Annotated in this window: 45 protein-coding genes; 15 read left to right on the top strand and 30 right to left on the bottom strand. The window is 30.0% G+C overall.

The features are described 5' to 3' along the window. The 3 genes from ELQ12_RS10640 to mog all read left to right on the top strand — a co-directional run. On the top strand, window positions 1-114 hold a 114-nt coding region (locus tag ELQ12_RS10640), incomplete at its 5' end, for a hypothetical protein (protein WP_243834129.1). A 113-nt stretch (window positions 115-227) separates the two neighbouring features. Then, entirely contained in the window at window positions 228-1,211 is a 984-nt protein-coding gene (corA, locus tag ELQ12_RS06060) for a magnesium/cobalt transporter CorA (protein ID WP_002861405.1), read from the top strand. A gap of 20 nt (window positions 1,212-1,231) precedes the next feature. Next, the gene (gene mog / locus ELQ12_RS06055; RefSeq protein ID WP_134264628.1) at window positions 1,232-1,774 is read left to right on the top strand and encodes a molybdopterin adenylyltransferase; all 543 of its coding nucleotides are present in this window, start codon (window positions 1,232-1,234) and stop codon (window positions 1,772-1,774) included. On the opposite strand, the gene ELQ12_RS06050 is transcribed toward mog, so the two are convergent. Next, complete coding sequence (locus tag ELQ12_RS06050) at window positions 1,771-1,956, bottom strand: hypothetical protein (RefSeq protein WP_002861403.1); 186 nt, start codon at window positions 1,954-1,956, stop codon at window positions 1,771-1,773. The two genes, mog and ELQ12_RS06050, sit on opposite strands and share 4 nt — an antisense overlap. Window positions 1,957-2,082: 126 nt before the next feature. On the opposite strand from ELQ12_RS06050, the gene ELQ12_RS06045 reads away from it, so the two are divergent. Genes ELQ12_RS06045 through ELQ12_RS06025 form a run of 5 tightly spaced genes read left to right on the top strand, consistent with a single transcriptional unit; the run spans window position 2,083 to window position 6,020 of the window. After that, entirely contained in the window at window positions 2,083-3,270 is a 1,188-nt protein-coding gene (locus ELQ12_RS06045) for a M48 family metallopeptidase (RefSeq protein WP_070210737.1), read from the top strand. Further along, window positions 3,267-4,082: a HemK/PrmC family methyltransferase gene (locus ELQ12_RS06040; RefSeq protein WP_126234985.1), complete on the top strand. Its 816-nt coding sequence runs from the start codon at window positions 3,267-3,269 to the stop codon at window positions 4,080-4,082. Before ELQ12_RS06045 ends, ELQ12_RS06040 begins: the two co-directional genes overlap by 4 nt. Before the next feature lie 12 nt (window positions 4,083-4,094). Beyond that, window positions 4,095-4,565 (top strand): DUF4149 domain-containing protein, encoded by a 471-nt coding sequence (locus tag ELQ12_RS06035; protein WP_002871299.1) that lies wholly within the window; start codon window positions 4,095-4,097, stop codon window positions 4,563-4,565. Between the two features lie 37 nt (window positions 4,566-4,602). Beyond that, a complete protein-coding gene (flaC, locus tag ELQ12_RS06030; protein WP_070243519.1) occupies window positions 4,603-5,352 on the top strand; it encodes a flagellin C in 750 nt (249 codons plus the stop codon). A gap of 35 nt (window positions 5,353-5,387) precedes the next feature. Further along, entirely contained in the window at window positions 5,388-6,020 is a 633-nt protein-coding gene (locus ELQ12_RS06025; protein WP_052861546.1) for a YggS family pyridoxal phosphate-dependent enzyme, read from the top strand. A 12-nt stretch (window positions 6,021-6,032) separates the two neighbouring features. Here the strand turns inward: ELQ12_RS06025 and dnaE are convergent, their stop codons facing one another. Continuing rightward, window positions 6,033-9,635: a DNA polymerase III subunit alpha gene (gene dnaE / locus ELQ12_RS06020; RefSeq protein ID WP_070282766.1), complete on the bottom strand. Its 3,603-nt coding sequence runs from the start codon at window positions 9,633-9,635 to the stop codon at window positions 6,033-6,035. Between the two features lie 194 nt (window positions 9,636-9,829). On the opposite strand from dnaE, the gene ELQ12_RS10825 reads away from it, so the two are divergent. Continuing rightward, entirely contained in the window at window positions 9,830-10,072 is a 243-nt protein-coding gene (locus ELQ12_RS10825) for a SelT/SelW/SelH family (seleno)protein (protein ID WP_257841545.1), read from the top strand. A 12-nt stretch (window positions 10,073-10,084) separates the two neighbouring features. On the opposite strand, the gene ELQ12_RS06010 is transcribed toward ELQ12_RS10825, so the two are convergent. The 18 genes from ELQ12_RS06010 to ELQ12_RS05925 all read right to left on the bottom strand — a co-directional run bounded on the left by ELQ12_RS06010 (window position 10,085) and on the right by ELQ12_RS05925 (window position 23,048). Continuing rightward, the gene (locus ELQ12_RS06010) at window positions 10,085-10,414 is read right to left on the bottom strand and encodes an ArsC/Spx/MgsR family protein (RefSeq protein ID WP_002861397.1); all 330 of its coding nucleotides are present in this window, start codon (window positions 10,412-10,414) and stop codon (window positions 10,085-10,087) included. Then, entirely contained in the window at window positions 10,411-11,751 is a 1,341-nt protein-coding gene (locus tag ELQ12_RS06005; protein WP_070295614.1) for a 3-deoxy-7-phosphoheptulonate synthase class II, read from the bottom strand. The genes ELQ12_RS06010 and ELQ12_RS06005 overlap by 4 nt, the downstream gene beginning before the upstream one ends. 23 nt (window positions 11,752-11,774) lie before the next feature. After that, window positions 11,775-12,188 (bottom strand): hydroxyisourate hydrolase, encoded by a 414-nt coding sequence (gene uraH, locus ELQ12_RS06000; protein WP_002852246.1) that lies wholly within the window; start codon window positions 12,186-12,188, stop codon window positions 11,775-11,777. 132 nt (window positions 12,189-12,320) lie between these two features. Continuing rightward, on the bottom strand, window positions 12,321-12,677 hold the full coding sequence (gene rplS, locus ELQ12_RS05995; protein ID WP_002861395.1) for a 50S ribosomal protein L19: 357 nt from the start codon (window positions 12,675-12,677) through the stop codon (window positions 12,321-12,323). A 9-nt stretch (window positions 12,678-12,686) separates the two neighbouring features. Then, on the bottom strand, window positions 12,687-13,391 hold the full coding sequence (trmD, locus tag ELQ12_RS05990; RefSeq protein WP_002871304.1) for a tRNA (guanosine(37)-N1)-methyltransferase TrmD: 705 nt from the start codon (window positions 13,389-13,391) through the stop codon (window positions 12,687-12,689). Continuing rightward, window positions 13,388-13,927, bottom strand: coding sequence for a ribosome maturation factor RimM (gene rimM, locus ELQ12_RS05985; RefSeq protein ID WP_070261452.1), 540 nt, complete (start codon window positions 13,925-13,927; stop codon window positions 13,388-13,390). The genes trmD and rimM overlap by 4 nt, the downstream gene beginning before the upstream one ends. Next, entirely contained in the window at window positions 13,920-14,162 is a 243-nt protein-coding gene (locus ELQ12_RS05980; RefSeq protein ID WP_002852144.1) for a KH domain-containing protein, read from the bottom strand. Before ELQ12_RS05980 ends, rimM begins: the two co-directional genes overlap by 8 nt. A gap of 2 nt (window positions 14,163-14,164) precedes the next feature. After that, window positions 14,165-14,392, bottom strand: coding sequence for a 30S ribosomal protein S16 (rpsP, locus tag ELQ12_RS05975; RefSeq protein WP_002852274.1), 228 nt, complete (start codon window positions 14,390-14,392; stop codon window positions 14,165-14,167). A gap of 64 nt (window positions 14,393-14,456) precedes the next feature. Then, entirely contained in the window at window positions 14,457-15,794 is a 1,338-nt protein-coding gene (ffh, locus tag ELQ12_RS05970) for a signal recognition particle protein (RefSeq protein ID WP_070261451.1), read from the bottom strand. A 67-nt stretch (window positions 15,795-15,861) separates the two neighbouring features. Beyond that, window positions 15,862-16,614: an RluA family pseudouridine synthase gene (locus ELQ12_RS05965; protein ID WP_070261450.1), complete on the bottom strand. Its 753-nt coding sequence runs from the start codon at window positions 16,612-16,614 to the stop codon at window positions 15,862-15,864. Continuing rightward, entirely contained in the window at window positions 16,595-17,752 is a 1,158-nt protein-coding gene (gene waaA / locus ELQ12_RS05960; RefSeq protein WP_070261449.1) for a lipid IV(A) 3-deoxy-D-manno-octulosonic acid transferase, read from the bottom strand. The genes ELQ12_RS05965 and waaA overlap by 20 nt, the downstream gene beginning before the upstream one ends. Further along, complete coding sequence (locus ELQ12_RS05955; protein ID WP_002871309.1) at window positions 17,749-18,465, bottom strand: zinc ribbon domain-containing protein; 717 nt, start codon at window positions 18,463-18,465, stop codon at window positions 17,749-17,751. The genes waaA and ELQ12_RS05955 overlap by 4 nt, the downstream gene beginning before the upstream one ends. A 9-nt stretch (window positions 18,466-18,474) precedes the next feature. Then, window positions 18,475-19,200, bottom strand: a complete 726-nt coding sequence (locus ELQ12_RS05950; protein WP_002860024.1) for a Nif3-like dinuclear metal center hexameric protein — start codon at window positions 19,198-19,200, stop codon at window positions 18,475-18,477. Next, on the bottom strand, window positions 19,187-20,050 hold the full coding sequence (glyQ, locus tag ELQ12_RS05945; RefSeq protein ID WP_002852069.1) for a glycine--tRNA ligase subunit alpha: 864 nt from the start codon (window positions 20,048-20,050) through the stop codon (window positions 19,187-19,189). The genes ELQ12_RS05950 and glyQ overlap by 14 nt, the downstream gene beginning before the upstream one ends. An 11-nt stretch (window positions 20,051-20,061) precedes the next feature. Then, a complete protein-coding gene (locus ELQ12_RS05940; RefSeq protein ID WP_002852251.1) occupies window positions 20,062-20,598 on the bottom strand; it encodes a DUF3972 domain-containing protein in 537 nt (178 codons plus the stop codon). Window positions 20,599-20,607: 9 nt separating this feature from the next. Next, window positions 20,608-21,102 (bottom strand): 5-(carboxyamino)imidazole ribonucleotide mutase, encoded by a 495-nt coding sequence (purE, locus tag ELQ12_RS05935; protein WP_070261448.1) that lies wholly within the window; start codon window positions 21,100-21,102, stop codon window positions 20,608-20,610. Continuing rightward, the gene (locus ELQ12_RS05930) at window positions 21,103-22,356 is read right to left on the bottom strand and encodes a peptidase U32 family protein (RefSeq protein ID WP_002871311.1); all 1,254 of its coding nucleotides are present in this window, start codon (window positions 22,354-22,356) and stop codon (window positions 21,103-21,105) included. It abuts the gene before it with no gap. After that, window positions 22,353-23,048 carry a hypothetical protein gene (locus ELQ12_RS05925; protein ID WP_002871312.1) on the bottom strand — a complete coding sequence of 232 codons (696 nt, stop codon included), beginning with the start codon at window positions 23,046-23,048 and terminating at the stop codon, window positions 22,353-22,355. The genes ELQ12_RS05930 and ELQ12_RS05925 overlap by 4 nt, the downstream gene beginning before the upstream one ends. A gap of 202 nt (window positions 23,049-23,250) precedes the next feature. On the opposite strand from ELQ12_RS05925, the gene glnA reads away from it, so the two are divergent. Then, window positions 23,251-24,681: a type I glutamate--ammonia ligase gene (glnA, locus tag ELQ12_RS05920; RefSeq protein ID WP_002854995.1), complete on the top strand. Its 1,431-nt coding sequence runs from the start codon at window positions 23,251-23,253 to the stop codon at window positions 24,679-24,681. 65 nt (window positions 24,682-24,746) lie between these two features. Here the strand turns inward: glnA and flgG are convergent, their stop codons facing one another. The 5 genes from flgG to ELQ12_RS05895 all read right to left on the bottom strand — a co-directional run bounded on the left by flgG (window position 24,747) and on the right by ELQ12_RS05895 (window position 30,539). Further along, on the bottom strand, window positions 24,747-25,538 hold the full coding sequence (gene flgG, locus ELQ12_RS05915) for a flagellar basal-body rod protein FlgG (protein WP_002852142.1): 792 nt from the start codon (window positions 25,536-25,538) through the stop codon (window positions 24,747-24,749). A gap of 29 nt (window positions 25,539-25,567) precedes the next feature. After that, the gene (locus ELQ12_RS05910; protein WP_002854829.1) at window positions 25,568-26,380 is read right to left on the bottom strand and encodes a flagellar hook-basal body protein; all 813 of its coding nucleotides are present in this window, start codon (window positions 26,378-26,380) and stop codon (window positions 25,568-25,570) included. A gap of 155 nt (window positions 26,381-26,535) precedes the next feature. After that, entirely contained in the window at window positions 26,536-27,648 is a 1,113-nt protein-coding gene (ftsZ, locus tag ELQ12_RS05905; RefSeq protein ID WP_002871313.1) for a cell division protein FtsZ, read from the bottom strand. 15 nt (window positions 27,649-27,663) lie between these two features. Then, complete coding sequence (ftsA, locus tag ELQ12_RS05900) at window positions 27,664-29,052, bottom strand: cell division protein FtsA (protein WP_079728982.1); 1,389 nt, start codon at window positions 29,050-29,052, stop codon at window positions 27,664-27,666. Continuing rightward, window positions 29,049-30,539, bottom strand: a complete 1,491-nt coding sequence (locus tag ELQ12_RS05895; protein WP_070243516.1) for a peptidylprolyl isomerase — start codon at window positions 30,537-30,539, stop codon at window positions 29,049-29,051. The genes ftsA and ELQ12_RS05895 overlap by 4 nt, the downstream gene beginning before the upstream one ends. Before the next feature lie 159 nt (window positions 30,540-30,698). Here ELQ12_RS05895 and rsmH point away from each other — a divergent pair, with 159 nt between their 5' ends. Together rsmH and ELQ12_RS05885 are read left to right on the top strand one after the other, a co-directional pair. Continuing rightward, window positions 30,699-31,637: a 16S rRNA (cytosine(1402)-N(4))-methyltransferase RsmH gene (gene rsmH, locus ELQ12_RS05890; protein ID WP_079463286.1), complete on the top strand. Its 939-nt coding sequence runs from the start codon at window positions 30,699-30,701 to the stop codon at window positions 31,635-31,637. Then, window positions 31,637-32,557, top strand: a complete 921-nt coding sequence (locus tag ELQ12_RS05885; RefSeq protein WP_052949662.1) for a hypothetical protein — start codon at window positions 31,637-31,639, stop codon at window positions 32,555-32,557. The genes rsmH and ELQ12_RS05885 overlap by 1 nt, the downstream gene beginning before the upstream one ends. Here the strand turns inward: ELQ12_RS05885 and ELQ12_RS05880 are convergent. The 3 genes from ELQ12_RS05880 to pta all read right to left on the bottom strand — a co-directional run bounded on the left by ELQ12_RS05880 (window position 32,545) and on the right by pta (window position 35,813). Continuing rightward, on the bottom strand, window positions 32,545-33,036 hold the full coding sequence (locus ELQ12_RS05880; RefSeq protein WP_002855147.1) for a hypothetical protein: 492 nt from the start codon (window positions 33,034-33,036) through the stop codon (window positions 32,545-32,547). The two genes, ELQ12_RS05885 and ELQ12_RS05880, sit on opposite strands and share 13 nt — an antisense overlap. 70 nt (window positions 33,037-33,106) lie before the next feature. Next, complete coding sequence (locus ELQ12_RS05875; protein ID WP_002871317.1) at window positions 33,107-34,294, bottom strand: acetate kinase; 1,188 nt, start codon at window positions 34,292-34,294, stop codon at window positions 33,107-33,109. 13 nt (window positions 34,295-34,307) lie between these two features. Beyond that, a complete protein-coding gene (gene pta / locus ELQ12_RS05870; RefSeq protein ID WP_074487064.1) occupies window positions 34,308-35,813 on the bottom strand; it encodes a phosphate acetyltransferase in 1,506 nt (501 codons plus the stop codon). A gap of 91 nt (window positions 35,814-35,904) precedes the next feature. Between pta and flgH the strand changes: the two genes are divergently transcribed. Beyond that, window positions 35,905-36,603, top strand: coding sequence for a flagellar basal body L-ring protein FlgH (gene flgH / locus ELQ12_RS05865; protein ID WP_002854917.1), 699 nt, complete (start codon window positions 35,905-35,907; stop codon window positions 36,601-36,603). Between the two features lie 29 nt (window positions 36,604-36,632). On the opposite strand, the gene ispG is transcribed toward flgH, so the two are convergent. Next, window positions 36,633-37,706, bottom strand: a complete 1,074-nt coding sequence (gene ispG / locus ELQ12_RS05860) for a flavodoxin-dependent (E)-4-hydroxy-3-methylbut-2-enyl-diphosphate synthase (RefSeq protein WP_126214757.1) — start codon at window positions 37,704-37,706, stop codon at window positions 36,633-36,635. 123 nt (window positions 37,707-37,829) lie between these two features. On the opposite strand from ispG, the gene ELQ12_RS05855 reads away from it, so the two are divergent. Both ELQ12_RS05855 and ELQ12_RS05850 read left to right on the top strand, forming a co-directional pair. Further along, a complete protein-coding gene (locus tag ELQ12_RS05855; RefSeq protein ID WP_088261575.1) occupies window positions 37,830-38,354 on the top strand; it encodes an adenylyl-sulfate kinase in 525 nt (174 codons plus the stop codon). 10 nt (window positions 38,355-38,364) lie between these two features. Then, entirely contained in the window at window positions 38,365-39,756 is a 1,392-nt protein-coding gene (locus ELQ12_RS05850) for a DUF2972 domain-containing protein (protein ID WP_126250770.1), read from the top strand. A gap of 494 nt (window positions 39,757-40,250) precedes the next feature. Here ELQ12_RS05850 and ELQ12_RS10385 read toward each other — a convergent pair whose 3' ends face one another. Continuing rightward, the gene (locus ELQ12_RS10385; RefSeq protein WP_193551347.1) at window positions 40,251-40,784 is read right to left on the bottom strand and encodes a hypothetical protein; all 534 of its coding nucleotides are present in this window, start codon (window positions 40,782-40,784) and stop codon (window positions 40,251-40,253) included. Window positions 40,785-40,984 lie beyond the last annotated feature (200 nt).

The raw sequence follows: 40,984 nt of genomic DNA, 5'->3' as shown, positions 1-40,984 counted from the left end.
AAATTTGAAAATCCTAAAAGTTATTTTTGGCCAAAAGCAAAATGTTTTATCATAAAAGAACAAGAAGAAACAAAAAGAAATTTGCAAAAACTGATTAAAGATATTTTAAACTAAAGCTTAGTTTAAGAGCTTTAGGTGGAAAATTTGGTTTTTGATTTGCAAAAATTAAAAAATTGATTTTTAAACTAATCAAGGTATAATTTTAAAGTTAAAAATAAGGAATAACTATGCTCTATGTTTATATTAAAACTCAAAATGCTTTAGTTCAAAGAATCAACTTTAATCTCGATAGTCAAGAACTACCACAAAATATTTTATGGATTGATTTACTTCATCCAAGTGCAGCAGAAATTGCTTTTATATCAAGTGAATTTAATCTTGAGTTTCCTACAAAAGAAGAAAGAGAAGAAATAGAACTTAGCGCAAAATATTGGGAAGACAATGCGACAATAACCATCAATGCTCATTTTTTAGTAAGAGATCTTAAAAGCGATGAAGAAGATAGGAATTTAATCAAGCTTCGCACAGAAATTGTTACTTTTGCTACAGCTAAAAATATCTTATTTACTATAAGATATAACGAATTTAGTACTTTTGAAGAAATTCAAGCAAGAATTTTAGCTAGTCCGAAGAATTTTGAAGATGGTTTTGATATTATTGATAAAATGTTTGAAGTGCGCGTTGAAAAAGATGCGGATTTACTAGAATGGATAGATAAAGAAGCAAGACGCTTAAGAACAAGTGTTTTAGAAAAAAAAGATGAATATAGTTATGATGAAATGCTAAAGGATATTTCAAGCTTACAAGAGCTTAATATGCGTGTAAGAGATTCTTTATTTGATAAACGTCGTGCTATGACTTCTTTGCTAAAAAGCGATAAAATTGATAAAGATATAAAACAAAATCTTACTATAGTTTTAAAAGACTTAAATTCTTTGGTTGAATTTAGTGTTTCACAACTTAATATCTTAGACAATATTCAAACCATTTTAGCCAGCCAAATCAACATAGAACAAAACAAAATCATTAAAATTTTTACCGTTGCAACTGTTGCCATGATGCCTCCTACTTTAATAGGAACTGTTTATGGTATGAATTTTAAATTCATGCCAGAACTTGAACTTCACTATGCTTATCCCATAGTGCTTGGCGTGATGGTAATTTCTATCATTTTACCTTTGGTTGTTTTCAAGAAAAAAGGATGGTTATAAAAATTTATTAAGGAGGAACAATGGATACGATAAACATAGGAATTTTAACCCTAAGCGATAGAGCAAGTAGTGGCATATACGAAGATAAAGCTACTGCTGAAATTGAAAGAGTGTTAAATTCATATATAAAAAATGATATTATTTATCATAAAGAATTAATCCCTGATGATTATGATTTGATCATTAAAAAATTACTTTATCTAGCAGATGAAAAAAAATGCGATTTGATTATTACAAGCGGAGGTACAGGTCCAGCGCTTCGTGATGTAACCCCAGAAGCCACGGAAGCCGTGTGTGATAAAATGATGCCAGGTTTTGGAGAGCTTATGCGCTTAGAAAGTTTAAAATATGTCCCAACAGCTATACTTTCAAGACAGAATGCAGGAATTCGCAATAAATCTTTTATTATTAATTTACCAGGAAATCCTAAAGCTATAAAAGAATGTCTAGAGCCTGTTTTTCCAGCTATACCTTATTGTATTGATTTAATAGAAGGTGCTTATATAGAAGCAAATGATGAAGTTATTAAGGTTTTTCGCCCTAAGAAAAAATGTCAAAATTAAAATTTATTAGCTCTGATAAGTCTGCTTAATTGTCTAGCAAGCAGACTTGCCGAAGCTTCATCTTTACTTATCTTTTGCACTTTATTTTTAAACTTACAAAGTCTGTCATCTAAAATCATATCATTGATTGGAATTTTAGGCTTTTCTTTTTGCTTTTGTGAAATCTTTTTCTTAAAAAACATTCTTTAATCCTTTTTTATAAATATACATCAACTTAGTTGAAAAGAATATTATTTTAGATTTTAAGCTATTAACTTTATTTCATTATTTTAAGCTAGAATTCGCAAAAAACCAATCAAGGAAAAATAATGACTTTAATTGCAATTTTATGTCTTTACACAGCACTTTTATCTTGGATTTCCTATACTCAAATTCGTTTCTTAGAAAGAGAAAAAGACAAACAAGCTCAAATTTTAAGCGAAAAAGACTATCAAAATGCAGCAGACATTGCCATCGAAAATGAAAAATTTAAACTATTTTCCAATTTTTATAATTTAATCATCAATGTTGCATGGATAGGTTTTGGATTTTTATATCTTAAAGAATTACTTATCTCAAATAACACTCGTTTTGAAAATACTTTATTTTTATTATCTTTTTTAATAATCACAAGCATTTTAAATCTACCTTTAAGTATTTATGAAAGTTTTATCAAAGATAAAGCCCATGGTTTTTCAAATATGACTGCAAAACTTTTTATCAAAGACACTGTAAAAAGTCTTATTTTAACTTTAATATTTGGATTTTTAATCCTTTATGCTTTGCTTTTTTGCTATGATTTTTTTGGAACTTTTTGGTGGATTGCGGCCTTTATTTTTGCCTTTTGTATTATAGTAATTATAAATCTCATTTACCCTACCTTGATAGCACCTATTTTTAATAAAATGGAAAAACTAAACGATGAAAATTTGCTGAAAAAAATCAGCTCTTTAATGAAACAATGTGGGTTTAATGCAAATGGGGTTTATGTTATTGATGCAAGCAAAAGAGATAAACGTTTAAATGCTTATTTTGGTGGACTTTTTAAAAGCAAAAGAGTGGTTCTTTTTGATACATTATTAAAAGCTTTAAATGAAAGAGAACTTTTAGCTGTTTTAGGACACGAGCTTGGACATTTTGTTCATAAAGATATTATCAAAGCTTTATTTAACGGTGCTATAACTATGTTTTTACTTTTTTTTGTTTTTGCAAATTTACCTGAATTTGTTTACTTAGAAAGTCATCTAGAAGGAGTAAATGGCGGTGTATTTGCTCTTTTATTTATCTTTGCAAATATTTTTAGCTTTTTAATCTCTCCTATACTTAATGCCTTAAGTAGAAAAAATGAATTTGCAGCTGATCAACACGGAGCTAAAGTTACAAGCAAAGAAGATATGAAAAATGCGTTGATAGCTCTAGCAAGAGAAAATAAAGCTTTTATCAAAACAAGTAAAATATATACATTTTTTTATCTCAGTCATCCAAGTATTAGCGATAGAATCAAGGCTCTTTCTTGACTATAAAAAATGCTCTTATAGAAGCTAAATCTAGGTTAAAAGGTTATGAAAATGAAGCAGTATTTATACTCTGTGAATATCTAAAAAAAGATAAAGCTTGGTTATTTTTAAACCAAGATATAGAAATAGATCACAAACCTTATTTTGAGCTTATAAGACGTTTTAAATCTGGAGAACCTTTTGAATATATATTTGAAAAAGTGGATTTTTGGGGCTTAGAATTTAAGATAAAAAAAGGTGTTCTAATCCCTCGTTACGATAGTGAAATTTTACTTTTTCAAATTTTAAATTTATGCAAAAAAAATACTTTTAATAAGATTTTAGAAATAGGATTTGGAAGCGGAATTTTAAGCATTGTTTTAGCCAAAGAACTTGGGTTAAAAATCACAGCCTGTGATATCAATCCTAAAGCCTTAGAATTAGCTTTAGAGAATGCCAAATTACACAAAGTCGATCACTTGATTGACTTTAAACTTTGTAATTTTAAGCAAATTAAAGAAAATTATGATTTTATTTTTTCAAATCCACCTTATATTAAAAATTCATATCCTATAGATATTTGGGTACAAAAAGAACCCAAAGAAGCTTTATTTGGCGGAGAAAAAGGATATGAAATTCTAGAAGAAATCATACATTTTTCCCTCGATAAAAAAGTTAAATTTTTAGCTTGTGAATTTGGCTATGATCAAAAAGAAATTTTGGAAAAAATCTTATATCAAAATAATTTCATTCTTGATTTTTTCAAAGATGAACAAGGTTATAATCGTGCTTTTATAGCTAAATTTACAAATATGCGTTATGATAAAAAATAAAAGGAGAAACTTTTGAAAGCTGTTAATTTATTTTTACTTGCCTCCATCATAGGGGTTGAACTCATACTAGGAATAGTTGTTGCACCAACAATTTTTTTTCCTCAGAATCTTATAGGGGAAGGAGTGTTGAGCCATTTTCAAAGTGGCTTAATGATGACGCAAATTTTTATTAAAATGGGATATTTACTGATTTTTGTTTCAGTGGTTAATTTTTTATATGAAATTTATTCTCTTATAAAAGATGAAATAAAATTTCAAATAAAATTTTCAAAATTTATGCTGAGTTTGCTTATTTTGATTTTAAGCTTAATATTTGTTTTTTATTTTACTAATACCATAATTGAACTCCAAAACTTAGGAGAAAACGCTACAAAAACTCAAGAATTTATCAGTATCCATAATGCAAGTGAAGTGGTGATTAAAATCATCTTGATAATGCAAGTTTTTTTATATTTCTTAAGCTTTAAAATAGCAAAAAAATGATAAAATATAAATAAATCTGAAAGAGAAGGAGTAGGCCATGATGATCTCTGAAGCAACTATGATGCAACAAAATTATTATTTAAATAATGCACAAAAAGCTAGCGATAAAGCTTTAGAAAATATTGCAGCTGTTCGCGCAATAAGTGGAGTTGATAGTGCTAATTTAGCTATTGCTGATTCTTTAAGATCTCAATCAAGTACTATAGATCAAGGTGTCGCAAATGCTTATGATGCTATAGGGGTTTTACAAATTGCAGATGCTAGCCTTACCAATATCTCTCAAAGCGCAGATAGACTTAATGAACTTTCAGTAAAAATGAACAATGCTGTACTTAATGATTCTCAAAAAGGAATGCTAAGAACAGAAGCAACACGCATACAAGAATCCATCAATGATTCTTTTAATAATGCAACTTATAATGGAAAAAATGTCTTTCAAACTATGAATTTTGTAGTAGGTAGCGGAACTGAAACTACAAATTTAAATCCATTAGCAACAGGTGGATTAAGCATAGATAATCAAGATAGTATTACAAATTTTATGGATCAACTTGGAAGTTTAAGAAGTGAAATAGGCTCAGGTATCAATGCCATTACATCAAATATTAATGCAAGTGTTCAAAACAGCATCAACTCAAAAGCAGCTGAAAATAATTTACTAAATAATGACATGGCAAAAAATGTTAATGATTTTAATGCCAATTATCTAAAAGAAAATGCTGCTGCTTTTGTTGCTGCACAATCTAACATGCAGCTTCAAAGCAAAATTGCTAATTTACTACAATAATATAAGCCCTAAATAGGGCTTATTTCTTTATCAAAATGACTTTAGAACAAATTTTAGAAAAAACCAAAAACATTCGCCTTGTAGCTGCAAGCAAGTATGTCGATGCAAGTATAATTGAAAAGCTTTTTGATCAAGGTGTAGTAGAATTTGGAGAAAATCAAGTCCAAGCTCTAGCACAAAAAAAAGAAAATCTTGATGAAAAAAAACTAGATATAAAATGGCATTTTATAGGAACGCTACAAAGCAACAAAATCAATCTCTTAATCAAACAAAAACCTATATTATGGCACTCTTGCAATGGTATTAAAATAGCTAAAGCTATGGACAAAAGACTTGATTATAAATTAAATACTTTATTAGAAATCAATAGTGCAAATGAAAATAGTAAAAGTGGTCTAGATCCAAATCAAGCTGTAGAAGAATATTTACAAATACAAGAAGAATGCCCTAATCTAAATCTTTGTGGTGTAATGAGCATAGGCTCACACAGCCAAGATAAAGAAAGTATTATAAAAAGCTTTGAAACTACATTTAAAATTTATGAAATTCTTCAAAAACATGGAGCTAAAATTTGCTCTATGGGAATGAGTAATGATTTTGAAATTGCTATAAAATGCGGATCCAACTTGGTAAGACTTGGGAGCATTTTATTTAAAAATCTCAAGTAAGAACAATCTTACTTAAGCATATTTATTAGAAATTTCTTCTACTATACTATCAGAGATAATAAAATCTGTATGATAAAGCAAGCAAGATCCCGCACTAATAACTTTTAAAACAAGTTTTTTATTATTTTTTTCATTAGGATTATGTGCATTTCTAGCAATTTCATGAATTTCATAGATTAACTCTCTATTTAACCTTGTCAAATCTAGCTCTATGATATTTTTTTCAAATTCCTTAGGTTCTGCGGTAAAATGATTTTCTTCTTTATTTTTAAAATCTTTTTTTGCTCCAAATTTCTTTATAGCTTTAATCTCGCCATCTTCAAGACTTTGTAAATCTTTAATTGCTTTTAAAAAAAAGCTAGGCTTCTCCCCTCCTTCAGCTTTAAATCCCAATACAAAACCATAGGCATTATTTTTTAAATTTTCATCTTTGATGATATTTTCTATTTCTTCTACATTGCTTTCAAATACAGTAGCATCAAACGAAGAATAATAATCTAAAATTTCAATTCTACCATAACGCTTATTATTTTTACTCATCATAGATTTGAAATCTTCAATTTTACCTATACTTAAAATTTCTCCATTATTTTTTAAACTTTCAAAATCTAAACTTTTAACATAATCTATGGCATTAATTTGTTCATAAAATCGATCTAAAGGATGGCCTGAAACATAAATTCCTAAAATTTCTTTTTCATATCCTAATTTTTCCATCACCTCAAATTCTTCATTTTTGGGAGTAAAATTTACTTGAACACCTGAAGTTAACTCCTCTTCACCAAAAAGAGAACTTGCAGCATTTTTTCTTACTTCGGCCATTTTACGCGATGCTTCGCTAAGATTTTCCATATTATCAAACAAAGCTTTTCTAGTAAAACCAAACTCATCAAAAGCCCCTGCCTTAATAAGACTTTCTAATGTTCTGCGGTTTATCTTGGTAGGATCTATCTTACCTAAGAAATCATTAATATCCTTAAATTCTCCATCTTGCCTTGCTTCAAGTAAATTTTCAACTGCAGGAATACCCACACTTTTTATAGCCCCAAGTCCGTATATAATAGCATCCTTGCCATCTTGCTCTAAAGCACTAAATTCACGGATCGCTTTGTTAATCGATGGAGGTAAAAGTTTAATATTCATTTTTTTCATCTCATCAATATAAACAGCAATTTTATCCACATTGTTTTCTTCGCTTGTTAAAAGCGCTGCCATAAATTCACTAGGATAATAAGTTTTTAAATAAGCTGTTTGAAAAGTGATCAACGCATAAGCCGCAGAGTGAGATTTATTAAAACCATATCCTGCAAATTTTACGATAAGCTCCCATAAATCCTCAGCTTTTGCTCTATCATATCCTTGTTTTTCTGCTCCATCTGCAAAATCAGTTTTAAGCTTTTTCATCTTCTCAGGATCTTTTTTACCCATAGCACGACGTACTACATCAGCACCTCCTAAAGAAAAGCCACCTATAATTTGAACAATTTGCATAACCTGTTCTTGATAAACGATAACCCCATAAGTAGGCTCTAAAACCTTTTCTAAACTGTCAAAAGGATATTCTATACTTTTTAAACCATGCTTTCTGTCGATAAAATCATCAAGCATTCCTGATTCCATAGGGCCTGGACGATAAAGCGCAAGAACCGCAATGATATCTTCAAAACGCTCTGGTTTTAAGCGTGCATTTAAGCTTTGCATACCGCCTGATTCGATTTGAAAAATCCCTAAAGTATTTCCACTTTGTATGGTTTTATAAACTTTGCTATCATTTACATCTATAGTTTCCCAAATAATGTCTTTATTGTAACGCTTTTTAATAAGCTTGATTGCATTGTTGATTACTGTTAAGGTTTTAAGACCTAAAAAGTCAAATTTTATCAAATCCACATCTTCTAAATGATCTTTAGAATACTGCGTTACCAAATGTCTTTCATCATTTTTACTTTGTCTAAAAAGCGGAGTTTTCTTCCATAAACTTTCATTAGAAATTACAACACCTGCTGCGTGCATACCCGCATTGCGATTTAATCCTTCTAAAGCTCTTGCATACTCCCAAACTTCAGGACCTTTAGGATGACGATCGATAAATTCTTTGATTTTAGGTTCTTTTTCATAAGCAGCATCAAGAGTGATTTTAAGCTCTTCAGGCACAAGTTTAGCAAGCTCATCAGCATCTTGAATACTCATATCACAAACTCTAGCCACATCACGAATCACCCCTTTAGCTAAAAGCTTACCAAAGGTAATAACCTGTGCAACCTTATCTGCTCCATATTTATCAATCACATAATCAATCACTTCAGCACGTCTGTCTTGACAAAAATCCACATCAATATCAGGCATGCTCACACGCTCAGGATTTAAAAAACGCTCAAAAAGTAAACTATAAGGAATAGGATCTAAATCCGTAATCCTTAAACAATAAGAAACCAAACTTCCTGCAGCTGATCCTCTTCCAGGACCTACTGGAATGCCTTTATCTTTAGCCACTTTAATAAAATCATGAACAATAAGCATATAACCTGAAAATTTCATATTTTTAATGATATTAATTTCTACCTCAAGTCTTTGTTTGTATTCTTTATGCTTGCTTTCATCGATAAATTTTAATCTCTCTTCAAGTCCCTTTTTACAAAGCTCTTCAAAAACTATGTCATCATTATCAAAGCTAAATTCTTTTGTTTCTTCAGGCAAGGTAATATTATGATCTTTAGCATATTCTCTTGTAAATTTGAAATTCGGTGGAGTGGGATTGCCAAGATTAAGCTCTAAATTACATTTTTGCGCGATTTCTTGTGTATTTTCTATAGCTTCTGGAATATCTGCAAAAAGCTCACTCATTTGCTCAGGGCTTTTAACATAAAATTCATGCACACTATGACGCATTCTATCAGGGTCATTAAGTTTTTTTCCCATAGCTATACACATAAAAACCTCATGGGCAGCCGCTCTTTCTTTAAAAGTATAATGCGTATCATTTGTAGCAATGATTTTTATATTTAATTCTTTAGAAAGTCTGATAATATCATCATCTATCATTCTTTGATCACCTATACCATGACGCATGATTTCAAAATAAAAATCATCTTTAAAAACTTTTTTATACCATAATGCTGCTTCTTTTGCTGCTTCATAGCCTTTTGCACCAAAACGCACATTTCTTTCACTATAAGTATTTAAGTGCCAATTTACTTCACCTTGCAAGCAAGCAGAAGAACAAATAAGACCTTCGCTATATTTTTCTAAAAGCTTTTTATTGATACGCGGATAATAATACAAACCTTTAATATAACTTTGAGAACTTAAATACATTAAATTTTGATATCCGATCTCATTTTTTGCATACAAACAAAGGTGAAAACGCTGACGAGAACTTTTATCATCTAATTCATCGTGATTATGTAAATACGCTTCCATACCAATGATAGGTTTTAAACCTTGTGCTTTCATTGTTTGATAAAAATCAATTGCCCCAAACATATTTCCATGATCTGTCATAGCAACACTTGTAGCACCCTGCTCTTTTAAAGTCAAAGCTAATTCTTTAAGCTTATTAGCTCCATCAAGCAAAGAATATTCTGTATGTAAATGCAAGTGTGTAAATTGACTCATTTTCTTCCTTTAGTTTTTTAAGGCTTATTTTAATTTTGATAAAAATTATAAATTTTTCTCGCTGAATTTGAAAGAAATTGACCCTAAATTTCAACTTAAATTTTACAAAAAAGGCAAAAATTCAGCCAAAATAAACTATAATAAAATCTAAGATTTTAATCTTAAATAAAATAAACTTTTCAAAGGATGAAATGATGAAAGTAAAAATTGCTTATTGCAATCTTTGAAATTATCGCCCACAAGCTGCAAGGGTTGCAGAAGAACTACAAAGCGATTTCAAAGATGTTGAAGTAGAATTTGAAATTGGCGACAGAGGTGATTTTATCGTTGAAGTAGACGGAAAAGTTATCTTCTCTAAAACACAACTTATTAATTGCGAAAGTGAAAGATTTCCATATCAAAATGAAATTAATCAATTAATAAAAAATAGAGTGTAATCAAACACTCTATCATAATATTTTCTCATATTCCTTGCCAATATATATGTTTTGCTCATACTCGATAATAGGACGCTTAATACAGCTTGGATTTTCTAATACAATTTTCTCAAGTTCTTTTTCATTTAAACTTTTAACTTTTTCTTTGTTTAAACCAAGTTTTTTAGAAGTTAATCCAGCAGTATTGATAAGATCTTCAAAAGATTTTTGTTTTAACCATGTGTATAAAATATCTTGATTAATCTTTTTAATATCCATAAAATCAAATACAACACCTTTTTGTGTTAAAGCATCCATAGCTTTCTTTACAGAATTACAATTTTTAATACCATAAAGTTTCATTTTCTAGCCTTTTTTACTAAATCTGCAATTAAAAAAGCAAGCTCTAATGCTTGATCCGCATTAAGCCTTGGATCGCATTGAGTCTCATAACGATCTTCTAAGCTTTGAGCAGTAACATTGCTTGCACCACCTGTGCATTCTGTTACATCTTTTCCGGTCATTTCAAGATGCACTCCACCTGGATAAATCCCTTCGCTTATTGCAATCTCAAAAAAAGATCCCACTTCTTGCATGATTTTATCAAACTCACGTGTTTTAAAATTACCTGCTTTTACTGTATTTCCATGCATAGGATCTATGCTGTATACTAAATTTAAACCTTCACTTTTAAGTTTGGAGAAAATTTTTGGCAAATTATTGATAATTTTATCTGCACCCATGCGGATAATAATATTTAATCTTCCTTCTTCATTATTTGGATTTAAAACATTTGCTAAAGCTATGATATCATCAGCACTTGCACTAGGTCCTATTTTAACCCCTAAAGGATTTTTTACTCCTCTTAAAAAATGTACATGAGCTTCATCAAGCGCCCTTGTTCTTTCACCTATCCAAAGCATGTGAGCTGAACAATCGTAAATTTCTCCACTTAAACTATCCACTCTAGTTAAAGCTTCTTCATAAGGCAAAAGCAAAGCTTCATGTGAAGTATAAACACTAACTTCTCTTAGACTCGGAGTATTACTTGTATTAATCCCACAAGCTTCCATAAAAGCCAAAGCTTGTGAAATTTTTTCACTGATATCAGTATATTGCTTATGGAGTTCACTCTTTTTTAAAAACCTCAAATTCCAACGATGCACTTCATGCAAATCTGCTAAACCACCCTTAGCAAATCCGCGCAACAAATTTAGCGTTGTTGCACTTTGATAATAAGCTTCAAGCATTCTACGTGGATCAGGAATGCGCGCTTGTTCGCTAAATTCAAAACCATTAATAATATCACCACGATAACTAGGAAGACTTATACCATTTAACTCTTCAAAATCACTACTTCTTGGCTTGGCAAACTGCCCTGCAATACGACCAATTTTTACAACAGGACATCCACCGGCAAATGTAAGCACTATAGCCATTTGAAGTAAAATTTTAAACATATCACGGATATTTACAGCACCAAAATTTTCAAAGCTTTCAGCACAATCTCCACCTTGAAGTAAAAAAGCTTCTTTTTTACAAACTCTTGCTAAAGACTTTTGAAGATTTCTCACTTCTCCAGCAAAAACCAAAGGAGGAAGTTTCTCAAGTCTTGCTAAAACTCTATTCATTTCCTCTTGATCTGGATAGATAGGTTGCTGTTTTATGGGATAGTTTTTCCAAGAATTCTTAGTCCACATGGTTTTTTCTTTCGTTTTATTGATCAGCTTCCTCTATAAGTTGAATAACCAAAAGGAGAAAGGGTTATTGGAACATGATAATGTTTTTGATCTTTAGAAAGCTCAAAACTTACCTCTACAAAAGGATAAAAAGTATTTATTTTGTGTGATGTGTAATAGTCTTTTGTAAAAAATTTAAGCTTATAAATTCCAAAAGCCCTATTTTCAGCTTTTTCATATGGTAATAAATCCCCTATTCTACCATTTTCTTCGGTAAATTCTTCACTTACTTTTTTCCACTGTTGATTTGCTTCCAACTTATAAAGCTCAACTTTTACTTTAGGAGCAGGTTGTCCAGAAGTAATATCCAAGACATGAGTGCTTAATTGATATTCAGTAGCACTCAAAAACATTGGCACGCTTGCTAATATTAATAAAGTTTTTTTAATAGAAAACATTTTCTCTCCTTATATAATATTTACAAGGAATATTATATAAGAGCATTATTAATAATTAAAATCAAATAATAAAAATTATAAATTAATTATAATTATTTAATTGTTAGACTTATAATAAAAAATAATTATAAATTATTTTTTAAGCTCTTTAATACGTGCTGCTTTACCGCGTCTATCTCTTAAGTAGAATAATCTTGCACGGCGTACACGACCACGACGCAAAACAATAATACTTTCCAAACTCTCACTATAAATAGGGAAAATTCTCTCAACGCCAACATTATTAGCACCCATTTTACGTACGATAAAAGTTTCGCTTACGCCATTACCTCTTCTAGCAATACAAATACCCTCAAAATTTTGGATTCTTGTTTTATCTCCTTCTTTGATACGAATTGCAAGCTTTAAAGTATCACCAGCACGAAAATCTGGAACATTTTTACCTTCAATTTGTTTTGCTTCAAATTGTTCTATATATTTATTTTTCATAAAAATCCCTTATTTTTTGCGTTCATGCTCTAAAAATAAATCTGGACGAAAAAATTTCGTTTTGCAAGACGCCAAAGTAGTTTTTAAACTTGCAATTCTAGCGTGATTACCCTTTAAAAACTCTGAAGGAGTATAAAATTTTTGATTTTTTTTCTCAAAAATAAAAGGTTTTGAAAAAGCAGGTGCTTCGAGTAAATTATTTTCAAAGCTTTCTTCTTCCAAACTTTCCATATTCCCTAAAACCCCCTTAACATTTCTTAAAATCGCATCACACATTGCAAGCGCAGGTAATTCTCCTCCTGTTAAAATAAAATCCCCTATGCTAAAAACTTCATTCGCAAAAATTTCAAGCACTCTTTCATCTATACCTTCATAGCGCCCACATACAAAAACTATGTGTTCTTTTTTACTTAAGCGTTTGGCGTCTTTTTGATTAAAAGTTTTACCACTTGGATTTAAAAAAATAAAATAGGGATTTTCTTTTTTTTCTTGAATACTTTTTAACACCTCATACATAGGTTCAGCTTGCATCAAAAGTCCAGCTCCACCACCTATTTTATAATCATCGACTTTATGATAAGAATTTTTAGAAAAATCTCTTGGGTTATAAAAATTAAGTTTGAAAAGTTTTTTTTCTTTTGCTCTTGCAAGTATAGAATCCTGAAAGTAAAATTCCATAAGATTAGGGAATAAAGAAACGAAACTAAATTTCATGAATTTTCTAAAATTAAAAAAGCATCTTGCGTGCAAAAAATCTGTCGTTTTTCTATATCTATATTTTTAACAAATTTATCTAGATACGGAATAAAAAATATTTTAGAATATTTTTTATTCACCCATTTTTCATCACTTTGAATTTCAAATAAATAAGAAGCTCCAGTTTCCAAGATATCAACAACTTTACCTAATCTTTTATCTTCTTCAAAAACTTCACACTCTAAAATATCAAAATAAAAAAACTCATCTTTTTTTAATTTACAAGTTTGTCTGCTTTTCTCGATACTCTGAAAAAGAATAAGATTGGTTAATTCTTTAGCTTTTTCTATATCTTCATAATTCTCAAATAAAACAGTAGAATTGCTTACATTATAATGCTTAATCTTTAATATTTCTTTGGTACTTTTTATAAAAAAGGTAGCATCTTTTTTAAATTGAGAAGAAAAGTCGCTCAGGTTATGCAATTTTACATAACCCTTAAGACCCACAGTTTTACCAAGTTTTGCAACTTGAACAAAATCTTTTTCACTCAAGTGCTTTTACCGTTACCCTATAAGAACTTGCATCCTTGCTCTTATAAGCAGAGATTACGGTTTTTATAGCATTGATCATTTTTCCATTTTTACCTATAAGCTTACCTGTATCAACCTTATGTGCAAAAAGAACAATCTCAAAAAAATTTTCACTTAATTCAATTTTTTGAGTGTCAATCTGTTCAGGATAATCTGCAATTAATTTTGCGTATTCCCTAAGAAAATTCTCTACCATGATTATTTGCTAGTGATAGAAGCAACTTTATCGCTAAGTTTTGCACCAACACTTTTCCAATAAGCTAAACGCTCTGCATCAACTTTAATTACCTCAGGTTCTACCATAGGATTATAATATCCAATACTTTCTATCCAACCACCATCACGACGTTTTCTACTGTCTGTAACCACAATACGATAAAATGGTCTTTTAGTTCTACCCATTCTTGTAAGTCTAATAACTGTCATTTATACTCCTTAAAAATTAAAAATTTTATTTATAGATACTATAAAAAGTATTTATAAATAAAATTTAAAATTGTCTTCTAGCTTGGCTCATCATTTGTGTCAAATTCTCCATTCCTTTTTTGCCTGAAAATCTTTTTGCAAGTTTTGCTGCATTACTAAATTGTTTTAAAAAACGATTGACTTCTACCTGAGAAAGACCTGCTCCCTCTGCTATACGACGTTTTCTAGCATTATTTAACAAATCAGGATTTTCTCTTTCTTTTGGAGTCATTGAAGAAATCATTGCCTTAATATGTATAATCTCTTTAGAATTATCCAAATCTATATCTTTTACCGCATTTGCCATTCCGCCAAGCCCTGGTATCATACCGATTAGAGACTTCATACTTCCTAATTTTTTAATACTTTCCATTTGGTTAAGAAAATCATTAAAATTAAATTCACCTTTTTTAATTTTTTGATTGAGTTTTTTAGCTTCTTTTTCATCAATCACTGCAGCAGTTTTTTCAGCTAAAGTAGCCAAATCACCCTCGCCCATGATACGACTTACTATGCGATCTGGTATAAAAACTTCTAAATCTGCTACTTTTTCGCCTACACCAATAAATCTTAAAGGAATACCGATTTGTTTTGCTATACCTAAGGCTACCCCACCTTTAGTATCTGCATCAAATTTTGATAAAATTACCCCGCTGATACTCAAGGCTTCATTAAAACTAGCCGCAGTCTTAACCCCATCTTGACCACTCATTGCATCAGCAACATAGAAAATCTCATCAGGATTTAAAACATCCTTAACTGATTTTAATTCATTCATCAAAGCCTCATCTATAGCCAAACGTCCAGCAGTATCCACAAGCAAAACATCCACCATAGAACTTTCAGCCTTTTTTAAAGCCTCTTTAGCAACTCTAATAGGATCTTTTTCATTTTCCATAAAGAAAAGTTCAATTTCATTAGCTTCACAAAGTTGTCTTAGTTGCTCCACTGCTGCTAAACGCTGCAAATCACAAGCTACAACTAAAACTTTTTTATTACGTAATTTTAAATAATTTGCAAGTTTGATAGTGCTTGTAGTCTTACCGCCCCCTTGCAAACCTGCCATTAGAACTACTGTTGGGGGTTTAGAAGCAAAAACAAAACCTTGATTCTTACCATTGACACTTAAAATATTTTCTAAATTTACTTTAATGGCATTTAAAAATTGTTTTTGACCTATTCCGTTTTGCTTTACATCTTCTTCTATTAAAGTCAAAAGCTCTTTAGTTATCTTATGATGAACATCTGCTTTTAAAAGAGCTTTTTTTAAGGTTTCTAAAGCGTTCTTAAGTGCTTTTTCATCATCAACAAAACGTAATTTATTGATCGCTGATTTAAAAGATTCGCTAACTAACTCAAACACTTTATCACCTTTCTATAAAATTTTTAAATTAAACCTTGCATTATACAAAATTTTTTCTTAAATGGCTTTAAAAATCTAAATTTTTTATCTCAAAGCCAAATTTTGCAAAACCACTATCTAAATTAGCCTTAAAATGATAATTAAAAATTTTAATTTCATAGCTGTGTAAATACATTCTATCGCTTGAAATTTTAGCATATTTTTCATCGCCTATAACACCATGTTTTATAAATTTAGCATGTACTCTGATTTGATGAGTTCTACCTGTTTGAATGACTATTTTTGCTAAGGTTTTTTTTGACTGCAACATAATAGGAGTAATGATACTTAAGGCACTTAAACCATCTTTTGAAACTTTACTTAATGCTCCACATTTTGCTTTTATGGTAAAAATAGGCTCATTCACTTCAACCTCTTCAGCCAAAACCCCATCTAAAACCGCAATATAACTTTTATAAACTCTGTGTTTTTTAAATTCTTCTATACAAAGCTTTCTAAAATCTTCATCTTTGCAAAGCAAAATCACACCGCTTGTTTCTTTGTCTAAACGATTTAAAAGCTTGGCATTAAATTTTTTCTCCAAGTCTTCACTCACATAAGCGTAAGGTTTATTAATAGCAATAATCTTATCATCTTCAAAAATAATTTGAGGATTTTTGGTTTTTATCACATTAAATCTTGCCTTATCGCTCATCAAAGCTCTAGCAACCACAACTTTTTTTCCATGCGAAAAAACACAACCCTTATCAATCAAATCTTTAGCTTCACGATTTGAAATTTTTTCTTGCAAAGCTAAGAGTTTATAAGCTTTTTCTTGCATCAATTCCCTTTTGTATAGTTTGTATGATAAGTTCTAAATTTTCTTTTTTGGAAATTTTAGCTTTTAAATTTAAATAATGGATTTTATCATTTAAATCTTTTATATTCTCACAAAAATATACATTTTCTACTTCTTCAAATAAAGCCTTTTGATTATGAATAAATTTCCCACTGATTAATACATTATCAAAATATGCCACTTCTATAGGATTGTGTCCTCCTATGCCTTCTATGAAAGAACCTCCAAGCACAACAACATCAGAAATTGCATAAAAATTTACAAGCTCTCCTAAAGCATCTAAAAGCAAAATTTTTTTAGCAAATTTCTTATTTTCATCTTTTAAAGAACTAAATTTTTCAAATTCCAAACCTTTGTTTAAAAGCAAATTTTCAACTTCTTTAAAACGCTCAGGGTGTCGTGGGGCGATAATTAGTTTTTCATTTTCTTCTAGTTTAAAATGATCAAGCAAAAGCTCTTCTTCGTCCTTATGCGTACTGGCAAAAATGATAAGTTTTTCCTTAGGTTTGATATAAAATTTATTATTTTTAATCTCTAAATTTGCCTTAATATTTTTAAAAATTTTAACATTTTTAGCTCCCAAACTTTCAAGTCTTACTTTATCTAATTCACTTTGAGCAAAAACTTCATCAATATAAGAAAAAATTTTTTTATAAAAAAAAGAAAATCTTTGATAAGAATGATAAGATTTATCAGATATTCTTGCATTAAGCAAAATAATCTTAGTTTTATAAATGTGTGCCATGAAAACAAGCATAAGCCAATATTCTGCTTCAAAAATTACCAAAACCTTACAAGGCTTAAACCAAAAAGGCAAAAAATTTTCAAAAGCAAGATAATTTACCTTTTTACAAAATTCTTTTGCATATTCAAAACCTGTTTGAGTAATAGTAGTTATTCTTGAATCAAATTTCAAAACCAAAGTTTTAATACTTCTTACCTCCCCGTAAGAACAAGCATGAAAATGTACATCAGCTTTTTCTTGATGTAAATTTTTATAAAGAAAAAATCGGGATTTTAAACTAGTTTTGTATTTGGATTTTAAAAAAGAAAGCAAAAGAATAAAGACGGCGCAAAATAAAAATGCCGTCCAAGTTAAAAAATAATAAAAAAAGATCAATTTTGTTCTTCTTGCTCTTTATAAAGAATTCTTCCACAATGAGGACAAGTTACAATCTCTTCACCTTTTACAACAGACAGATAAGTCTTATCGTAAATTTTCATAAAACATCCATAGCATGCTTGTTTTTTAACAGGAACTACAGCAGTATTTTTCGCCCATTTGCGAATTTTTTCATAAAAACTTAAAACTTTTTGATTCATCTCGCCCACAAGTTTGGTTTTTTTATCATAAACACTCATTCTATCTTTTTCAAGAATTTCCATTTCAGATTTAATGCTTGCTCTAATCTCATTAATATTTTGCTCTTGTTTGATTTTTTCTTCTTCAAGTTCTTTTTTATAAGTTTCTTTATTCTCTAAAATTTTATCCAGTCTTACAATTTCATCATTTGCAGCGTCTAATTGCTCTTTTGCAATATCTTCTTCAATTTTTAAAGCATTAGCTTCTTTTTCTGTTTTTACTGCACCACTTTTTTTAGAAAGCTCTTTAATTTTTGCCGAAAACTCAGAAATATGAGCATTATTTTGTACTTTTTGATTTTCTATATCTTTGATTTCTTCATCAATTTTTTCTAAATCTGTGTTGATTTTTCCTATTTTTAACTCAGCATCTTTTAAAGTCTTATTAATACTGTCTATTTTTGGTTCATAACTATCAATTTCTTGATCTATTTTTGATAAAAGCACTAATTGTTCGAGATATTTATTCATTTATTTTCCTTAAAAATATTGAAATGGATTTTTTGAAACTGTTATTATAACTTGTAGCGGCAAATTTTTCAAGTCTTTTGCTAAACATTGAGAAAAATATCTCTCACTTTCAAAATGACCCAAATCAATAAGACTGATTTGATTACTAAGCGCCTCTAAAGCTTGATGATATTTAAAATCTCCACTTAAAAAACAATCCGCATCTACTTTAGAAATTAAATCCCCGCCACTTCCAGTACATATAGCAATGCGCTTAATGTCTTTTTTGCCACAATCACTTACACGTAAAATTTGCAAATTTAACTTTTTTTTCACCCAGTCACACAAAGCTTCAAAAGACATAGAATTTTCCACATAAATTAAAAATTCATCTTTAAAAGAAATTTTAAAACCTAAAATTTCTTCCGTAAAATAAGTATTTAAATGACTTAAATCGTAATTTGTATGCATGCTGATTAAAGAAATATTTTTATAAATCATTTCTTTGATAAAAGCCCTAGGATAAGTCTTGTCATATAAATCTTTTAAACCTTTAAATATCAAAGGATGGTGTGTGATAATTAAAGAATTTTCACTCGCTTCTTTAATGATATTTTCATCAATATCTAAGCTTAAATAAACAGTTGAAATTTCACTATCCCTATCTCCAAGCAAAATTCCACTATTATCCCATGATTCTTGGATATCAAAGGGACTTAATTGATCTAAAAAATTATAAATTTCACTCAGCTTCATTTAAATTTTTCTTATAAATTTCAGCACAATTTTTTGAAAGTTCACGAATTTTTAACATATAATCTTGTCTTTGTGCTACAGAAATTGCTCCTCTTGCATCTAAAAGATTAAAAGTATGTGCAGCAAGCATACAATAATCATAAGCAGGTAAAGCTAGTCCTTGTTCTAAAATATTTTTACATTCTTTGTAAGAATTTTCAAACTGTTCATTTAAGATTTTAACATCACTTACTTCAAAATTGTATTTACTAAATTCATATTCACTTTGCTTATGCACATCTGCGTATTTAATTTTTTCTCCATTAAATTCACTCCAAACTATATCATAAACATTATCAACATTTTGAAGATACATGGCTATTCTTTCAAGACCATAGGTAATTTCAGCACTTACTAAATCTACTGCTATACCGCCAACTTGCTGAAAATAAGTAAATTGAGTAACTTCCATACCATCAAGCCATACTTCCCAGCCTAAACCCCAAGCACCCAAACTTGGACTCTCCCAATTATCTTCAACAAAACGAATATCATGACTTTTTAAATCAAAACCCAAATTTTCAAGACTTTTAAGATATAATTCTTGGATATTATCAGGGCTAGGTTTAATCAAAACTTGAAATTGATAATAAGCACCTAAGCGATTAGGATTTTCACCATAACGTCCATCAGTAGGCCTTCTACTTGGAGCCACATAAGCAGCTGCCCAAGGTTTTTTTCCTAAACTTCTTAAAAAAGTTGCTGGATGAAAGGTTCCTGCACCTGCTGGCATATCATAAGGTTGCATAATCGCACAACCTTGCTCTTGCCAATAATTTTGTAAATTAAGTATCATTTGTGAAAAAGTCATTGTATCTCTCTTTATTGTTCCATATTTTCAATAGGTTTTTCTAAATTTTTATTCATTTCCAAATCAGGCTCTGTCTTAGCTCCAAAAATTTCTGCAGTTTTACTCCACATTAATTTATATTTACGCTTGAGAAATTCTATCTCTTCACGCGCATGTTTTAGCTCATTGTTTAAAGTTTCTATAGTTTTTCTATCTTCATCATAAAGTTCTTGCATAGAATAAAGGGCATCTTTTAAAAATTTATTTTCATTTTTTAATGCTTCAAGTGTTTCATCTTTAGCATCTAAAACTTTTTCATGTAAATTTAAAATAGTTCCTATTGTTTTTTCAACAAAACTTTCTCCTGCTAAAGTCATTGAATTTACCATTGCAGTTTGAGATTTTGCAGAACTAGGCACTACACTAAAAGTACCTTGATGAGCTTCGATGTAAATTTTACCCTCTTCTTCTTTAAAATTTAAAGCCCCATTGGCCATCATACCCTTAACCACATCTTCATTTAAATGCACAAGTTTACAAAATTCTTCAAGTTCAAGATAGGTTTGCATTTTTATCCCTTATAATAAAACTTCTACTTCTTTTGAATCAGATATAAGTTTTTTTTCTTTTTCAAGACGATCTTCTTTAAGCTTTTGCGCTAAATCAACATCATAAATAGCTAAAATTTGCATAGCCAAATAAGCAGCATTGATTGCTCCAGCCTTGCCAATAGCTAAAGTTCCTACAGGAATTCCACTGGGCATTTGCACCGTAGAAAACAAAGAATCCATACTTGCAAGATTACTTCCTGGCATAGGCACCCCCAAAACAGGTTTTGTGGTATAAGCTGCAACAGCTCCAGCTAAATGCGCTGCCATTCCAGCTGCTGCTATAAAAACCTTCACACCTTTTTCTTCAGCATTTGCAATATACTCTTTTGTTCTTTTTGGACTACGATGAGCTGATGAGATAATAAGTTCATACTTTACCCCAAAACTTTCTAAAGTTTTAGCAGTCTCTTTCATAGTCTCATAATCACTCTTGCTTCCCATTAAAATAGAAACAAAATTCATCTATATTTCCTTTCTTAAAAAACTTAATGCACTGATTTTATTTGGTAATTGGATTTCATGTTCATTGCCACTATGAATTTCGCTAAATTCTTTATTGTTTTTAGCAATGAGTTTTTTAAACTCTATAAAATATTTATCCTCTTTTTGATAAATTTTACCTAGTTCATTATCGCAAGTTTGAATCACATCGCCTAAAGGGGCTAAAATTTCATAAGGCGTGTTTAAAACGATTTTCCCTTTACATTTAAAAAAGCTTCCATCTTCGCTTATAGCATGCACTTGATGAGAACCTTCTTCTATGCTTGTATTATGATTTTGCGTGTCGGTTTTTTCCAAAGGACGCGAAACAAGATAGCCATCTGTAAAACCACGATTTTTAAGTGTAGCAATCTCTTTTTCATACTTACTTGACTCAAATTTACCCTCTAAAGAATCTTGTATGGCCATTTTATAAGTCCTTGTTGTAAGCGCAACATAATATTCGCTTTTAGTACGCCCTTCTATTTTAAAAGCACTGATACAATTTTCTTGCATGATTTTTTCTATATAAGAACAAAGATTTAAATCTTTAGAATTAAAAATATGAGTACCATTTTCATCTTCTTCTAAGCGAAATAAAGTGCCATTTTCTGGATTTTTAGCATAAAGCTCATAATTAAATCTACAATCATTTGCACAAGATCCACGATTGCTCATTCTTCCACTTTGCACAGAGCTTATTAAACAACGCCCTGAATAAGCAAAACACATAGAACCATGCACAAAGGCTTCGAGTTCAATATCGCAATTTTCCTTTAAAGCTTTAGCGTCTTTAAGCCCTAATTCTCTGGCAATTACAACCCTTTTAGCACCCAAATCCTTATAAACTTGAGCATCTAAATAATTTAAAATATTTGCTTGAGTAGAAACATGTAAAGAAATTTCAGGTGCAAGTTCTTTAACAAGACGCATAGCTCCAACAGAAGCTACAATAAAAGCATCGGGTTTCATCTCACGTAATTTTAATATATGTCTTTTTAAACCTTCAATTTGAGAGCTTAAATGAAAACCATTTAAAGTAACATAAATTTTCTTACCACGCTCATGAGTATATTTGATAGCTTCTTCAAAACTTTCATAATTAAATTCTCTTGCAGTGCGTGATCTTAAAGAAAAATTATTCACACCCGCATAAACCGCATCTGCGCCATAAGCTAAAGCAATTTTTAATTTTGTGAAATTTCCTGCAGGAGCTACTATTTCAGGAATGATCATTTTTGCCCTAAACTTGCAATTAAAGCTTCTATATCATCATTACTTACAACATCAGCAGTACTATCACCTTCAATATGCACTGCAGAACTTACACGTTTTTTATCATCAATTTTACCTTCAAATAAAGAACTCATATAACGGCTTAAAGCACGCATTACATTAATAACACGTTCGATTTTTTGACGATGTATATCTTGATACTGCATTGCATCCATTGCCATCATCACTTCATCTTGTCCGCTTTGAAGATTTCCGACAATCTCCTTAGAACTTTTTTTAGCTTGATTGTTTAATTCTAAAGCTTCACTGAAACTTTCCACATTAGGAAATTTTTCATTAAGTTTAGAAAAAATATCAATATTTTTTTCTATTGCTTTATTTATTTCTTTGAATAAACTTTCAGAATCCGCAAAAAAATTATTAATACTTTCAAGCTTATCCATCATTTCCGTTGCTTTAAGCTCGCTATCTTTTGTAACATCATCTAACTGATGTACAACTTTATGCTCCTGATTTGGTGGGGGTGGTGGCCATACTACACTAGGATTAGGTTTGTAATCAGCTATTTTGACATCTTCTAACATCAAAGCATCTTCTTCGGTATTCGATTCTTCGGTTTTTACCTCTGCTTCTGTCTCTGAATCAAGATCAACATCACCATTCATCAAAGCATCAAGCTCTTCTTGAGTCATTTTTTTCCCTTTTTTAAATCTAGATTTTCAATAATTGCTTAAAATTATAATCAATTTTATCTAAAACAAAAATATAAATTTTTATTTTTTAATCTTTTTAAATTAAATTTTTAAATTTATTAAAAAAAATATATTAATTAAATCTTAATTAAAAATTTTATGATATAATTTTATAAATTTAATTACATAAAGGAGTAAAAATATGGGAAAATTTGTTAATAATATAGATGATTTTTTCAAATTTTGCAAACAAAATGAAGTGCTTTTTGTTGATTTTCGTTTTACAGATATGATAGGAACTTGGCATCATATTACCTATAATCTTCATGCAATCAATGAAGAAACATTTCAAACTGGCATTCCATTTGATGGAAGCTCAATCCATGGATGGCAACCTATAGAAAAATCAGATATGATTTTAAAACCTGATGCTCAAAGTGCTTTTTTAGATCCTTTTACAGCTGATCCTACTATCATAGTATTTTGTGATGTGTATGATATTTACAAAGGACAAATGTATGAAAAATGTCCAAGAAGCATAGCAAAAAAAGCAATGGAACACCTTAAAAATAGTGGCATAGCTGATACTGCTTACTTTGGACCAGAAAATGAATTCTTTGTTTTTGATAGTGTAAAAATAGTTGATACTACTCATTGTTCTAAGTATGAAGTTGATACCGAAGAAGGAGAGTGGAATGATGATAGAGAATTTACCGATAGCTACAATACTGGACACAGGCCAAGAAACAAAGGTGGATATTTTCCAGTTCAGCCAATTGATTCTTTAGTAGATATTCGTTCTGAAATGGTTCAAACCCTTGAAAAAGTAGGTCTTAAAACTTTTGTTCATCATCATGAAGTTGCACAAGGACAAGCTGAAATAGGAGTAAATTTTGGCACGCTTGTAGAAGCAGCTGACAATGTTCAAATTTATAAATATGTTGTAAAAATGGTAGCTCATTTAAATGGCAAAACTGCCACTTTTATGCCAAAACCTTTATACGGAGATAATGGCAATGGTATGCATGTTCATATGAGCTTATGGAAAGATGGGGTAAATTTATTTTACGATAAAGATGGATACAGTGGACTTAGTCAAACTGCTATAAATTATATAGGTGGAATTTTAAAAAATGCTAGAAGTGTCGCAGCTTTTACAAATCCAAGTTCCAACTCTTACAAAAGAATAGTTCCTGGCTTTGAAGCTCCTTGTATTTTAACTTATTCTTGTCAAAACAGATCAGCAAGTTGTCGCGTTCCTTATGGCATAGGTAAAAATTCAGCTCGTATAGAAATTCGCTTCCCTGATAGTACTGCTAATCCTTATTTAGCTTTTGTTAGTCTTTTAATGGCAGGACTTGATGGAATCAAAAATAAAACCATTCCTGTAGGTCCTATGGATGAAAATTTATTTGATCTTACTTTGGATGAAATACGTGAAAAAGGGATAGAGCAATTACCACATACTCTAAGAGGAAGTTTAGAAGCTTTAATCCGACATAATTCTTATTTAAAACCTGTAATGAGCGATATTTTTATCGATGACTATCAGCATTTAAAATTTGAAACACAAGTTTGGCCAGTAGAAGCTCGTCCAACTGCTTATGAATTTAAAACTTGCTACTCTTGCTAAAAATTTAATGGCGTTTAACACGCCATTAAACTAAAAAAGAATTAAAAATATTTATTTTATATCAACTATCGCTTAAGTTGATTTACAATTCCTAGCATATCATCACTTGTTGTAATTGCCTTAGAACCCGCTTCATAAGCCCTTTGTCCTGTGATAAGATCTGTCATTTCTTCAACAAGCTGAACATTACTAAGTTCTATAAATCCATGTCTTATTGTTCCAAGTCCATCTTGTCCTGCTATACCCGCAACAGGTGCACCACTTGCTCCTGTTTCAAGATAAAGATTATCACCCATAGAATGAAGACCCGCTGGATTTATAAACTGAACTAGCTCCACTTGGCCAATTTGAGTTTCTTGTTGCTCCCCTGGTAGCATTACAGAAACGGTTCCATCTGTAGCAACATTAATTGCTGTTGCGCCTTCAGGTATTGTCATTTCAGGTAAAAGTCTATAACCATCTGAATTTACAATATTGCCTTCATTATCTTTTGTAAATTGCCCATTTCTAGTATATCCTATAGTGCCATCAGGAAGTTGTATTTGAAAAAACCCATTACCTGCAATAGCCATATCAAGACCATCAGTACTTGTTGATTTTAAATTTCCTTCAGTAAAAACTTTAGTTACCGCTGTTGGACGCACACCCACACCCACTTCTATACCCGAAGGAGAAAGAGTAGTAGCTGAAGTTGAAGTTCCTGCATACTTCATAACTTGATACATAAGATCAGCAAATTCTGCGCGACTTTTCTTAAAACCTGCTGTATTAACATTGGCGATGTTATTTGAAGTAACATCAATTTGTGTTTGCTGCGCTACCATTCCCGTAGCAGCAGTATGAAGTGATCTCATCATTTTTAATCCTTTTTTTATTTTATTTTAAATTATTTAACAGCTGCAAGCTTATTGATAGCTTCTTGATTTAAGTCATCCATATGAGCTGTCATAACTTTTTGATACATTTCTACCATTCTGTTTGCTTCAATCAGTCCTACCATTTCAGTAACTGGATTAACATTTGATCCCTGAGAAAAACCTTGGCGAATAGCATTGGAGTTTTCCAAATCTCTAATGCGGGTTAGATCATCTATTTTATAGACATTATCCCCATCTTTTTGCAAAGCTCTTATATCATCTACTTGTGCTACAAATAATCTTGCATTTTGAGCTCCATCAACCTCAATGCTTCCGTTTTTATCAACGCTAATTTGAACAGCACCATTAGGAATGCGTATGCCAGCATTCTGAGGATTATTAAAATAATCACTACTTAATACCTTGTATCCTTGCTTATTTACCAAATAACCCTCATCATCAAGTTGAAAATTTCCATCTTTAGTTAATCTTACTTCTCCATCTTTGGTTTGAACCAAATAAAAAGCATCTTCTCTAGTCATTGCCAAATCCAAAGGATTGTTTGTGGCCTTTAAAGAACCTAGGCTAAAATCCGTATATTCTTGAGAAACTTGCGGGATTCCATCTATTGTAGTATTTACAAAACGAGATGCATCTCTTGTGTGATTTTCTATAGGCAACTCATCCTGAGTTTCTTTAAAAATCCTTTTAAAATCTGCAATAACCACATCATCTCTTTTGTATCCACTTGTATTAATATTGGCAAGATTATTAGTAATCACATCAAGTTTATTAAACTGAGTTACCATTCCACCAGTTGCTTGATAATATCCATTTTGCATATTTTCACCTATAAAATTAAGATTTTATAGCTATAAAAGCAAAGAGTGTTCCAACTTTTAAAAACAAAGAAAAATAAATATTTGAAAGATTATTAGGAGAGAATTTTAAACTATAAAAAGCAAGATTTGACTCAATCTTGCTTTAAAAATCAATTTTAATCCATTTGACGACGCAAGAAAGTCGGTGTTTCAATTTGCGCCATTATCTCTTCATCGTAACCACCGCTTACCTTTTTAAGACTTAAATAAGGATTTTTCTTAGAAGCTTGAGCTTCTTCGGTAGATTTTTTAGCTACTGCATCTTTATCTTCAAACCCTGTCGCAATAATAGTCACTTCAACTCTATCTTCCATGCTATCATCTGTGGTAGAACCAAAAATAATCTTAGCATTTTCATCAACAATTTCTTGTATGCTATTTGCTGCTGCTGAAATTTCAAACAAAGAGCAATTAGAACTTGTTTTAAAATGTAAAATAACTCCCTTGGCACCTTTAATATCCATTCCATCAAGCAAAGGAGATTCTATAGCGTTTGAAAGAGCCTCTTCTATAGCATTTTCACCACTAGCACTACCAACACCCATAAGTGCGAGTCCGCGATGACTCATGATGGTTCTTACATCCGCAAAGTCAACATTAATATCTCCATTATCAAGCAAGATAGACACCATACCTTTTACAGCACGAGCTAAAATATCATCAACCAATCTAAAAGCATCTTTAATGCCTGCTTTTTTATCAATAATGCTCAATAATTTTTCATTTTGAATTACAAGAATAGAATCACTTTCTTTTTTAAGCTCAAGGAGACCGCTTTCAGCAAGTTTTTTTCTTTGTTTTCCTTCGAATGCAAAAGGCATAGTTACAACAGAAACAGTTAAAGCTCCAATCTCTTTAGCTGCTTGTGCAATAACTGGAGTGGCACCCGTTCCAGTACCTCCACCAAAACCTGAAGCAATAAATACAATATCACTTTGACTAAGACTTGCTTTTATTTCTTCAAAACTTTCTCTAGCACTTTCTGCACCTACTTCAGGAAGCATACCAGCGCCTAAACCTTTAGTTTTTTTCTCGCCAAGTTGAATTTTAGTTTTTGCTAATGAAATTGAAATAGCTTGTGCATCAGTATTTGCTGCAATTAAATCAAGATCATTTAATCCCATTTTAACCATATGGTTGATCATATTACCGCCACCGCCACCGCAACCTATAACCTTAATTTTTGCACCTTTATTATGTTGCATTTCTTCTACTAAAAATTCACTCATAAAAATTTCTCCTTGTTAAAATTGATTCATAATTTTATGCCAGATATTTGAAAAAACGCTAGGTTTTTTTTCTTTTGGCTCTTTAAAATCTAATTGTTCTTGTATTGCAATTGTATCATTTTCTTGCAAATTTTCATCAAAAAAATCAGATTTTATTTCACTTTCTGCATCTTTTTGCAAAACAATATCTTGTTTAATTTGACGATTAAAATTTTCAATTTCCCCTTTATATCTTAATTTTTCATTAGAATCAAGTTCATAAGGCGTAAAATACCCCGCTCCATATAAACAAAGTCCTATAGCACAAGTATTTTCAGGATCATTAAAAATTTCACTAAAACCAGTAATCAAATCTTTTCTTGCAGTAGCCAGTCTAACTGAGCGATTATCAAATGTTGCAGGAGCAAGCTCATCAATACCTGCTAACTTAGTCATTCCACCTGTTAAAACAACTCCACCGCCTGTAGCATTGGCATAACGATTATCACTTAAGATTTTTGCCAAAATCATCAAAGTTTCTTCCGCTCTTGCATAAATTACGTTTGAAATAATATCCAAAGAAACTTCATTAACCTTTCTTTCATCGCCCATTGAAGGAATTTGTATAAGGGTGTTAGGCTGTTGCGAAAGAGCTGCATAATTAAGCTTGATTTTTTCTGCTTCTTTTAAAGGTGTATGCAATGCCATTGATAAATCTTGGGTGATATTAATCGAGCCAATTTGCAAACAATCATTGTATCTAATTGAATTTCCAGTATGAACAACCATATCACAAATCGCTCCACCCATATCAATCAAAACAGCGCCTAATTCCTTTTCGCTATCATCTAAACAAGCTATAGCTGAAGCATATCCTGAAAGAACTATATTATCCACTCTTAAATCAGCTAATTCAACCGCTTTCTTAAGATTTTTAATATGAGATTCTTGTGAAATCACTATATGGGTTGAAACTTCTAAACGATTGCCACTCATTCCCAAAGGATCATCAACATGTTCAAGATCATTAACCTTAAAATTATAAGGCAAAACATGGATAATTTCATAACCACTTGGTAGATTGGCAGTATGCTTAGCTGTACTTACAGCACGATGGATTTCTTTAATGCCTATTTCATGATTTGGAATATTAACAACACCTACACTATCAACGCTTTTAGTATAAGCACCTGATATAGACACCACAACCTTATCATAATGAACTCCGCTCATCATCTCAGCACTTCTAACAGCTTCTTCAATAGATTTAGAAGCAAGCTCTATATTGGTAATGGCACCTTTTTTAACCCCGTTGGTTTTTGACTTGGAAAAACCAATAATTTTTAATCCATCTTCATCTTTTTGAGCAATAATGGCACAAGTCTGGGTTGAGCCTAAGTCAATTCCTAATATATTCAAAATCAATTCCCTTTATAATAAATTTTTATTGGATATATCTTTTTAAGTTCATCAACAAGTTCTTGCTTAAGCTCATTTGCTTTTAAATTTTGCAAATTTTGCTCAAGCATAGTTTTGTATTGTTTAAATTTATCGGAGTTCATATCTAATTTTTGTTTATTTATTTTATATAATATTGCTTTATTGTCGTTAATGACCACATAAGAACTATTTTGATCAGCATTAAATACATTCATTAAAAAATAAGCAAATTCAGAATCATTTAATATCTTATCACTAAGCTTTACACTCTCGCGAGAACTATCTCGACTTACAAAGCCTATATCATCGCCTTTAAAATTTACTAAACTATTTTTGGCTTTTTCTTCTAAATTTTTTCTAGCTTGTTCGCTTAAATACATAGGTAAAACTTCTTCTCTAGCTTCTTCAAAAGTTTTATTTCTTATAGGATCTACTTTATTTAGTTTAACTATGATATATCCGTTATTATAAGGTGCTGGTCGTAAAACATCTCCATTTTTAGCTTTATTCAAAAGATCAATTGGATAATAAACATCAGATTCACTAATATTTTGATCTTTTTGAAAATTATCTTTCCCATTTTTTAAATCTAAAAATTTAGCATTAGCCACATTCTTTAGTTGCATTAAGGCGTAATCTTTAGCAACTTCATTTTTAGCAGACTGAAAATCCATCACTTTACCTGCAAAATCTTTATATTTTAGTTTATTTTCATCTTGATTGTAAAATTTTTCTAATTCTTTGTCGTCAATTTTCTCATTGCTAACTGGCAAAAAATAAGTTGAAATTTCATATATTTTTTTAGTTTTATAATCTTCTTTATGTTCATTCCAAAGCTTTTTTAAATCCTCTTCATTAATCTTAATATTTTTTTTGTCATAATCAATTTTTGCAATACTTAAAGCATCTTGCATAAAATAACTAGAAGCTAACATTTTTAATTCCTCATCTTTGCTAGGAATATTAAAAATTTGATTAAGTTTATCGGTAATTACTTCATTTGCAAGTTGTGTTTCATAATCTTTTGGAGTTAAATTATTGGCATTTAAAAGTTCATAATAAATTGTTTTGTTAAAATCCCCTGTAGAATCTTGAAATTCTCTAGTATTTGCAAGTTTTTGTAAAATTTCATTCTCGTTTATGCCAATACCCAAATCTTTAGCAAAATTTAACAAAAGCTTATCTTCAACAAGAGAACTTAAAGCTATATTTTTAATGCCTAGTTGCTCAGCATTTTCTGGAGTTAAAGCACCATTGCTAATTTGATTATAATAACTTAAAATCTGTCTATATCTAGTATCAAATTCGCTAAAACCTATCTTTTCATTTCCTACAGTTGCAACACTCGAACTTCTATTGAGATTAAAATCATAAGCACCCCAACCTAAAAAGCCGGCGCCAACAAAAGCTATAGTACTAACCCATATAGTAACAACAAGATATTTTTTGTGATGTTGCATCCAAGTAAGCATATCATTCCTTGATTAAATTTAAACTAGATATTGTATCGTAGAAGTGTTTAAGTGGAGTTTAATTATAGAATTTTTACCAAAAAAATATTTGTTCTTTAAATTTTATGATTTTTACAATGAAATTTAGTTATAATTATAGTTTATAAAAATTTATTAGGATTGATTTTGGAAATTCCTCATATCCCAGTTTTACTTAATGAAGTTCAAGAGATTTTTAAAAATCTTAAAACAGGTTATTTTTTAGACTGCACTTTAGGATTTGGCGGACACAGTGAAGCTTTGCTTAAAAATCATCCTGATCTTGAAATCATTGCTTGCGATCAAGATCAACAAGCTTTAGAATTTTCTAAAAAACGTCTTAAAGATTTTCACAATAGGATAACTTTTATACAAAGTAATTTTAGTGAAGTTTTAGAAAAAATTTCACATAAAGAAGAATTAAGAGGTATTTTAGCAGACATTGGAGTTTCTTCATTTCAACTTGATAGTAACGAAAGAGGTTTTAGTGTAAATTCTGACTTTTTGGATATGAGAATGAATCAAAACTCCAAAATATCAGCTTATGAGATTATTAATACTTATACAAAAGAGCAATTAACTTCCATTTTTAAAGATTATGGAGAATTGCACGATGCACATTTTATTGCTGAAAAAATTTGCCTAGAAAGAAGTAAAAATCCAATCAAAAGCGCCAAAGAACTTTATCAAATCATAGGAAAAGGCAAGCAAAATCATAGAAAAATTTCCAAAGCTACTTTAGCATTTCAAGCCATTAGAATAGAAGTAAATCAAGAACTTAAGGTGCTTAAAGATTTTCTTGAGCATTTAGAAAATTTAAAACCAAAAAATTGCATTTTAGCAATCATTAGTTTTCATTCTTTAGAAGATAGAATAGTAAAAAATTTTTTCAAAAAATGGTCAAAAAACTGCATTTGTCATGAAAAAATAATGCGTTGCGAATGTGGAAATAATCATAGCCTAGGGCAAATAATAACCAAAAAAGCCATAAGTGCAAGCAAGGAAGAACTTTTAAAAAATTCTCGCTCTAGTTGCGCTAAAATGCGGGCTTTTTATTTTAATAATTTGGATAATAAATAATGCTAGAAGATGATTTTATAAAAGAACGCCAAAACATACGCCAAAAAATGCTGAAATTTTCTCGCGCCATAAATCAAGGCAAACCGCTTGATGATGACTTAAGAAATGAAATTTCTAGCGATGACATTTTAAGACGTCGTTTTAAAAAAAAGACTCCTAATAAATTCTTAGAAGAACTCGATGAAGAGTATGAGTCAAAACATACTAAAAAATCAAATATATATTTAAAAGAAGATCTGATCAATGTTAAATTAGAAGAAAAGCAATCTCTTGCTAAAAAAATTTTTTCCAAAATGAAAGAAAGGAAAAAAGAAGAAAATAAAAAAACTAAAAAAATTTTTTCATTTGGAAGAAAAAAAATAAACGAGATAAAAAATATTCAAACTAAACCAAAAATTCAAACAAAAAATGATCAAAATCCTATCCAAGATAAAAAGGAAAAAAAAGAATCTATAAAATCTATAGAAAAAATTCAAAAAACTGAACCTAAAATACAAAACTCCCAAACTATAGAAAAACAACCCGATATTAAACAAAGTTTGGAAAATTTACAAAAAAAGATAACACCACAAGAAAATAAACAAGAACTTCCAAAACCATCTAATCAAGCCCAAGAAAAACAACAAAATGATGAAGATGCTCAAAAGGCAAAAAATGTTTTATTAGAAGGCTTCTCTAATGCCACCAAAGAAGATAGAAACCTAAATTTCAATCATCTTCTTTTTGCAGCTTTACTTGTTAGTTTTGCGTTATTTTTATTTGCTCCACAAATTTATATTAGAAATCAAATTTATTATCTTAGTAGAGAAATTGCTACATTAAGAACAGAAGAAAGCGTTTTAAACGAAGAAAATAAAGATTTAAAAAGAAGACTTGAAAATATGCGATTCCAAAATCAAATTTTAGATTATTTAGAATGAATAATCTTATCTAAAACATACTGCTCTAAATTTGCTTTTGGAATTTCTTCTTTTAAGGCTTCCTTATAAATTTCACCTGCCATTATAGAGTATTTTTCATAAGCAAAATAAGGGAAATGCAAAGCCCAGGCTTTTTGTATTATTTTTTTTGAGATTATTTTGCGAGTATAAACTTTAAAAATATCATATCCTATAAATACACAAGCAGTAACCATAACAGCACTCACTATGCTTATATGAAAGTCAAGTTTTGTTAAAAAATAATGAGTAATTAAAAGCAATGGTAACAAAACCACAGCACAAAAAACACCAAAATAAATATAAGAATTTAGAATTTTGAAATTAAAATTTAGCTTAGAAGGATCTACAAGCATACCGTCATTAAAAAGTGCATTTGCTTCTAATAAATCCTTCACTAAAACAGGTTGTTCTGATACTTTAAATAAAAAACGAAGGCTAAATTCTTTAAATTTTTTCATAATCCATGCTTTATTTTTTAATTAAAATTTTATCTAAAGAAAATTAATTTTTACTAAATATAAACCTCTTTCAATTGCTTATTAATTCTTCTGTGATTCTAGCGATTTCTAATTCTTCATCTGTAGGAATAACAAGCACTTTAACTTTAGAATTGGCATGATTTATCATTCTTTCGCCCAAAATCCTTTGTTTGTTAAGTTCAAAATCTAACTCGATACCAAGATGAGCTAATCTCTCACATACTTTTTGTCGAACCAAACTATCATTTTCTCCTATACCACCTGTAAAAATAATAGCATCGGTTTTTGGCAACACGGCAAAGTAGGCTCCTATGTATTTTACAAGACGATAGCAAAACATATCAAGAGCCAAACGTGCTTTATCGTTACCTTGTTCTATCTCTCTTTCTATATCTCTAAAATCATTATAACCACAAATTCCATATACTCCACTTTTTTTATTCATCAGCGTATCTATTTCTTCTATAGTTAAACTTTTAATATGGCTTATAAAAGGTAAAATAGCAGGATCTATATCCCCACAACGCGTTCCCATAATAAGTCCTTCAAGCGGAGTAAATCCCATAGAAGTATCCACACTCTTACCTTTTTCTATAGCACATACACTTGCACCATTTCCAAGATGAGCAGAGATAATATTTAATTCATCTTGATCTTTTTGAAGAAATTTTGCCGCTCTAGAACTAACATAAGCATGGGAAGTCCCATGAAAACCATATCTTCTAATATTATGCTTATCATAAAAATCATAAGGCAAAGCATACATATAAGCAAAATCAGGCATAGTACGATGAAAAGCTGTATCAAAAATAGCCACATTTGCAACACTAGGTGCAGCTTTAATCATTGTTTTTATACCTGCTAAATGCGCAGGATTATGCAAAGGAGCAAAAATACTAACCCTATCTATCTCTTTAAGAACATAGTCATCTACTAAACAATGCTCACTTAAATTTCTTCCCCCATGAACTATACGATGACCACAACCATCAAGAGCATTTAAATCCGCTAAAATTCCTGATTCTTTAAAAAGCTCATTGACTATACTAAGCCCTTCTTCGTGATTATTTATCGTTAATTCTCTTTCAAAACTTTCATTATTTAAAACATTTTTTAATATAACTTTTGAATTTTGCTCTCCGATTTTCTCTACTAAACCACTCGCTTTAACGATTTTATTATCAAAAAATTTAAATTTAATCGATGAAGAACCTGAATTTAAAACTAAAATTTTCATTTATTATTCCTTTCTATTGAGCTTGTATAGCACTTAAAATAACGGTATCTACAATATCATCTACCAAACATCCACGACTTAAATCATTAACAGGTTTTTTAAGACCTTGTAAAATAGGACCGATTGCTAAAGCATTAGCGGTTCTTTGAACTGCTTTATAACAAATATTTGCTGCATTAAGATCAGGAAAAATATATACATTTGCATGGCCTGCTATCTTAGAATTTGGCATTTTCTTTGCTGCAGTCTTTAGGTCATAAGCACAATCAAACTGCATAGGACCATCTATATTTAACTCAGGGTATTTTTCTTTGGCAATCTTTAATGCTTCTTTTACAAGATCTACGCTTTCCCCCTTACCACTATCGCCACTAGAATAAGAAAGCAAAGCTATTTTTGGTTCAAGTCCAAAAGACTTAGCAGTCATAGCACTTACATAAGCACTAGTTGCAAGCTGTTCAGCAGTTGGACTTGGATTTACAGCACAATCCGCAAAAGCTAAAACTTGATCTTCAAGCCCCATAAAGAAAATTCCCGAAACAGAACTAATACCTTCTTTGGTTTTAATAAGCTGCAATGCAGGGCGAATCGTTTCAGCTGTAGTAGTTGATGCTCCACTAACCATAGCATCAGCTTTTCCAGTATGTATAAGCAAAGTTCCAAAATAAGTTTTATCCTGAACTAGCATCTTAGCCTCTTCTAAACTCATTCCTTTAGATTTTCTTGCCTCGTAAAGAATGGAAGTAAATTCTTGATTATATTCTGAATTGAGCGGATTTATAATTTTTATAGTGCTTAAATCAAGACTTAATCTAGCAGCATCTTGTTTGATTTTTTCCTCATCACCCAATAAAATAAGATCAACAACTTTACTTTTTAATAAAATTTCAGCAGCTTTTAAAATTCTCTCATCATTACTTTCTGGCAAAACAACAGTTTTTTTATTTTTTACGCTTTGTTTAATCAATTCATATTTAAAACGATGCGGAGTTATAAAATCATACTCTTCAAGCTTTTGCACTTCTTCAAAATTAAATTTTTCATTAATCAAAACATAATTACGACCATCTAGGGCATGATCGAAATATTTTTGAGCTATAAGTTTATCTTCATCGTTAATAATAGCAGCGATAGGGGTATTAAGATTTTTAGCCAATTTTATACTAAGATCAAATCCATCAAGTATTCCAAATTCGCAAAAGCTATTTACAAGCACAAAATCGTATTTGCGTTTTAACTCTTCGTATTCTTCTAAAATAACATTAAAAAAATTATGAGGATCTTTGCTAAATTCCTCCATTGCCTCTCTAAAGGTAAAACCATAAGCGCTTTTTACGGTTTGATTGATATTAAATTCTTCCAACCAACCTTGCAAAACAGGGACGCGATGTATGTATATTACAGGGCAATAAATTGCGATATTTTTGTAAATTTTGCTATAATTTTTAAGCAAATTTGTACTAATAATAGTATTTAACTCATCACTTCTAGATCTCATCAAATAAAGATTTGCCATCATTTTCTCCTTAAATTTATAAATGTGGAACACTCTTTGCTTTTTCTAATTTTAACAAAAGAAAAATAAAAAATTTATATTTTAAAGGACGAAAATGAAAAAAGTTTTATTTTATGTGTTACCGTTTGCATTTTTTGGTTGTTCTGCAACGGTTGATCCACAAATTTCAATGAAACCACCTGCTTATGTAGAAGAACTTGCACCAAAACAAAGTAATAATATAGAAAGTGCGCCAGGATCGCTTTTTGGCAAAGGGGATAATCCTTTATTTTCAGATAAAAAAGCTATGAATGTAAATGATTTAGTTACAGTTGTTATACAAGAAAGCACCACTCAAAGTACACAAGCCAATAAAGCAACAAGTAGAACTAATACCTCAAATTTAGGCGGAGGTGCTTTAACAGGAAGTTCAGGAGTGGTAGCTAATGCTCTTAATAAAGTCAATGCTTATTCTAATATAGGCTTTCAAACCAATAGTTCAAACAACTACACAGGAACAGGCTCACAAAGCAGAAATGAAAGTTTCAATACTACAATTTCAACGCGTGTAATTAAAATTTTATCAAATGGTAATTATTTTATCGAAGGCTCAAGAGAGCTTTTAATCAACGGGGAAAAACAAATCATACAATTAAGCGGTGTTATTCGTCCTTATGACATCGGTCAAGACAATACTATAGATAGTAAATATATAGCAGATGCTAAAATTCTTTATAAAACAGAAGGTGAAGTGGATAGAAGCACAAGAAAACCTTGGGGTAGCAAAGTTATAGAAGCGATATGGCCATTCTAAAAGCAAGGTTAAACCTTGCTTCTTGGCTTTTATTCTTTTACAGCCCTACTTTTAACCTCATCTTCAACTTCAGCTAAAAATCTATCTACAAGTTCACTTTCTTTTAATTTAGCTACAACTTCACCATGTCTTATAACAAGTCCTTGATTTTTCCCAAAGGCTATAGCCACATCAGCGCCCTTAGCTTCACCTAAAGCATTTACTACACAACCCATGACACTGATATTTAAAGGTTCTTTTATATGCTTGGTTTTTTCTTCTACGATTTTAATCGCGCTTAACAAATCACTTTGAATCCTACCGCAAGTTGGACATGAGATGATATTTACTCCGCTTTTTTGCACTCCACTATCTTGCAAAATCGCTCTTGCTACACGAATTTCTTCTTCAAGCTCACCCGTCATAGAAACACGCATAGTATCGCCTATACCTTTAAGAAGTAAATTTCCTAAAGCTATAGAACTTTTTACGGTGCTATGAAATTTAGTTCCTGCTTCAGTTACCCCTAAGTGAAAAGGATAATCACAAAGCGGTCTTAATCTCTCATAAGCTTCTATAGTTTTTTGAGCATCTGAAGTCTTCATGGAAATTTTAATATCAAAAAAGTCTAAATCCTCTAAAAGCTTGATATTATACATCGCACTTTCTAGCATAGCATCGACACCATAGCCAAATTTATCGCTAAATTGTTTTTCTATGGAGCCGTGATTTACACCGATACGTATAGGGATACCCCGTTCTTTACATGCTTTTACCACTTCTTTGATATTTTCTTTAGAGCCTATATTGCCAGGATTTATACGCACTCCATCGATAAATTCAGCACAATATACAGCCAAATTATGATTAAAATGAATATCTACGATTAAAGGCAAAGGACTTTTAGCTTTAATCTCTTTTAAAGCCCTTGCATCGGCCATATCCAAGCACGCCAAACGCACTATATTTGCTCCTGCAAAATAAAGACGATTGATTTGCTCTAAAGAACCTTCTATATTTCTTGTCTTAGTAAAAAGCATAGATTGAACTGAAATGGGTGCATCACCGCCTATTAAAACATCTCCTACTTTGATTTGTCTGGTTTTAAATCTTTTATACTCCATAACTTCACTCTTTGAAAAATTTTAATATCAAATTTTAACTTTTTATTGCTTTAATTAAAGTTTATTTTTGATAATATAGGAAAAATTTTCACATTTATACTAAACAAAAAAAGGAGGTTATCTATGGATTTTTTTAAAAATGGTGGAGTTATTTGGATTACAGGACTAGCAGGAAGTGGCAAAAGTTATATTGCAGAAGCATTATACAAAAAATTAAAAGAAAAATACAATAATATTATTTATCTTGATGGCGATGAACTGAGAGATCTTTTAGAGCATTATGGATATGATAAACAAAGTCGTATTGATATGTCAATAAAGCGTTCTAAATTTGCACATTTTCTCAGTTCTCAAAATATGCTAGTTATCGTAAGCGCTATTTCCATGTGGAATGAAATTTACGAATACAATAAAAAAACTTTAAAAAATTACTTTGAAATTTACATAAAATGCGATTTTGAAGAACTAAAAAAACGTGATAAAAAAAACTTATATAGCAAAAACTTAAAAGGTGAAATTTCAAATGTTGTGGGAATGGATATTGATTTTGATGAACCAAAATCTAATTTAATAATTGATAATACTTATATGACAGAACTTGACAATAAAATTTCCTACATCTTAACAGCTCTAAAAGAAAAAGAATAAAGAAAAAAGCATGCAAAATCTTTTACTCTATATAAAAAATAACCTAACTCCAACCCTAGCCCAAATTCTTTTACAAGCTTTAAAAAATTCGAATAATGAAAAATTTTTTACCTTTGTTTTGGAAAATATTGAAACAATTTGCACTTGGCTCAATTCTAGCGAATTTAAGAATAGATATTTATCAATAAAACATCCTTATCCACCTTTAATCAATCCTAATTTTATAGAAATAGATGCTAGTCGACATTGTGCAGAATTAGCTTGGGATTTAAATTTACCCCTACCCAAACACTATAAATTTATCTATATTTCTCCACATGGCGTTGGAGCAGCAGCATTTTTAAGATATCTTAATCAATGTTGCGATGTAACTTGTTTTGCCTCCTGGGTTTTACCACCTGATGCCAAAGAAAGATATTGTCTTAATTACATGTGTCTAAATGACAATACGATTACTCAATATGCTATTAATATATCAGAAATTAATCTACCTTATTTTGATAAATATCTATCTTTATTGGATTTTAACTCTAAAATTATTTGCGGAGTTCGCGATCCAATAGGAATTTTAAAGCATAACTGGGGAAGAGATTGGAGTAAAGTTTTAAGAAACTATCCCTCTGAATTTAATCTAACTTATGATTGGCGTTATTATATTGACTATCTTACTCATCAAAATCATAAAATTAAAATCGATATAAACAAACTACAACAAGAAGTTTTTATCATCTCTTATTTATTAAAATATTTTAACAAAGACAAAGTATACTATCTTGATATGGAAGAAATCCGCCAATCAAAGGCCTTCGATACTATGAATTTACTTGCTATAAATTTTAATTTTACCCCCCCCCATAAAGATAAATTAGATTTATTTAAAATTAAAGAATTTAGAGGTTATATTCGCTATCTTTTTCCTATCACACTCTATGCAAATTCTAAAGATATTAATAACACCTTTTATCTTAATACTCCTAAAAATAATAAAAATTTCAATATTGATAAAACTTCTAGCATTCCCATAATTTTAGACAGAAAACATATCAATCATGAAAAAATAGACATAATACAAGAAATTATAAAAAACGACCTATGTAATGATATGGGTATATATATTGATAAAAATGATTTTAAACAACTGGAACAAAACAATCTTTTATTTTCAACAATTAAACATTATTTATATGATTTTTTATATCAAATTAAAATAACTATAGATGAAACAGAATCAAAAATGATGAAAGAAAAAGATGTGATAGATTATTTTATAAAAAATAAATCACTTATTCACACTTTTTTTAATATTTTTGAAAATGATCTAAATCATTTAAAGCAAAAATTTCCCAATATAATTAACTCTTGGACATACTATAAAGAATTTGAAAAATGCGTCAAGAGTTAGATGACAATATTCAGGGAAAAGATGTAAGGGGTATTTTAAAAAGAACATGTAACTATCCCTAAATAATTTTAGCAAAACCACCAAATAATAGGATTTTAAAGCTCATAAAAATAACTTTTTATCTTTCCTAATTTAAAGTGTAAAAAATCCCAAATATCCCAAAATATCCGTTTTGTCCCAAAAAAAGTGATTAAATGCTGTTTAAAAGGCAGATAAATACGAGTTTTGATTTTAATTTTATATCCCAAAAATGTTTTTAACCCTATAAGATAGTTACATTTTTACTTAAAGTATTCTTATGTTTTCTTAACCATGTAACTATCCCTATAAAACACTATATAATCATACTTTAACCACTTTTTATATAAAAATAGTATGTAACTATCTATAGCTTTAAGGTTTGGAGGATAGTTACATATAAAACTTAAACATTTAGTTGGTTTTTGTAAGCTTATAATAGACTAAGATTACTTTAATTTATTTAAAAATTATTTTTATTTATGTTTTTGTATATAGATATCGCATCTATTTTTCAATGCCATAAGTTTTTTGAGTCCCAAGGGATTATTTTTTTTGAAATCATCGCTATTTAAATAACAATCATATCTCCCTATGATGTTTTTTATCATATGTGCAAAATGTTCCATTATAATATTTTCATCTATCTTATTGTTTTCAAAAAAAGTTTGAAGTATTTCAAAATAATTCATCATCATTATAATTGATCTTTCTAATTCTGGATTGTTTTTATCTTTAATTTTTTTTAATATTTCTTCATCTCCTTTTTCGTATTTTATATTTTGTTGCTCTCTTGTATAATCTCTTGCCTCTATAAAATGTTTTTCATCCCATTTGGATAATAACTGCATTGTTAAATTAAATTTATCTGCTCTTTTTTTTTCAAAAATAGAATAAGCATTTAGCACCAATGAGCCTGAAACCACATAAGCAGAAACAATAGATATAATAGCTTTAATTCTACTTTCTAAATCACTAATAAATACAAAACATAAATACACTGCTATCAAAAACCCAATTATACATAGAAATATAATAAAGTATTTATTTTTTTAATATTTTCATTAAAATCCCTTTAATATGTAATTAAATTTCATTAGAATTATATATTAAATTTTTTATTTAATCAAATTTTTAAAGTTGCTTTGTAAAATCAAAGTCTTATTTTTTCACTTTGATTTCTAATGCAAAATTAAGTATATTTTTATTT

It is taken from the genome of Campylobacter sp. US25a (genome assembly GCF_004379075.1).
Classification (GTDB): domain Bacteria; phylum Campylobacterota; class Campylobacteria; order Campylobacterales; family Campylobacteraceae; genus Campylobacter_D; species Campylobacter_D jejuni.
Note: the sequence above shows the minus strand (reverse complement) of the source record. Positions and strands in the feature narration are given on the sequence as shown.

Excerpts from the sequence above, each read along its gene's own strand:
- ELQ12_RS05875 (WP_002871317.1), bottom strand. The coding sequence starts at position 34,294 with ATGAAAATTTTAGTTTTAAATTCAGGTTCTTCATCGATTAAATTTAAA.
- ELQ12_RS05940 (WP_002852251.1), bottom strand. The coding sequence starts at position 20,598 with ATGCAAACCTATCTTGAACTTGAAGAATTTTGTAAACTTGTGCATTTA.
- rpsP (WP_002852274.1), bottom strand. The coding sequence starts at position 14,392 with ATGACAGTTATTAGACTTACAAGAATGGGTAGAACTAAAAGACCATTT.
- ELQ12_RS06010 (WP_002861397.1), bottom strand. The coding sequence starts at position 10,414 with ATGAAACTTTATGGTATTAAAAATTGTAATTCTGTAAAGAAAGCTATG.
- dnaE (WP_070282766.1), bottom strand. The coding sequence starts at position 9,635 with ATGAGTCAATTTACACACTTGCATTTACATACAGAATATTCTTTGCTT.
- ELQ12_RS05855 (WP_088261575.1), top strand. The coding sequence starts at position 37,830 with ATGGATTTTTTTAAAAATGGTGGAGTTATTTGGATTACAGGACTAGCA.
- glnA (WP_002854995.1), top strand. The coding sequence starts at position 23,251 with ATGGGAAAATTTGTTAATAATATAGATGATTTTTTCAAATTTTGCAAA.
- ELQ12_RS05910 (WP_002854829.1), bottom strand. The coding sequence starts at position 26,380 with ATGCAAAATGGATATTATCAAGCAACTGGTGGAATGGTAACTCAGTTT.
- ELQ12_RS06025 (WP_052861546.1), top strand. The coding sequence starts at position 5,388 with ATGACTTTAGAACAAATTTTAGAAAAAACCAAAAACATTCGCCTTGTA.
- ELQ12_RS06050 (WP_002861403.1), bottom strand. The coding sequence starts at position 1,956 with ATGTTTTTTAAGAAAAAGATTTCACAAAAGCAAAAAGAAAAGCCTAAA.
- ELQ12_RS05850 (WP_126250770.1), top strand. The coding sequence starts at position 38,365 with ATGCAAAATCTTTTACTCTATATAAAAAATAACCTAACTCCAACCCTA.
- ELQ12_RS06005 (WP_070295614.1), bottom strand. The coding sequence starts at position 11,751 with ATGTGGACTAAGAATTCTTGGAAAAACTATCCCATAAAACAGCAACCT.
- ELQ12_RS05885 (WP_052949662.1), top strand. The coding sequence starts at position 31,637 with ATGCTAGAAGATGATTTTATAAAAGAACGCCAAAACATACGCCAAAAA.
- ELQ12_RS05930 (WP_002871311.1), bottom strand. The coding sequence starts at position 22,356 with ATGATCATTCCTGAAATAGTAGCTCCTGCAGGAAATTTCACAAAATTA.
- glyQ (WP_002852069.1), bottom strand. The coding sequence starts at position 20,050 with ATGACTTTTTCACAAATGATACTTAATTTACAAAATTATTGGCAAGAG.
- corA (WP_002861405.1), top strand. The coding sequence starts at position 228 with ATGCTCTATGTTTATATTAAAACTCAAAATGCTTTAGTTCAAAGAATC.
- ELQ12_RS05895 (WP_070243516.1), bottom strand. The coding sequence starts at position 30,539 with ATGCTTACTTGGATGCAACATCACAAAAAATATCTTGTTGTTACTATA.
- ELQ12_RS05955 (WP_002871309.1), bottom strand. The coding sequence starts at position 18,465 with ATGAATAAATATCTCGAACAATTAGTGCTTTTATCAAAAATAGATCAA.
- ELQ12_RS05950 (WP_002860024.1), bottom strand. The coding sequence starts at position 19,200 with ATGAAGCTGAGTGAAATTTATAATTTTTTAGATCAATTAAGTCCCTTT.
- rplS (WP_002861395.1), bottom strand. The coding sequence starts at position 12,677 with ATGAAAAATAAATATATAGAACAATTTGAAGCAAAACAAATTGAAGGT.
- ispG (WP_126214757.1), bottom strand. The coding sequence starts at position 37,706 with ATGGAGTATAAAAGATTTAAAACCAGACAAATCAAAGTAGGAGATGTT.
- ELQ12_RS05980 (WP_002852144.1), bottom strand. The coding sequence starts at position 14,162 with ATGGTAGAGAATTTTCTTAGGGAATACGCAAAATTAATTGCAGATTAT.
- uraH (WP_002852246.1), bottom strand. The coding sequence starts at position 12,188 with ATGTTTTCTATTAAAAAAACTTTATTAATATTAGCAAGCGTGCCAATG.
- mog (WP_134264628.1), top strand. The coding sequence starts at position 1,232 with ATGGATACGATAAACATAGGAATTTTAACCCTAAGCGATAGAGCAAGT.
- purE (WP_070261448.1), bottom strand. The coding sequence starts at position 21,102 with ATGAATTTTGTTTCTATTTTAATGGGAAGCAAGAGTGATTATGAGACT.
- trmD (WP_002871304.1), bottom strand. The coding sequence starts at position 13,391 with ATGAAATTTAGTTTCGTTTCTTTATTCCCTAATCTTATGGAATTTTAC.
- flgG (WP_002852142.1), bottom strand. The coding sequence starts at position 25,538 with ATGATGAGATCACTTCATACTGCTGCTACGGGAATGGTAGCGCAGCAA.
- flgH (WP_002854917.1), top strand. The coding sequence starts at position 35,905 with ATGAAAAAAGTTTTATTTTATGTGTTACCGTTTGCATTTTTTGGTTGT.
- ELQ12_RS06045 (WP_070210737.1), top strand. The coding sequence starts at position 2,083 with ATGACTTTAATTGCAATTTTATGTCTTTACACAGCACTTTTATCTTGG.
- ELQ12_RS05925 (WP_002871312.1), bottom strand. The coding sequence starts at position 23,048 with ATGACTCAAGAAGAGCTTGATGCTTTGATGAATGGTGATGTTGATCTT.
- ELQ12_RS05880 (WP_002855147.1), bottom strand. The coding sequence starts at position 33,036 with ATGAAAAAATTTAAAGAATTTAGCCTTCGTTTTTTATTTAAAGTATCA.
- ftsZ (WP_002871313.1), bottom strand. The coding sequence starts at position 27,648 with ATGAGTGAATTTTTAGTAGAAGAAATGCAACATAATAAAGGTGCAAAA.
- ELQ12_RS05965 (WP_070261450.1), bottom strand. The coding sequence starts at position 16,614 with ATGCAAGAAAAAGCTTATAAACTCTTAGCTTTGCAAGAAAAAATTTCA.
- flaC (WP_070243519.1), top strand. The coding sequence starts at position 4,603 with ATGATGATCTCTGAAGCAACTATGATGCAACAAAATTATTATTTAAAT.
- pta (WP_074487064.1), bottom strand. The coding sequence starts at position 35,813 with ATGATGGCAAATCTTTATTTGATGAGATCTAGAAGTGATGAGTTAAAT.